This is a genomic window from Flavobacterium davisii (assembly GCF_042182265.1).
Taxonomy (GTDB): domain Bacteria; phylum Bacteroidota; class Bacteroidia; order Flavobacteriales; family Flavobacteriaceae; genus Flavobacterium; species Flavobacterium davisii.
Genome location: NZ_CP097869.1, coordinates 1041716 through 1099386 on the forward strand (window position 1 = coordinate 1041716; position 57671 = coordinate 1099386).

Here is a 57671-nt window from a genome sequence, read left to right on the forward strand (position 1 = left end):
GCTGTTAAGAAAATTACTTTAGTAGCATGTCCTGCTTTAGATACAGGTGTTACTATATTGTTAATGTGGTAAATAGGGTATGAAACACGTGTATTTTGTGTTACAGAACCATCTTTGAAATCAATTTTACCATCAACATCAACCGTTACATTTTCTAATAAGGCATCCCGTTTAATTGCTCCAAAAATATCGGGTTCATTTTCTTTGCTTAGATCAATTGTTTTTGCATAACAACCTCCTTCAAAGTTAAAAACGCCATCGTTGTCCCACCCGTGCTCATCGTCTCCAATTAATTCACGTTTAGGATCTGTAGATAAAGTTGTTTTTCCTGTTCCTGATAAACCAAAAAATACGGCTACATCACCATCTTTTCCTTTATTTGCAGAGCAGTGCATAGAGGCCATTCCTTGAAGAGGTAAATAATAGTTCATCATTGAAAATAAACCTTTTTTCATTTCTCCTCCATACCAAGTACCTCCAATTAATTGTACTTTTTCTGTTAAGTTAAAGGCAATATATACTTCAGAATTTAAACCATGTGCTTTATAATCTGCAAAACCGCGTTTTGAAGCGTTCATTACCACAAAATCAGGTTCCCCATAGTTTGCTAACTCTTCTTCGGTTGGACGAATAAACATATTTTTTACAAAGTGTGCCTGCCATGCTACTTCTACGATAAAGCGAACTTTTAATCGTGTATTTTCATTAGCGCCACAAAAAGTATCAACTACAAAAAGTCTCTTTCCTGATAATTGCTCAACTGTATTTTGTTTTAGAGCAGCCCAAGTATCAGTACTGATAGGTTTATTATCGTTTACAGCTTTTTCAGAAGTCCACCAAATCGTGTTTTCTGTTACGGCATCTTTAACAATATATTTATCTTTAGGAGAACGACCTGTAAACTCACCTGTCATTACATTAACTGCCCCCAATTCAGTTAACTGCCCTCTTTCGTAACCTTCTAATTCAGGGCTTAATTCTTCCTGATACAACAATTCGTATGTAGGATTATATACAATTTCTTTAACGCCACTAATTCCGTATTGATCTAACGAAATCGTTTTCGTAGGTGGTGTGTATGCTTCCATAAAATTTATGATGTGTGTGTTCAATTTTAACGACAAAAGTATAAATATTATTTAAATAGACTCATAGTTTACATTTTTTTTGTAAAAATGTAATAAAATGCGATAACCCAAGCAGATATTAACAATACTCCTCCTACAGGCGTTATAGGGCCTAAAAATTTGAAGTTTAAACCTGTAATAGATTGTGTCGAAAGCAAAAAAATAGATACGGAAAAAAATAGGACTCCTCCTACTACTAAATTAAAAATCACATTTTTTTGTTCAGGTAAGATTATGCTTGTGGTGCCTAAAAACAATAAAAAGAAGGCGTGATACATCATATAACGTACTCCAACCTCAAAAGAAACTAATTGATCTGAATTTAAAATTTTTTTAAGAGCATGTGCTCCAAAGGCTCCTAAAATAATTGAAACTGCTCCAAAAAGTAAAGCGGTTAATAGAATTTTTTTATCCATTTATGTGTATTTTTTTTTCAAATTTAATGTAGTAATGGTAAAAAATCATATTATTTTATAAATTTCGCTTTTAAAAAAATATCATTTCATTAAATTTGTGTGATCTTTTATCAAACCCAAAATGAGAAATGTACTAATTATAGGAGCAGGTCGTTCTGCTTCCTCTTTAATAAAATATCTTTTAGAAAAATCTGAAAGCGAAGATTTACATCTTACCATTGGTGATTTATCATTGGAATTAGCACAACGTAAAACATTAGGCCATAAAAATGCCACTCCTATTGCCTTAGATATTCATAATACAAATCAGCGACAAACCGAAATTCAAAAAGCAGATATAGTAATTTCAATGCTTCCCGCTCACATGCACGCGGAAGTAGCGAAAGATTGTATCCTATACAAAAAACACATGGTTACAGCTTCATACATTAGTGATGCTATGCAAGCTTTAGATGAACAAGCAAAAGAAAATGGTTTAGTATTCATGAATGAAGTAGGGCTAGATCCTGGCATAGATCACATGAGTGCTATGAAAGTGTTAGATGAAATTCGTGATCAAGGAGGTAAAATAATTCTTTTTGAATCATTTTGTGGAGGTTTGGTAGCTCCCGAAAGTGATAATAACCTTTGGAACTACAAATTTACTTGGGCACCAAGAAATGTTGTATTAGCAGGTCAAGGTGGAGCAGCTAAATTTATACAAGAAGGAACTTATAAATATATACCGTATAATAAACTATTTCGTAGAACCGAGTTTTTAGAAATTGATGGATTTGGTCGTTTTGAAGGCTATGCGAATCGCGATTCATTAAAATATAGAAGTGTTTATAATTTAGATGATGCTTTAACTCTTTATAGAGGAACTATTCGCCGCGTAGGTTATTCTAAAGCTTGGGATATGTTTGTTCAATTAGGTATGACAGACGATACTTATATGATTGATGATTCTGAAAAAATGAGCTACCGTGAGTTTGTGAACTTATTTTTACCTTATCATTCAACTGATTCTGTTGAAATAAAATTACGCCATCAACTAAAAATAGATCAAGACGATGTTATGTGGGACAAATTAGTGGAGTTGGATTTATTCAGTAATCAAAAAATACTGGGTATTAAAAATGCTACACCAGCACAAGCATTAGAAAAAATTTTAACAGATTCTTGGACATTACAATCAAATGATAAGGATATGATTGTAATGTATCATAAATTTGGATATGAATTAAACGGAGAACGCAAACAAATAGATGCTACTATGGTTTGTTTGGGGGATGACCAAACCTATACTGCTATGGCTAAGACAGTAGGACTACCTGTAGCAATGGCAACGTTGCAAATTTTAAATGGTAATATTACAACACCAGGTGTACAATTACCTATTAAAAAAGAAGTTTATACACCTATATTAAAAGAATTAGAAGAATATGGTGTTGTTTTTATAGAAAAAGAGGTTCCATACAAAGGTTATAATTAATCTGCCTACCTACTTATTTGTAGAAGGTGTCCTAAAAAAATAAAGGCATGATCAACGAAGCGCTGATTCTTTATTTTTTGGACGCCTTCTTTTTTATTTATTTTTTCGGATTTATTTACTAAAATAAAAGAAATTTCAAGTTAGATTATGCGATAGGCTTTCTAATGCTGAATTTGGGATTATGTGGCAAAAAAATAATACCATTTAAACTTTAACCCAGATTCCGCATTAGACCCGAGCGTAGCGAATAGACGAAGTAAATCTATTCCACTTTATTTTTCTTCCAATTCAAGCAGGTACTCAAATTTTAATCATCAAAATAGTTCACTATTTCTTCTTCTAAAATTTTCCGTGAGCACTTGAATTTATTGAAAAATTTTGTTTCACAACGAAGTCTAATGCGTAATCTGGGTTTAAAAATACTGTAAAAAAGTATTTAAGTAAAACGGATAACCCGTTATAGACTTAATTGTTTTATTATCCGATATTTTTGATTAATTCTTCCATTTTTGGTTTAAGTCGGCTAGAGTATCATCAATTTTCATTGCAATTTTATCTTTCATCCATTGCCAGACTTTCTCGTAAGGATTAAGTTATGGGCAATAAGGAGGGATTGGCAAGAGAAAAATAGTATCCCATTTTTGTTTTGAAATTATCTAAACCCAAACTCACTACAGAATACACGAATCAAGAGGTATTACACGCTGTTATTATAGTAAATTTGCACCTTAAATGGTATGATTATTTTTTTAGATGATACTTCTCTATAAAATAAAGCCTTCTAGTTAAAGTTTGCTCTTTAAATAGAAGGCTTTTATTTAAAATAAATAGTTGTTATTCTTTATTGTTGAGTTTGCTATTTTTTTTGCCGTATATAAAATATATAATAATACCTAGTGCCATCCAAATAATTAAACGCATCCAGCTTTCAAGTGGTAGTGAATACATTAAGTAAAGACAAACTAGGATGCCTGCTATTGGAACAAAAGGGACTAATGGTGTTTTAAAGGCTCTCGGGATTTCAGGCATTTTTTGACGCATTACTAAGACTCCTATACAAACTAATACGAATGCTAATAAGGTGCCAATACTTACCATGTGACCTAAATCAGATACAGGAACAAAACCTGCAAAAATGCTAACAAATACTAGGAAAAAAATGTTTGTTTTCCAAGGTGTTCTGTATTTAGGGTGGATAGTGCCAAAAAAATTAGGTAATAAACCATCATTACTCATGGTGTAAAATACACGACTTTGCCCCATTAGCATAACGAGCATAACAGAAGTATAACCTGCTAGTACCGCAACTATTAAGCCAGTTTGTAAGAAAGTGTAAGGTGTTTTTGCAAATGCAGTTGCAGCAGGTTTTGCATCTCCAGCAAATTCATAATAAGGAACTAAACCTGTCATAACATGAGCAAAAAGAACATATAATATTGTGCATACAATTAATGAACCTAATATGCCTATTGGCATACCTTTTTGAGGGTTTTTTGCTTCCTGTGCTGCTGTAGATACAGCGTCAAAACCTATAAAAGCAAAAAAGACAGTTGCAGCACCTGCGGCTATACCTGACCATCCAAAATGACCTTTAACTCCAGTGTTTTCTGGAATGTATGGGCTATAATTAGAAGGATTAATGTAATTCCAACCCAATATAATAAAAAGTATAACAACAGTAACTTTTAGGATTACTAAAAAATTATTTAGATTGGCAGATTCTTTGGTGCCTCTAATTAACAATAGGGAAAGTAATGAAACGATAAGAACAGCGGGTAGATTAATAATTCCTCCTTCTATTGTTGTACCATCGCTTAGTTTTAGTGTTTCCCAAGGTGAACATATCAAACTATGGGGTAGGTGAATACCAAATTTATTTAATAATTCTAAAAAATATCGCGACCAGCTTACTCCTACTGTAGCGGCACCCAATGCGTATTCTAAAACCAAATCCCATCCAATGATCCAAGCCATAAATTCGCCCATAGTAGCATAAGAATAAGTATATGCACTTCCTGCAACAGGAATCATTGAAGCAAATTCTGCATAACATAGTCCAGCAAAAGCACAACCAATTGCAGCTAAAACAAAGGATAGAGTTACTGCAGGACCTGCATTTTCAGCAGCAGCAATACCTGTTAATGAAAATAGGCCTGCTCCTATAATGGCTCCAATTCCTAAGGCAACTAATGCACCCGAAGACAACGTTCTTTTTAGACCTTTTTCTGAATCAGAAGCTTCAGCTAATAAAAGATCAATAGATTTTCTTTTCCAAATAGACATAAAATTTAAAAGTTTGGTTTATATCGTTCCAAAAATAGCTTTTTTAAGAATAATAAACCAATAAAAATAAATTTTATAGAAATCTTTAACATAAAAATTAAAAATAAAATCCTACGCTAAAAAAAGTATAATGTTTAGTGGTTTCAGGAGACCAAGAATGTTTAATTTCAATTGGGCCAATAAGCGTTTCTAATCCGTATCCTATACCATATCCAGTATAGTCGGGTTTTGTAATCCATTCGCCATCATTAAATATCTTTTTTCCTATATTTGAAAAATTAGCGGTAAAATTAAGATGGTGCTTTTTGTAAAATATATAATCACAACTTAAACTTCCTTTTACATAACTGTCTCCGCTTTTTGATGAAAAATCATATCCTAAAAAAGGTCTGAAATTTCCAAAATGATGAAATCCATAACCACCTAATATAAATTCATTAATATTATTAAGTTTTTTGCCAATGGTAAAACCTCCTTCGGATTGTATTTTTATTGAAAAGTGATTCCAAAAAGTTTTTACGTATGCCATATCTGCCATAAATAATGAAGCCTTTTCAAAATCACCAGAGTAATTTGACGAATGAAAAATACTGTTAATATCACCAAAAAAATACCAACCTGATTTAGGGAAATATTTGTTATCAAATGAGTCAAATCTCATAAATCCTATGGCACTTAAATAGTGGCTTTTATCTAATTGAGAAGGAAGATTACCTGTTGAGTTAGAAGTTATATTTATGTATTTATGTTCTATTCCTGCTCCGATTAAAAATTTTTGTGCGAAAATTGTTTGTAGGTACGTTTTGTTAGATAGTGATTTATAACTAATTTCGACTGAATTTTTTTGAATATGATTTATTAATTTATTTCCCTTAAAATCTACTTCGCTATTTCTATTAAACTGGTCGTAGTTACTTTTAAATCCAAAACTCCAACGATACCCATTGTCAATATAATAATCTAAATTAAATCGTGTATTATCTCCTAGTATTAGATCTAAGGAGCCCACATCATTTTTGAAAATTAAATTTTTATGGGTTATATTAAATAGGACTCCGGATTTAAAAACATCATCATAATGTAATCCTAATTTGAGATATGTTTTAATAGGGTTATCAACCACATTAATAATTAAATCGTCTTTATTGTTGTTACGTATAAATTCATACGTAATAGATGTGAAATTTTGTGTGGCATTTAGATTGTTTAGTCCTGAATGCAATTGATTGTATGTAATTTTGTTTTCAGGAAGAAAGCGTAATTTTCCCAAAAAATAACTTCTTGTATAGTTTTTAGAACCTTCAATGCCTATACCATTTATATTTAGTATACTTTCTTTTTCTTTTTTTAAAATAGGTGGGATATGAATTATACCTAGTGATTTTAATTTTTCCCAATGTGGTTGACAGGCATCTACGCCTGTTTGTATGATGTCTTTACCTTCTTCGAATGAAATAACGGAGTAGGGATTAATATTTGGTTTGATGTAAATATCAATTAATTGTTTTTTCTTTTCAATATTTTGTAATGTGCTAAAGTTTGATATTTGAGATAATATACCCGTAGCCCCACTAATATTATCAATGTCTTTTAGGTTATCCTGTACATCTATAGCTATGATTATATCAGCTCCCATTTTTTTGACTTCTTCAACAGGAAAGTTGTTTGTTACTCCGCCATCTATATAGAAACGATTTTCTATTTGTACAGGAGAATATAATGAAGGAAAAGCACCACTTGCAGATAAACTTAATGGTAGGTTTCCTTTTTTTAGAACTATTTCTTGACCTGTTTCTAGATCTGTAGTAATACATAAGAAGGGGATCTTTAATAAGCTAAAATCTGTAATATGGCGATAAGGATGGGTTAATTTGCTGATTAAGTTAAAATTATAAAGACCTTTTGAGATTCCTTTAGGAACTGATATTTTAAATTTCTGGAAAGGAAGTGTTACGGCATATACTTCATTGTTGTATTTTTCGTAAAAAGTTTGATTGTCTCTAGGTATTCTGTCGCGTAAGATAGAATCAGGATCTGTTTCGCTAAAAATAGAATCAAGTTCATGTGCTGTATATCCACAAGCATATAATCCGCCTATAATAGCTCCCATGCTGGTACCGCCTATATAATCTATTTTAATTCCTGCTCTTTCTATTTCTTTTAATGCGCCAATATGAGCCAAGCCTTTAGCGCCACCTCCACTTAAAACAAGACCAATTTTTGGTTTTTTACTAAGGTCTTGTGCGAAAATGGGGACGTTAAAGATAATAGTGCATATAAGGAACCATAAAAAGCTACTCGAAAGTAGAATTACTAAGTAATTAGTAGATTTTTTATTAAGCATATAGCTATTTTTTAGTATAAAATTCGTGAATTTTTTTGGCTTTTGAAAGTCCTATAATATCAGAGATTTCTTTTTCTGTAGCTTCCTTAATTCTTTTTACGCTTTTGAAATGTTTTAGTAAAATTTCCCTTGTTTTTTCACCAATTCCAGGAATCGTTTCTAATTCTGATTGTATAGCATTTTTACTTCGTTTATCTCGGTGAAAAGTAATACCAAATCGGTGGGCTTCATTCCGTAAATATTGTATCGTTTTAAGTGTTTCTGATCTTTTGTCAAGGTACAAAGGAATAGAATCGCCCGGATAAAAAATTTCTTCTAATTTTTTAGCAATACCTATTATGGCAATTTTGCCTCTTAAACCTAAATCATCTAAGCTTTTTAAAGCAGAAGAGAGTTGGCCTTTTCCTCCATCAATTATGATGAGTTGTGGTAAGGGCTCTTCTTCTTCTAATAAACGTTTATATCTTCTGTATACCACTTCCTCCATAGAAGCAAAATCATTAGGGCCTTCTACTGTTTTAATGTTAAAATGGCGATAATCCTTTTTGCTAGGTTTTCCATTCTTAAATACAACGCAAGCAGAAACAGGATTAGTACCTTGTATGTTAGAATTATCAAAACATTCTATATGACGAGGTTCTACGGCTAAACGTAAATCTTTTTGCATTTGAGCCATTAGTCTATTTGTGTGTCTTTCAGGATCTACTATTTTAATTTGTTTTAATTGATCTAAACGATAATATTTTGCATTGCGTTCGGAAAGATCTAAAATTTGTTTTTTATCACCTAATTTAGGAATTGTAATGGTTATTTTATCACCTAAATTTACTTCAAAAGGAACGATAATTTCTTTAGCGTTTAAATGAAAACGTTCGCGTAATTCAATAATGCCTAGCTCTAAAAGTTCCAAATCCGTTTCTTCCAATTTCTTTTTAATTTCCATTGTGTGAGATCGAATAATGGCACCATGTGATATTTGTAAAAAATTGATGTAAGCCATTGTTTCATCGGAAATAATCGAAAAAACATCAAGATTAGTTATTTTAGGATTTAAAATAGTAGATTTCGCTTGGTAATTTTCTAAAACTTCTATCTTTTCTTTTATTTTTTGAGCTTCTTCAAATCGCAAGTCCATCGCTAATTCCTGCATCATTTTCTTAAAGTCCCGTAATGAATCTTTAAAATTACCTTTTAAAATTTCTCTGATAGCATTTACTTGCTGATGATAATGAGCCTGTGTTTCGTAACCTTCACAAGGGCCTTTGCAATTACCTATATGATATTCAAGGCAAACTTTAAATTTTTCAGATCGAATATTAGACTGACTTAAGTCATAACTGCAAGTACGCAAAGGATAAAGTTCTTTGATGAGTTCTAAAATAGTATTTACCGTTTTAAAACTAGTGTAAGGGCCAAAATATTCTGATCCGTCTTTAATCATTCTTCTAGTAGGAAATATTCTAGGAAAAGCTTCGTTTTTAATACAGATCCAAGGATATGTTTTGTCATCCTTTAAATTAATATTATAACGAGGTTGTAGTTTTTTAATTAGATTATTCTCTAATAGTAAAGCGTCTGTTTCAGTTGGAACCACTATATGTTTAATTTCTACTATTTTTTTTACCAAAACATTAATTCGGGCTGTATCATGTGTTTTGGTAAAATAGGAAGAAACTCGCTTTTTTAGGTTTTTTGCTTTTCCAACATATAAAATCTTTCCTTCTTTGTCAAAATATTGATAGACACCTGGTTGATCGGGTAATGTTTGAATTTGAAGTTCAAGTGAAGAGCTCATGTAAGATAATATAGGTCTGGTTTAGTACGTGAAAAACAAACAAATTTAATTTATTTTCTTTTACATTTGTCTTATGAATAAAAAAGACCTTAGAGAAAAATATAAAACATTGCGTAAAGCACTTACTTTTGATGAAATTATGAATGATAGCTTGAATATAGCGAATCATTGTTTGGATTTGCCTATTTGGGACAAGACGTATTTTCATCTTTTTTTGCCTATAGAAAAACAAAAAGAAATTAATACTGAATTTATTCTTCAAATTTTATCCGGTAGAGATAAAGAAGTAATCGTTTCTAAATCTAATTTTAACACGAGAGAAATGATACATTATCTCTTAACCGATAATACACACTTTCAAATTAATAGTTATGGTATTCCAGAGCCAATAGAGGGTATAGAGGTTCCTGTTTCTAAAATAAATGTAGTTTTTGTCCCTTTATTAGCGTATGATAAAAAAGGCAACCGTGTAGGTTATGGGAAAGGATTTTATGATCAATTTTTATCAGGTTGTAAGCCTGACACGATAAAAATAGGACTTTCTTATTTTGATCCTGAAGAGGAGTTGGTATCGGATATTAGTGCTTCTGATATTGTTTTAGATTATTGCATAACTCCTTTTGGTATTATACAATTCAAATAGTACTATTTAAATTGTAATACATACGTTAGTGATTATTTTGTTAATTCGACCAAGAGGAAATACTTATTATCAGAATAATTTTTCCCTTTGGTCGAAAATGATAGGATTAGCGTCTTTCTAGACAGCCTCTTTTATTTTGCTTCGTTATAACGTCTAGTTACTTCTTCCCAATTAATAACATTAAAGAAAGCCTCCATATAATCTGGACGACGGTTTTGGTAGTTTAGGTAATAAGCATGTTCCCAAACATCCATTCCTAAAATAGGTGTGCCACCACAACCTATACCAGGCATTAGCGTGTTATCTTGATTAGCTGTTGCGCAAACCTCTAATTGTCCCTCTTTTACACACAACCAAGCCCATCCAGAACCAAACTGTGTAGCACCTGCTTTTGTAAAAGCTTCTTTAAAAGCGGCAAAACTTCCAAAAGCTGAATTAATGGCCTCAGCCAATTCACCTGTAGGCTCTCCACCACCATTTGGAGACATCACAGTCCAGAATAAGTTGTGATTATAAAAACCACCTCCATTATTACGGATAGCAGCTTTTGTCATATCTAAATTTTTTAGTATTTCTTCTATTGACTTACCTTCTAATTCAGTACCTGCAACAGCGGCATTTAAATTAGTTGTGTAAGCATTATGGTGTTTTGTATGGTGGATTTCCATAGTTCTCGCATCAATATGAGGTTCTAACGCATCATACGCGTAAGGTAATTGCGGTAATTCAAATGCCATAATATTATTGTTTTAGTAATTAATAAATTTGATTTCAAAATTAATCAATTAACTTTGGATAAAGAAATAGTTATAATTTATTTCTCTATAAAGATTAATGAACCCCTTGTTTTTTATTACTTTATATACTTGTAAAATTTTAAAATAGATAAAATATTCTTCTAATTTTTTTTTAATGACTAAACAAAATTCCGCTTTCACCATTTATAACGCATCAGCAGGAGCAGGTAAAACGTATACTCTAGTTAAAGAATATTTGAAAATTATTTTATTATCCTCAAAAGAGGATGCGTATCGAAATATTCTAGCTATAACATTTACCAATAAAGCGGTTCATGAAATGAAAAGCAGAATTGTAAGCAGTCTTTTTGACTTTACAAGTGATAATCCAGCAGCTAAGACACTTGATTTAATGCAAGACATAGCGGTTGACACAGGATTAAGTCTGAACCAAATTACAACAAAAGCGCAGTCAATTATTAAAAATCTAATTCATAACTATGCTGCTTTTGATATTTCAACTATTGATAAATTTACCCATAAAGTTATTCGCTCCTTTGCAATTGATTTGAACTTGCCTATAACTTTTGAGGTGTCTCTAGATACGGATAATTTACTTCAAGAAGCAGTAGATGCTATTGTAGCACAAGCAGGTAATGATCCTGAGTTAACCAAGCTATTGGTTGATTTTACAATGGAAAAGACAGATGATGATAAATCTTGGGACGTATCCAATGAAATTTTTAATACAGGAAAATTAATTACGAATGAAAATAATCGTGAAGAAATAGCATTACTAAAAGATAAATCTATTCAAGATTTTGTGTTATTACGAAACCGTTTGTTGGAGCAATGTGAATTAATACTTCAAGAAACAAAGAATGAAGCGGTTTTATTGTTAGAGTGGATGGAAAGTAAAGGAATTGATTTGAAATCATTTTCAGCAGGACATTTTCCAAAACATATACAAGGCATTGCAGAAGGCAATTTTAATCCAAATAATAAAACATATCATGAATTGGATGATGTAAGAATTAATAAATCAGCCAAAGATAAAACACTTATAGAATCTTGTGTTCCAGAACTATTGAGTGTTTTAGAAGGGATTTATAATCAACTTCAAAAAAAAGATTTGTATGATGCTTTTCTGAAAAATATTACACCTTTATCATTGCTAAATACGGTTAGTAATCAATTAAAAAATATACAAGAAGATCAACAAATTTTATCTATTGCAGAGTTTAATAAATTAATTAACGAACAAATTCAAAATCAACCAGCACCCTTTATATACGAACGTTTAGGCGAAAAATACAAGCATTTTTTTATAGATGAATTTCAAGATACATCAGAAATGCAGTGGCAAAATTTAATTCCCTTAATAGATAATGCACTTTCAAGCGAAGATTTGCAAGGAGTACGAGGATCATTGCTCTTAGTGGGTGATCCTAAACAGTCTATTTATCGTTGGAGAGGTGGAAAAGCAGAGCAATTTATTCGCTTAGCTAATCAAGCCAATCCTTTTAGTAATAAAGATAAAAAAGTAATAGACCTAGATACTAATTATAGAAGTTGCGAAAACATCATTCATTTTAATAATGCCTTTTTTAAACAGCTGTCATCTAAGTTTGAAGAAGCATCTTATAAAGATTTGTATGAAAATAAAAGTTTTCAGAAAGTAAAGAATAAAAAAGGAGGTTTTGTTAATATTCATTTTTTGCCAAAAGGAAGCAATGTAAACTTAGATAATGATGAAGATGAAATCTCACAGGATGATTTATATCTAAAAAAAACAAGGCAGAGTATTTTAGAAATTCAACAAAAAGGATATTCATACAATGAAATGGTTATTTTAGTTAGAAGTAATAGTAAAGGAGTCTTATTAGCTAACTATTTAACGCAGCAAGATATACCTGTTATATCTTCCGAAAGTTTGTTGTTAGAAACCGCCTCTGAAGTCCAGTTTTTGCTAAATATGATGCGTTATCTGACTAATACAAAAGATCGAGAAGCATTAGCATCCGCATTGTACTATTTAGCAATAGAATTTAATACCGTACTGCCCATTCATGATTTTATAGCAGAAGGGATAAACAAGTTAAATGAAGAAACATTACAAAAATGGTTAATGGATTTTCAAATAACAATTGATTTTCAAAATATACGTCGTAAATCATTATACGAACTTGTAGAACATTTGATTTTAAATGGTATTCCTGTGGAAAAAAATAATGCCTATGTGCAATATTTTTTAGATGTTATATTAGAAAAAGATGTAAAAAATCAATTTTCAATACCTGATTTTCTTGATTATTGGGAAAAGAATGGTCATAAATTAAGTGTACCTACGTCAGAAGGAGCTAATGCAATTCGTATTATGACGATACATAAATCAAAAGGTCTCGAATTTCCTGTTGTCATTTTTCCTTTTGCAGATGAAAACTATAGTAGGAACAAACGCGAAAAAATGTGGTTAGATGCACCCGAAGAAACAAAAGAAATTGAGAAATTTCTAATAGATAAATCTAGTAAAGTCACAAACTATGGTTCGGAAGCTTCTGAGGTGTATCAAGAAAAAATGCAAGAAGATTTGTTAGATAATATCAACGTTCTTTATGTTGCTTTAACTAGACCAGAAGAACAATTATATATTATCTCTTCGTGGAAAGAACGGAACAAACAAGGCCATTTACCCAATACTTTAGCTTCTTTTTTTATTGAATATGTAGAGAATCAGAAAGAATTCAATGTAGAAGAGAAGACATACTATTTTGGTAATTCAGAAAGAATATCCATTCCACACATTATAACAAATCCAGTAGAAGTCATCCCTCCTGTAACCACTACAATTGCTACAGAAGCCATTAAGATTGCACAGCGAGAAGCCATGATGTGGGGAAGTAAACAATTAGAGGCTATTGAATTTGGTAATACGCTACATGAAATATTATCCTATATAAAAACAAAAAATGATATAGAACTAGCCCTAATTAAAGCAATTGAAAATGGCTTGATTGTTAAATCACAAGAAAATGAAATAAAAATAACACTAACAGAAATAATAGAACATCCTGATTTATCTGATTTTTTTGCTGAAAATGGTGTAGTGTATAATGAAAAAGTAATCCTGAAAAAAGGCGAGTCCAATCATGTGCCAGATAGAATAGTTATAAAAGATAATAAGGCTTTTTTATTGGATTACAAAACAGGAACACCACAACCAAAATATATACAACAACTCCTAGACTATGAAAAAGCTTTAATAGAAATGGGGTATCAAATTGAAAAAAAAGCATTGGTTTATGTTGGTGAAAAGGTGGAAGTGGTAAATTTGTAAACCAAAAATAAAAGAAATTTTTTTGTAATACTAACAGATTACAATATTGTATTTAAAACTTTGAATTTAAAAAATATGTACGGAAAGATTAAAGATTTTTTAAAAGAAGAATTAGCAACCATCGAAGCTAATGGATTGTATAAAAAAGAAAGAATTATTACTTCGCCACAAGGAGCCGAAATAAAGGTTAACGGTAAAACAGTGCTTAACTTTTGTGCTAATAATTATTTAGGGTTATCATCACATCCTGAAGTTGTACAAGCCGCGAAAGACGCATTAGACACACATGGTTTTGGTATGTCGTCTGTTCGTTTTATTTGCGGAACACAAGATATACACAAAGATTTAGAAGCTGCTATTGCTAAATTTTATGGAACAGAAGATACTATTTTGTATGCAGCTGCTTTTGATGCAAATGGAGGTGTTTTTGAACCACTATTAGGCGAACAAGATTGTATTATATCAGATAGTTTAAATCACGCTTCTATTATTGATGGAGTGCGTTTGTGTAAAGCGGCCCGTTATCGTTATGAAAATAACAATATGATAGAGCTAGAAGAACAATTAAAAAAAGCCAGCCAAGCAGGACATAGATTTAAGCTAATTGTAACAGATGGTGTTTTCTCTATGGATGGGCTAGTAGCACCTTTAGATAAAATTTGTGATTTAGCAGAACAATATGACGCAATGGTTATGGTAGATGAATGCCATGCTGCAGGTTTTATAGGACAAACAGGTAAAGGTACTTTAGAAGCTAAAGGTGTAATGGGAAGAGTAGATATTATTACAGGTACTTTAGGAAAAGCTTTAGGAGGTGCTATGGGAGGTTATACAACTGCTAAAAAAGAAATTATAGAGATTTTACGTCAACGTTCAAGACCTTATTTATTTTCAAATTCATTATCTCCAGCAATTGTAGGAGCCTCTTTAAAAGTTTTTCAATTATTAGAGAAAGATACTTCTTTGCGCGATCAATTAGAATGGAATACGCATTATTTTAAAGAAGGAATGAAAAAAGCAGGTTTTGATATTATAGATGGAGATTCAGCAATAGTACCCGTTATGTTATACGATGCTAAGTTGTCACAAACGATGGCAGATAAATTGTTAGAAGAAGGTATTTATGTAATAGGTTTCTTTTATCCAGTAGTACCAAAAGACAAGGCGCGTATCCGAGTACAGTTATCAGCAGGACATACTAAAGAACACTTAGATATGGCCATAAATGCTTTTGTTAAAGTAGGTAAAGAATTGAAAATAATACTGTAGAAAAATTACTAAAGAATGCAATTTTTTTAAAATAGATTTTGTAATTAAGTACCTATCTATTACATTTGCTGACAATAACGTATTGTAATCAAATAAAAATTTAGTATGAAACATGTTAACAAACTTTTTGTTTCTATGATGATGATTGCTGGTCTAGGTGCTAACGCACAGAGCAGTGATAATCCATGGGCAATATCATTCGGTGTGAATTCTGTAGACACTAGAACGAGTGCTGGACCAGAGGGAGCTTTTGATTCTAAGGAAGGATTCTTAGATAAATTTGCTGGTTTTAGACATTTTGACAGAGACCAAAATATTATTCCATCTGTTTCTTATTTATCTGTTACTAGAAACGTAGGAGGAAACTGGTCATTTGGAGTAATCGGATCTGTTAACAAAATCACAAAATATGACTATGTTGATAGAAACCAATCTATACAAATTGCGAATCCAGATGTAATGTACTATGGAGTTGATGGTAAAATTGGTTATAGCTTTAAAAACCTAATCGGAGTAAAATGGTTTGATCCATCTTTACACTTAGGTGGTGGATACACTTTCTTCGGAAAATCATCTGGAGGAAATGCAAATGCTGGAGCAGGATTAACTTTTTGGTTAACAGAACAAGTAGGTCTTTCTTTCAGTACTACATACAAAAAATCTTTTGCTGATAGAGTTAATGTTCCTTCAGTATTCCAAAATATGGCAGGTTTAACTTTCCAATTCGGAGGTAAAGATACAGATAATGACGGTATCTATGATAAATACGATGCTTGTCCAGATGTAGCTGGTTTAAAAGAATTTAACGGTTGTCCTGATACAGATAAAGACGGTATTCAAGATAAAGAAGATGCTTGTCCAGATGTAGCTGGTTTAAAAGAATTAAATGGTTGTCCAGATGCTGATGGAGATGGTATTGCTGATAAAGATGATGCTTGTCCAGAGGTAAAAGGTTTAGCTAGCTTACAAGGTTGTCCAGATGCTGATGGAGACGGTGTAGCGGATAACAAAGATAAATGTCCTAACCAAGCAGGTCCTAGAGATAATGCAGGTTGTCCTTGGCCAGATACAGATGGTGACTCCGTTTTAGATAAAGACGATAAATGTCCATCAGTTAAAGGTACTGTAGCTAATAATGGTTGTCCAGAAGTAAGCGAAGAAGTAGTTAAAAAATTAAATGACTACGCTAAAACAATCTTATTTGATACAGGTAAAGCAAGTTTCCAACAACAAACATACCCAGTTTTAGAAGCTATGTCAGCTATCTTAAACGAGTACCCAAGTTCTAAATTCTCTATCGAAGGTCATACAGATAACGTAGGTAAAAAAGATAAAAACTTACAATTATCTAAAGAAAGAGCTGCAGCTGTTAAATCTTTCTTAGAGTCTAAAGGTATTGCTGCTGATCGTTTAACTTCAGAAGGTTATGGTGATACTAAACCAGTAGCTCCTAACACTACTAAAGCTAATAAAGCTTTAAACAGAAGAGTTGAAGTGAAATTAGTAAAATAATTTCTTTATAATATTATTTAAAAACGCCTCAATTTTCGAGGCGTTTTTTTATTTTTAACCCATGATTACTTTTCTTGATAAGCTGACTCTTTTTCTTTTTAATACACATTCAAGCGATTTAGAAAATATTGTAATAGTTTTACCCAATAAAAGAGCAAGCGTTTTTTTATTAGATAAAATAAAGCAACATTTTTCCCAATATGCTTTTGCACCCATCATTATAAGTATTGAAGAATTTGTACAAGATTTAGCTGGTATTCGTCCTTTAGATAATATTGAACTTCTATTTGCCTTTTATGATACCTATCTCGAAATAACTTCAATAGACGAACGACAAGATTTTGAACAATTTTCTAATTGGGCTAAAATTCTTCTGCAAGATTTTAATGAGATTGATCGCTATTTGATCAAACCTCATTACGTCTTTTCTTATCTAAAAGAAATAGAAGTACTCAAACGTTGGAATTTAGAACCTCATCAAAAAACAGAATTAATACATAAGCAAATTTTGTTCTGGGAAAAAGTACCCCATTATTATGAAATGTATTATGAATCACTCCTCTCAAAAGGAGTTGGATATCAAGGACTCATTTACAAAGAAGCAGTTCAAAATCTAGAATTTTTTGCACAGCAACTAAAAGCAAAAAAAATCATTTTTGCAGGTTTTAATGCGCTCAATCAAGCAGAAGAAAAAATAATTCAACATTTAGTTGCCATTGATAAAGCAGAAATCCTTTGGGATATAGACCGAGTTTTCTTAAACGATCCACAGCATGATGCAGGTCTCTTTATTCGTAGATTTAAAAATCAATGGGGACATTATAAAAGCAATCCTTTAGATTGGATAGTAGATGAATTTTCTCAGAAAAAAAAGATAGAAATCATCGGTTCTTCAAAATCAATCGGGCAATCTAAAATTGTATCTAATATAATCCAAAATATACTAAATGAAGATCCTAATTCACTTAACAAAGTAGCCTTAGTTCTAGGAGATGAAAATTTATTAATTCCCACCTTGCATTCATTGCCAGAAGGTGTTTCAAGTTTAAATATCACAATGGGATATTCCGCTCGTAATAATCCCATACAAATTTTATTAAACAAACTTTTTAGAATGCATACAAATGCCATTCAAAGAAATCCTAATAGTTATGTGTTTTATTATAAAGATATATTAGATGTTTTATCCAACCCCATTATTGAGAGCTTTGTAAAAGCAAAAGATTTAATTCAAATTATAAAAAAGAATAATCTTACCTTTATTACGCAGGAACGTTTGCTCGTACTTCATACTAATCCGTCCGATTTATTTAATTTATTGTTTGAAAGATGGGACGAAAAAGCATTGGTTATTGCGCAACGATTAGGAGGTATATTATTGCACATAAAACAATGTCTTTCTGATAATACAGCAGAAGATAAAATAACCAAAACATTTTTATATGCTATCTATAAAGTAATTAATAAACTAATTTCCTATTGTGAAAAAAATGATTTTGTACAGTCACCAGCGGCATTATACTCCATTTATAAACAAATAATTGATTTAGCAGAAGTTTCTTTTGAAGGCGAACCTTTGTCAGGTTTACAAATAATGGGAGTATTAGAAAGTCGTGTGTTAGATTTTGAAACGGTTATTATTACTTCTATGAATGAAGGAAAATTTCCTGCTGGAAAAGCTACTAATAGTTTTATACCATACGATGTAAAAAGAGAAATTGGATTACCTACATTTAAAGAAAAAGATGCTATTTATACCTATCACTTTTATCATTTACTTTTACGTGCTAAAAATATCTTTTTGATTTATAATACAGAAAATGATGGTTTAGATGGAGGTGAAAAAAGTCGATTTATAACACAATTACAAGTAGAAAAACAATCTAAACATCAGTTGGTTTTTAAAACCATGCAACCCGAAATCCCTACGATTGCCTACCAACCTATCAGAATTGATAAATCAGAAGTGGTAATGCAGCGATTATATGAAATTGCTTCCGTTAAAGGTTTTTCTCCATCTGCTCTAACAGCTTACATACGAAATCCTATACAATTCTATTTTCAACGCGTTTTATCAATCAAAGAAAGTGAAGAAGTAGAAGAAAACATAGCGTTAAATACCTTAGGAACTATTATTCATCAAACCTTAGAAGAACTGTATAAGCCTTATTTGAATGAATATTTAACAGAAAAGACCATACAAAAAATGGCATCTCTTGTAGATGATGAGGTTTATAAACAATTTAAATTGGTTTATAAAGAAGGAGAAGTTCAAAAAGGGAAAAATTTATTAGCTTATGAAGTGGCTAAACGTAATGTTTCAAACTTCCTTAAACAAGAAAAATCAAGTGTGCAACAAGGTGATGCAATTAAAGTTTTAAAATTAGAAACTACTTTGTCGGTTGAAATTAAAGATCCCCGTCTGCCTTATATACTAAAACTGTCTGGAAATGTAGATCGAATAGAGATTCGAAATAATGTGGTGAGGATTGTTGATTATAAAACAGGAAAAGTAGAAGCAAATAGCCTTAAAATAACTTCTTGGGAGGGTTTGACAACTGATTTGAAAAATGAAAAAATTATTCAATTACTTTGTTACGCCCTGATGTATCAACAAGAATTGAAAGAACTACCTATGGAAGTCGGAATTATATCATTTAAAAACATGAAAGCAGGGTTTATGCCTTTTGGTTTTAAAGTAGAAAAAGAATTAAAAACGCATATTACTTCTGAAATTTTAGAAAATTTTAAAACGGAATTAATTCAATTAATTTTAGAAATATTAAACCCAGAATTAGCTTTTGAAGAAATGCTCGTTTAACATTTACTAAAAAAATCCATCAAAATATTACCTAAAACATCTTTATTTTCGATATGACTCATGTGGCCATCAGGTAAAGTAATTAATTCAGTTGAAGTGCCCTCTAATTGCTTAATACTTTCATTGTAGTTAAGAATGCCATCTTTTTTGCCTAAAATAAGTAATGTAGGATATGATGCGGTTTGTAAAATTTTGACACGATCTTTTCTGACCTTCATCCCTTCCTGACAGGCTATATAACCTTGTAAAGGTGTTTTAAGCGCTTCGGATTTTACTTGGTTAATTTCATCAATAAGTTGTTCTCTATTTTCTGAACTAAATAAATTTGCTACAGAAATTTGTACCAATGAAGCGTATTCTCGTTGTGCCATTTTAATAGCTCTATTGCGATTTATTTTGCGTTCGTGATCATCAGCGTAAGCAGTAGAATTTAATAAAACGATACCACTCATCATGTTAGGGTATTTTTCAGCAAAAGCTAAAGAAACATATCCTCCCATTGAATGCCCTATAAAAGTAGCTTTGTCAATACTTAATTGAGACAAAATAGCCCATACAGCTTCGGCCATATCCTCCATTGTATGAATATAGCCTATACAATCAGATTGCCCATGGCCTAATAAATCAATACAAATAACACGATATTCTTTAGAAAAAACATCTTTGTAAAAATCCCACATACTTGAATTTTCTAAAAAACCGTGAAGTAAAACTATAGTAGAACCATGGCCGTCACAAGAATAAGCAATTTTGGTGTTTTTGTAAATAATATCATTCATGTTACAAAAGTAGCAAAGTACTCCTTATAATTTAACCTATTCTAAAGAAAGAGCATAAATTGCAAAAGAGGCTAACCAATGTTCTCCACCATATCCACCATCAAAAATAACTTTTAAGGATTTATAAATGAATTGATTGGCAATTTTGTTAAACCTCAGCTTAAGCTTGTTATGATTAGGTAGTTTTTTGGCAATTTTTTTCATATTCCATGCGCGACTAAAGGATAGACCATCAAGATGTACTATTTGGTAATCATTTCGATCACTCACCGTTGGTGTTTGACAAAGTCTTTCAATACCTTCTTTCGTTAAATATTTTTTCAACCAAACTTCATATTCTTTTACAGAAAGTATTCTAGTCATCAAGTCAGCAGCTTGTAGACTTGGTGAAAAGAAATCAGAACCATCTGGTTCTAAATGTGATGGAATTTGAGTGTTTTTTAAATAAAAATCCTTACTTTTTTTGATGATTAAATTTAAAAAATCTGTTTCCTTGTTATGATGGGCCCAATCATAAGCAAAACATAGTCCAAAAGCAGTATTAGGATGAACGCCTGTTCGGTTTGGATAAGTTTGTTTGGGTAAGTATTCTTTCCAGAGTGTTACTACTTTTTGAGTCAGAGGTTGTAATTCTTGATGCCATTTTTGACCTAAATCATTGTGCCAAGTACTTAATTCCAGATCTAATTTTAAGAGCCAAGCCCAACCATACGTTCTTTCAAATCCTTTTGAAGCAGTATATTTTCCAAAATATTCAGACTCTATTTGAATTTTATCTTTTTGAAATGAATTGTTTAATATTTTAATAATTTCATCTCTGTTCTCAATTGTTGGAAAATCTTTTAAAAGTTTAATTAACATCCAATGTCCGTGTACACTGCTATGCCAGTCTAAGCAACCATAAAAGGAAGGGTGTAATGCTTTAGGTAATAGAATGGCATCTTTTTCAGAATCAGAAAGATGATTTGTTTTATTAGGAAATTCAGTGTTAATACAATGTAAAGGCATTTTACTTAACTTTAAAGCTAAATCTTGCGTTAATTTTTCTTGAGCGTTCAAGGAAAAGAGTATTAAATGCAGCAGTATAGTTCCGATTTTTTTCATTTCTATTACTTTTTTGTTTTACTAAATATATAAAAGCCCCAAAAAAGTGAAGACTATTTGGGGCCTCTTTATCAAGAGTTTATTTATTAAAGACTAAGCATTCATTAAGCTTTCAATTTCATCTACTTCAATAGGAATATTTTTCATCAAATTGAATGGTTCACCTGATGATTGAATAACCACATCATCTTCTAGACGAATACCAAAACCTTCCGCTGGAATATAAATTCCGGGTTCAACGGTAAATACCATATTTGCTTGCATTGGTTCGTGTAATAAACCATAATCATGTGTATCTAATCCCATGTGATGCGAAGTGCCGTGCATAAAATACTTTTTATAGGCAGGCCAATCTGGATTTTCATTTTGTATGTCTGCTTTATCTAGTAAGCCTAAGCCTAATAGTTCAGAAGTCATTATTTTACCCACTTCTATATGATATTCTTTCCATAAAGCACCAGGTACTAATAATTTAGTTGCTTCATTTTTTACTTTTAAAACAGCATTGTACACCGCTTTTTGTCTTTCAGTAAAACGGCCATTTACAGGAATTGTACGAGATAAGTCTGAAGAATAGTTAGCGTATTCCGCACCAACATCTAATAATAATAAATCACCATCTTTACAAACTTGATTGTTTTCTATATAATGCAATACATTTGCATTAGTTCCCGAAGCAATAATTGGTGTGTAAGCAAAACCTTTAGAACGGTTTCGTAAAAACTCGTGAGCAAACTCTGCTTCAATTTCATATTCCGTTACGCCTGGTTTTACAAATCCTAATACACGACGGAATCCTTTTTCTGTAATATTACAAGCAGTTTGAATTAATTCTAATTCAATAGAATCTTTTAGAGAACGCAATCTTTGTAAAATAGGATTTGATTTCTCAACCTTATGTGCTGGATATTCATTTTTCCACCATTTGATAAAACGATCTTCACGTGTTTCTGTTTCAACACTTGCACGATAATGTTCGTTTGTATTGATATACATGGTATCGGCATACATCATAGCTTCTTTTAAAACCTTATGGAAATCTTGTAGCCAATACACGGATTTAATACCTGAAATTTCAAAAGCACGTTCTTTTGTTAATTTTTCTCCTTCCCAAATAGCAATATGCTCATTCGTTTCTCTTAAAAACAAAACTTCCTTTAAGTGTTCATAAGGGGCATCTGGAAATAATAACAAGATACTTTCTTCTTGATCCACACCCGATAAGAAAAGTATATCACGATGTTGAGCAAATGGTAAAGTACTATCAGCACTTACAGGGTAAATATCATTTGAATTAAAAATAGCTACTCCGTTTGGCTTCATTTGAGCCATAAAGTTTTTACGGTTTTTGATGTATAGCTCTCGGTTTATTGGTAAGTATTTCATTGGAATATTTTTTTAGATAGCCAAAAGTACTTAAACCGTTTTTATTTATAAGTAGCCAAATGGCGTAATTTTTAAATTCAATATGAATTGTAAAATTAGAATATTGTACTATTGTGATTGTAAACGGTTTTTTCTTATTCTACTCATGTGTCTATTTGAGATTCCTAAAAAAGAAGCTAAATAATGTAAAGGAACTTCATTTAATAATTTAGGTTCATTTTCTAAAAGTTTTTTATATCGTTCTTCAGGCGTTAAAGCCAATAAATCAATCCGATAATCATCAATCAAACAACTTTGTCGTTCGATTAAATCGTAATAAAATTGATTAAAATCTGGATTCTCATGTTTTAATCTTATAAAATCCTCTAAGGATAAAACCAACAGTTCCGTATTTACAAGAGCTTTAATGTGTTTTCGAGAACGTGTTTGTGTTAAAAAACTTTTTAATGAGGCAGTAAAAGTGTTTTTTAGTGATAAATAAGTTGTTTTTTCTTCATTATTTATTGCTATAGCATGTTGTAAAATACCTGAGTTAATGTAACAAAAATATTGACATACTTCGTTTTGTTTTACAAAAAACGAATTTTTTTTTAAATACAATGGTTTAAAATGACTTCGGAATTGTTGTATGACATCTGAAAAATCAATATTATTTGTGCTCAGTAGTTTATTAGTTTTAACCATAGACTATAAAAGTTAAACTTCTTAAAGTTGTAAATTTATAAAGGTTTATTGTATTATTTTTATACAAACTTTCAATCAATCAAAAAAAATGAAATTTTATACTCCCTTTTTTGTATTTATATCAGCTTGTATTTATGCGCAAACTAATGATAGTGAAGTTCAAAAAGCATTACAGGAAAAAGAAAAATTAGAAAAGACATCGTGGTTTAAATCACTAATTTTTCAAAATATTGGACCAACAATAATGAGCGGTCGTGTTGTAGATATTGCCGTTAATCCCCAAAAACCAACAGAATTTTATGTAGCCTACGCCTCAGGAGGGCTTTGGTATACAAATAATAATGGAAACTCATTTGAACCCGTTTCCGATTCAGCTCCTACACAAAATTGCGGATCACTAGCAGTTGATTGGAATTCAGGAACTATCTGGTTAGGTACAGGAGAGGTTAATTCATCTCGTTCTTCTTATGCAGGTATAGGCTTATTGAAATCTACTGATAGAGGTAAAACTTGGCAAAACATAGGATTAAAAGATTCACATCACATTAGTAAAATTATTGTAAATCCCAATAATTTAGATGAAATTATAGTAGGTGTTCTAGGACATTTGTATACCCAAAATCAAGAAAGAGGTGTTTTTAAAACAATAGATGGAGGAAAAACATGGAAACAAACTTTATTTGTAAATGAAGAATCAGGTGCTATTGATCTGACTTATACACCAAATAATTTTTCTATTCAATATGCTTCTGTTTGGCAACGTGATAGAAAAGCATGGCATTTTTTAGGAAATGGTATTTCTTCAGGAATTTACAAAAGTACAGATGGAGGTGCTACTTGGAATTGTGTGACTAATAATGATAGTGGTTTTCCTCATAATGAAGGAATAGGACGTATAGGATTAGCATCTTACAATGAAAATATTGTATACGCCATTTTAGACAATCAAAACAAACGACCTAATATTGCAAAATTAAAAACTAAAGATCCTAATGAAACACCACTTGAAGTAGATGTAATAGGAGCTGAAGTATATAAAACAGAAGATGGAGGGAAGTTATGGGTAAAAACAAACCAAAAATATATAGATGATTTATTTTATACCTACGGTTACTATTTTGCAAATATTGCAGTAGATAAAAATAACCAAAACAAAATTTTTATAGGAGGTGTACCTTTAGTAACATCAGAAGACGGAGGAAAGACATTTAAATCCATACAAGGAGAGAATACGCACGCAGATCATCATGTAGTTTGGATAAATCCACACAATCCTAATCATATTATAAACGGGAATGATGGAGGAATAAACATTTCATACGATGCAGGCAAAAATTGGGTTAAATGTAATAATCAAGCAGTAGGTCAATTTTACTCTGTAAATGTAGATGAACAAGAACCTTATAATGTATACGGAGGACTACAAGATAACGGCGTTTGGGTAGGGCCCAGTAATTATACACATTCTTTGGATTGGCAACAAGAAGGACAATACCCTTATCAGTTCCTATCTGGAGGTGATGGAATGCAAGTCCAGATTGATAACCGAAACCCCCACATTGTCATTACAGGTTCCCAATTCGGATATTACCAAAGAATTGATAGAGCCAAGAACAAATCAGTTACTATAACTCCTAAATCTAAGAAAGAAGAAATAACATACCGTTTTAATTGGCAAACCCCAATTTTATTGTCTTCTCATAATCAAGATATAGCATATATAGGTTCCAATTTCTTACATCGTTCAATGAATCAAGGTGATACGTGGGAAATTATTTCACCCGATTTAACAAAAGGAACTAAAAAAGGAAATGTAACTTTTGGAACTATTACCACTTTATCAGAAAGTAAACTACAATTTGGATTACTTTACACAGGTAGTGATGATGGTTTAATACATATATCAAAAGATGGAGGAGCTAATTGGAATAAAATATCCGATTCCTTACCACAAGATTTTTGGGTATCAAGAATAATAGCTTCAGTTCATAAAAAAGAAAGGGTATATGTAGCCTTAAATGGATATAGAAACGATATTTTTACCACTATGATTTACATTTCAGATGATTATGGACAAACATGGCAATCTATTGCTTCTAATATACCTAATAGTCCAGTAAATGTCATTATAGAAGATCATAAAAATGAAAATATACTATATGTGGGTACAGACAATGGTTTATATGTTTCTTTAGATAAAGGATTAACCTGGCAAGATTTTACATCAGGTATGCCTAAAGTAGCCGTGCATGATTTAGTTTTACAAAAAAAAGCCAATGATTTAATTGTAGGAACACATGGACGTTCACTTTACAAAGTAAATGTGGAAAAAGTACAACAAATAAATACAGAAATGCTAAAAAAAGATATTGTACTTTATACAATAAAGCCCATTATAAAAAATGAATATTGGGGAAATGCTTGGAGTATTTGGGCAAAATCCTTTGAACCTAAAACAGAATTTTGGTTTTACTCAAACAAAACGAGGAAGATTAGATTAAAATTAAAAAACAGCTCCAATCAAACTGTTTTTTTACAAGAAATGGAAGCGGTAACAGGATTAAACAAAGTAGATTATAATTTCGAATTATCAGAATCTATAGTTGAAAATTGGAGGAAAAAAGAGCCGAAAATAAAAATAGAAAAAGCAAAAAACAATCGTTTTTATTTACCCATTTCCAAATATCAATTAGTATTAGAGTCAGAGGGAATAAAAGAAGAAACGATCATGGAAATTGTAACTTCCAAGTAAATGAATGGTTTAGAATACGTAGCTCTAAATACCTTTTTTTAAAAAAGTTCCTTTTTATATTCATTATAAATAACATTTACTAGGTTGTAATTACCCCTAATTTCCTTTATTTTTGCTTGATTTTTTATAAAACTATACAATCAATCTAATACTATGGCAAAATCTGCACTTCTAAAGTCATCTATTGCAAAAAAATACTGGATGGCTCTTACAGGTTTATTTTTATGCTTGTTTTTGGCTGGTCATTTAGCGGGTAACTTACAGTTAATCTTTGGCGATGCGTTACAGTTTAATCAGTATGCGTTATTCATGACTACCAATCCAGCAGTAAAATTACTTTCGTACGTAACTTACATTTCAATCTTATTCCACGCTGTGGATGGGATTATGTTAACAATCCAAAACAAAAAAGCGCGTCCAGTAGCTTATGCTATGAGTAGTCCTCAAAATAGCAGCTCTTTAGCTTCAAGAAACATGGCGGTTTTAGGAACTTTGATTTTAGTTTTCATTATTACACACATGGTTAATTTTTGGGCTAAAATGCACTTTTCACAAATGCCATTACAAACCATTACAGTGGAGCAAATGGGGCAAAAAGCAGATTACATTATCGGTACGCAACCAGGACAATTCTTCCCTGCTGACAAAATGATGTTAGAACAACAAGGGATGGAAATTAAGAATGGTAAAGATATTTACAATAAAATGGCCAATATCAAAGTAGGGGAAGGGTATAAAGATTTACACAAAATCACGATTGAGTTCTTTAAAAATCCATCTTTTGGCTTAATCGCAACTATTTTATACGTATTAGCTATGGGTGTATTAGCATTTCACTTGTTACATGGTTTCCAAAGTGCATTTCAATCATTAGGAATCAATAACGGATTTACGCCAGCTATCAAAACTTTTGGGAAATTATTTGCAATCATCGTTCCTTTATTGTTTGCGATCATCCCAGTTTATATTCACTTTGTTAAATAATCAGCTTACTATATAAAGATATGAAGTTAGATTCTAAAATACCTGAAGGTCACATTTCTCAGAAATGGACGAATCATAAAAATAATTTAAAATTAGTGGCTCCAAACAACCGTCCAAAAATCGATGTTATCGTAGTTGGTACTGGTTTAGCAGGTGCTTCGGCTGCTGCTTCATTAGGAGAAATGGGATATAATGTAAAAGCATTTTGTTTCCAAGATTCACCACGTCGTGCGCACTCTATCGCAGCACAAGGAGGGGTGAATGCAGCTAAGAACTATCAAAATGACGGTGACTCAGTTTACCGTTTATTCTATGATACTATCAAAGGTGGTGACTACCGTGCTCGTGAGGCTAACGTACACCGTTTAGCTGAGGTTTCAGGTAACATCATCGACCAATGTGTGGCACAAGGTGTACCATTTGCTCGCGAATACGGCGGTATGTTAGATAACCGTTCATTCGGTGGTACGCAAGTACAACGTACATTCTACGCAGCAGGTCAAACAGGTCAGCAATTATTACTAGGTGCTTATTCTGCTTTATCTCGTCAAATCGGTTTAGGACGTGTAAAAATGTACAACCGTCACGAGATGTTAGAATTAGTTAAAGTGGATGGTAAAGCTCGCGGTATCATTGCTCGTAACTTAATTACGGGTGAAATTGAAAGACATTCTGCTCACGCAGTAATCATTGCTTCAGGTGGATATGGTAACGTATATTTCTTATCAACCAATGCGATGGGAAGTAACGTAACGGCTGCTTGGAAAATCCACAAGCAAGGAGCGCATTTTGCAAATCCTTGTTATGTACAAATTCACCCTACTTGTATCCCAGTACACGGAACAAACCAATCGAAATTAACGTTAATGTCGGAATCATTACGTAACTCAGGTCGTATTTGGGTTCCTAAAAAGATAGAAGATGCAGTAGCTATCCGTGAAGGTAAATTGAAACCAGTTCAAATTGCTGAAGAAGACAGAGATTATTTCTTAGAAAGAAGATACCCAGCTTTCGGTAACTTAGTACCTCGTGACGTAGCTTCTCGTGCAGCGAAAGAGCGTTGTGATGCTGGTTTTGGTATCGAATCTAATGATACTAACGAAGGGGTTTACTTAGATTTCGCTTCTGAAGTAATTGCTAAAGGTAAGCAAGCAGCTTATGCTAAAGGTAATCATAATCCTTCTCAAGAAGAAATTGTTACTTTAGGTAAAGCTTGGTTAGAAGAAAAATATGGTAACTTATTTACCATGTACCAAAAAATTACAGACGAAAACCCTTATGAAACACCAATGAAAATTTACCCAGCAGTTCACTATACAATGGGTGGTGTATGGGTTGATTATAACTTACAATCATCAATTCCTGGATGTTTCGTAGCAGGTGAAGCAAACTTCTCTGACCACGGAGCTAACCGTTTAGGAGCTTCTGCTTTAATGCAAGGTTTAGCCGATGGTTATTTCGTATTACCTTATACCGTTTCTAACTACTTAGCTGATGAAATTCGTACAGGTAAAATTTCTACTGATTTACCAGAATTCGTACAAGCTGAGAAAAACGTTAGAGACCAAATTAATGCTTTCTTAAACAACAATGGTTCTAAATCAGTTGACCATTTCCACAAACGTTTAGGGAACATCATGTGGAACAAAGTAGGTATGGGACGTAATGAAAAAGGATTAACGGAGGCTATTGCTGAAATTGATGCTTTACGTAAAGAGTTCTATGCTGATGTATATGTTCCAGGTGCTGCTGACGAAATGAATACGGAATTAGAAAAAGTATTACGTGTTGCTGACTTCATGGAGTTAGGTCAATTGATGGCTATGGATGCTTTACAACGTAAAGAGTCATGTGGTGGTCACTTCCGTGAAGAATACCAAGATGCTGAAGGTGAAACCTTACGTGATGACGAAAACTTCGCATTCGTAGGAGCTTGGGAATACCAAGGTGAAGACATCAACAAATCGGTATTACACAAAGAAGAGTTGAAATACGAATATATTAAGATTGCAGCTCGTAATTATAAGTAAAAAAGACAATAGCCATTAGGCATTAGTTATGGGGGATATCAGGTCTTATAAAGATTTATTAATTTGGCAAAAGGGTATTGATATAGTAGTTAGTATCTATGAGCTGGTTGAAGATTTTCCTAAAGAAGAAATGTATGCTCTAACTAGTCAGTTAAAAAGAGCTTCAGTTTCTATCCCATCAAATATTGCTGAAGGATATGGTAGAAGTTCAACGCAGAGTTATATACATTTTGTAAATATTGCACGTGGTTCCCTTTTTGAAATCGAAACAGAATTGATAATAGCCAATCGTCTAAATTTTATAAAAAAGAATGATTGTTTTAATCAGTTAATGTTGCAAATAGAAGAAGAATCTAAAATGATTAATTCATTTATTAATAAGTTAGAATCCACTAAAAACTAATGCCTTTTGCCTATTTGGCTAATGGCTTAAAAAAAAATAAGATTATGGCATCAAAGAAAACCATCAATATAAAATTAAAAGTTTGGCGTCAGAAAAAAGCTTCTGACAAAGGACAAATGGTAGATTATTCATTAAACAATGTATCTACTGACAGTTCATTCTTAGAAATGATGGACCAATTGAATGAACAATTGATTGCAGAAAAGAAAGAACCTGTAGCATTTGACCACGATTGTCGTGAAGGTATTTGCGGTATGTGTTCTATGTTTATCAACGGTCGTGCTCATGGACCTGATACAGGAATTACTACGTGTCAGTTACACATGCGTATGTTCAACGATGGTGATACGATTTATGTAGAACCATGGAGAAGTAAAGCTTTCCCTGTAATTAAAGACTTAGTGGTTGATAGAACATCTTTTGACCGTATTCAACAAGCGGGTGGTTTCGTATCTGTAAACACTTCTGGTAACACAATTGATGCAAACGCAATTCCAGTTCCTAAAGTTGATGCAGACAAATCATTCGAAGCGGCAGCGTGTATTGGATGTGGAGCTTGTGTGGCTACTTGTAAAAACGGTTCTGCTATGTTATTCGTAGGAGCAAAAGTTTCACAATACGCTTTATTACCACAAGGTAAAGTAGAAGCTACGCAACGTGTATTAAACATGGTACGTCAAATGGATGAAGAAGGATTCGGTAACTGTACAAATACAGGTGCTTGTGAAATCGAATGTCCAAAAGGTATTTCATTAGAAAATATCGCTCGTATGAACAGTGAATACTTAAAAGCAAGTTTAAAATAATAGCTTTAACATAAGTTTATAACCCTTTCAGTCTAACTTGGCTGAAAGGGTTTTCTTTTTTTAGTATATTCACCTAAAATTTTTTGAGAATGAAAAAGTTAGTACTTTGCTTACTCTTAATTGCTCAAGCGAACTTCGCTCAAACTACTGACGAAAAAGCCGAAGCTAAAAAGAAAGTAGAACAAGAAAAGGCTGTTTTAGCAAAACCCTATCATGAAGAAGAAGATGCCTCTATAAAAGTCGCTGAGCTTTTAAAAACGGCAAAAAAGGAGGGAAAAAAAATTCTGATTCAAGTAGGAGGGAACTGGTGTATTTGGTGCTTACGTCTGAATGATTTTATTAATAAAAATGAAACATTAAAACAATTGGTCGATACGAATTATATCTATTATCATTTGAATTGGTCAACTAAAAATAAGAATGAAAAGTTCTTTAGTCAATACGGTAGTAATCCAGGCGAAAAACACGGTTATCCTGTTTTTATGATTTTAAATTCTGAGGGTAAACTAGTTCATGTTCAAGAAACCGGCTCTTTGGAAGAAGGGAAAGGTTATAGTGTTGATAAAGTAAAAGCTTTTTTAGAAACCAATATTTCAAAATAAATCCAGCTTAAGACTAAACTAAATAAAAATGCGATTTCTAAAATTCACACTCAGTATTGTACTGGGTATTTTTCTTTGGAGTTGTAAGGATAAAACAATTTCTGAAAATACAATTTCCCCTACTAAAACATTGTCTAGCAACAATACTTCAAAAACGAAACTCTTTTCAGATGTTTTTGAATTTGTTAATTACAATGATGATGGCGACTATAGGCTGATTAATCTCCGAAAGAATAATGAGTTGTATTCTTTTATTAATGATAAAAATGACGATAGGAGTTTGGTACGTGGTGATAAAGTTGCTATTGAATGGAAAATGGATACTATTCATATAGCTGGTGATGGTGAAACACCTGAATTAGCCGAATGGTTGGTTTCTTTTAAGAAAATAAAAGAGGGGAAATAGGCTCGTTTTCGCAAAACTTATAAACTCGATTTCAAGTATCATTGGTATAATGAAAATGAATATTCCGACGGCTATTTTAAACATCTTTATGAACTAGTCGAGTATTATGTAGCTAATTCAAAAAATGAATTATTAAAATTACATATTGCAGATAATTCTCCTTTAGAATATTCTATAGAGCAACAAGAGCGCGATGGAAAAACATACACGGTTTTAGGGTTAGGTACTTCTTTTGAAGGGCGTATGACTAAAATTCAATGGTTGTATTATGATGCTGAAAAAGACGATTTATATGAATACGACTTGCCTAATGATAAATTAGTTCTATTTCCATAAATCTTGATAATATTTAAACAAATGAAACAAACTATTTTTATTGTTTTAATACTTTATCTTTTGTTTGTTAGCTGTAAAAATGATAAACCTATTGCAGATAAACCCACTTCTAAGCCTAAGTTAGAGAAAACGAATCCGAGTCCAGAGAAAACACCCAGTGTAATTCAAGAGCATATTCCTGAGGGTTTCGAGATTCAATACGAATGTGATGGCGATTTGAATCAAGATGGAATAAAAGATTATGCCTATGTTCTTAAAAATAGTGATGATGATACAGCTCCAAGACGCACTTTAGTCTTTTTGGGAAATAAACAGAAAGGGTTGGATTTGTTTATGCAATCCGATACGATTTTTCCAAATTCAAATTCAGAAGATGTTATGACAAATTTTGAATATGAAGACATTACTATTTCAAAAAATGAATTGCAAATCAATTTTAGTGGTCTAGGACCTTCTGGGAACTACGATTTTATTTTTCAGTTTGAAAATGGTGAATTGTTTTTGAAATCTATGGAGAGTTTTCACGCAGGTGCAGGCGGACAAACCGTGGGATATTATGAAGTGTTAACAGGTAAAATAGAAATGACCCAAGTGAATACAATGAAAGAGGACATGCCTTCTGAGACTGAAGTGAAGGAATTTGAACCGCTTAAACTAGCCTTTGATAAAGTAAATCCTTTTGAACTTTTTGACCAACAATTGTCTAACTTTGAATCCAAAAATTAATTAAACTAAACATGAAAAAACTTCTAAGCTTTGCGCTTCTTTTTTTAGTGCAAACTATATTGGCTCAAAACACAAATGAAATTCTTGTTTTAAGTGCCGTAATAAAAGACAAAGTTATACCTAATGCACAGGTTATCTTCCAAAAAAATGGAGAAACTTCATTGACTCGTACGACGAACGCTTCTGGAAAAGTAATGATTCCTGAAGAATTTCGTAATACCAACGATTTAACCATTATTATTAAAAAAGAAGGCTATTCTACTCTGGTTTCTAAATGTCCATGTGGTGGTCTGACCTATGCCATTAGCCCTTTTATGACCGAGTTAGACGGGATGCGTATCGTATTGAGTTGGGGGCAAAGACCTCTAGATATCGATTCGCATTTGTCCTATCAAGGTGGTTACGTATGTTATTACCAAATGGATGCTGTAAATGCTAAATTAGATGTAGATGATACGGATAGTTATGGTCCTGAAACCATAACGATTACTAAGAAGTTACAGGGGAAAAAGTATGTGTATGCAGTGCATAATTTTTCTGATAAAGATAAAACAGCTAATAGCAACTTGGCTACTATCAGTAGAGCAAAAGTGTATGTGTATATTGGTAATACTTTAATCAAAACCTATACACCGCAGGCGGGTAAAACGGGTACGGTTTGGATTCCTTTTATGATTGATGAAAATGGAAATCTAGCGGATATTAACGACTACAGAGAAGCTTCTTCTTGGGAAGGAGTGCGTACAATTTTACGTGAATATCGCCCATCGGAACAACAATCGGTTGTTACCTCTGCAGATGCTTTGACTGCCAAACAAATCAATAAAAAAGGCGAACAAGAGTACCATGCGGGTAATTACGAAAGTGCTATTAACTTTTATCAAGATGCTATTGAGTTAAACCCAAATGAAGGGTTGTTTTATGGTAATTTAGGATTGGTATTTCAAAAATCAGGCAAAGAAGCAGAAGCTTTATGGGCAAATCGTAAAGCAATTTCTTTAGCCAGCGGAACTACTGCAAATACTGTGAAAGCGGGTTCGTACTATAATATTGCGCGTATTTATGAAGCAAAAAACCATTTTCAAGAGGCTTTAGAAAATTATAAATTAGCCAAACAGCATAAAGAAAATCCAGTATATGACAAAGCGATTAGCAGAGTACAACAACGTTTATAATTTTAAAATATCCTTAGTTATTGGCTTCCTGTTTGCAATGCAATTTTGCTTTGCAAGTAATGGACCTGATAAAATTGCAAAAATAGATAGGGCTTTATGGCCCTATCCTATTAATAGTGCACATAATTTTGATGTCGCATCTAAGTGTGAAATGATTGCCTTTTCCAAAGCCTTCAAAGCTTACGAAGGACTTAATGAAACAGAGTTGCAACAAAAACTCGATTTAAAAAAAGTATCGGTGTCTTCGGTTCGAGAGTGGGAAACAAAAACAAAGCAAATTATACTTTCTAATTTTAAATCATTGACTAAAGCTTCGCTTCAAGATTTGATTGGAATTAATGAAATTAATAAATGGGAAGATGTTGCCAAGATTAATCCTGAACCAAAAATGCCTTCCGCGTTGAAAGCTTGGTATCATGCCAGTTTGGATTTTTATGATAAATACCTTTATGAGCAATGTCGTTTGGCATCGTTATACCCAAGGATTACAAGTGAAATAGGCTTGCTTTCTAAAAACGAAATCAATGGTTTTAATTTGTCAGAAAAACAATTTTTATTAACGTTTGATGATGGTCCAACGATAAAAAATGGAAATACCGATAAGATGATCAAAGTGCTAAATGAGCAACATCAGAAAGGTGTTTTCTTTGTTCTTGGCGATGCGCTACAAAAAAGGATGCAGACTGATAAACAAATTCAAAATCTGTATCAAGGTCATTTGTTAGCCTCGCATGGGAAAACCCATGTATCTCATCAAAAACTCGTTGATTGGAAGACTTCGCTTAATTTTACGAGCGGTTTAATTCAACAACTGACGGACTCGGATAAACCCGTGTATTTTCGTCCTCCTTATGGACAAAGAACAGAAGAATTAGCCAAAAGTTTAGGCGCAAGTCAGTCTAAAGTTGTTTTGTGGAATATCGATTCTCAAGATTGGAATGCGCACATTACAGCTAGGGAAGTAGCCGATAGACAAATTAGTTTAATGCTGTTATGGCGTAGAGGAATTCTACTTTTTCACGATGTACATGAAAAAGCACAAATTGCTGTGCCACATATTTTGAATTATTTTAAAGGAACAGGAATCCAATGGGTTCAACCTAATGAATTATAAGTTTTGGAAATGAAAATTGCTATCATACAAGCCGATTTGGTTTGGGAAAACCCACAAGCTAATCGCACACATTTTGAAAACGAAATCAACGCCATTTCAGAGCCCGTTGATTTGATTGTGTTACCCGAAATGTTTACCACTGGTTTTACAATGAATCCGTCCGCTGTAGCGGAAACTATGGAAGGGGCAACTGTACAATGGTTGCAAAAACTAGCCATTCAAAAATCTTGTGCTATTACAGGTAGTGTAGTCATTGAAGAAGCTGGGAATTATTATAATCGTATGCTATTTGTGTATCCGGATGGTTCTTTAACGTATTACAATAAACGCCATTTATTTACTTTGGCAAAAGAAGAAGCTGTTTTTACAGGCGGTAAAGAAAAGGTGATAGTGGACTACAAAAACTGGAAAATTTGTCTTCAAATTTGCTACGATTTACGTTTCCCTGTATTTGCTAGAAACGTCGAAAATTACGACCTGCTTATTTATGTAGCAAGTTGGCCCAAACCACGTATTCAAGCGTGGGATATATTGTTACCAGCCCGAGCCGTTGAAAATTTATCTTATGTTATCGGCGTAAATCGTGTAGGTACCGATGGCAGTCAGTTGGAATACGTAGGACATTCGCAAGTAGTAGATTATCTAGGGAACTACTTAGTAACGCCTAATGAAACTGCTTCAGTTCAATTGGTTACCCTTGATAAAGAAGCGCTGTTGGAAATGCGTACTCGGTTGAATTTTTTGAATGATAAAGATTCTTTTAACATTATTTGCTAATCAGAAGACAGTATTTAATACTTTTTAGATACTACTATTTCAAGAAGTAAAAATCAAAAAAGAACCATATAATTTTACTTTTCTTTGAATGTTTATTTTGAAAATTATATTTCTTTAAACCCAGATTCCGCATTAGACTTCGTTGTGAAATAAAAATTTTCAATAAATTCAAGTGCTCACGGAAAATTTTAGAAGAAGAAATAGTGAACTATTTTGATGATTAAAATTTGAGTACGTGCTTGAATTTGAATAAAAATAAAGGGCAATAGATTTACTTCGTTTATTCGCTACGTTCGGGTCTAATGCGTAATCTGGGTTAAAACCAAATTACGCATTAGAATCTGTCATAAACAGAAATAAAGTGGCATTGATTAGGCTTTGCCAATTCTCTTTCGGCTCGAGTCTGGTGCGAAATATGGGTTAAAGATATATTGCTCCTATTCTGTCAGATTAATTCATAGAATTAATTCGTATACTTGCTTTAATTAATGCGAGAGCTCTTATTTTACTTATTTCTACTTCTTTGTCTTGGTGATGTTTGTTTTGACTCACTAATTTTACAAAATTTATATTTTCTGATTTTTGAATGTATTTAACCATTACAAATTCTTCACCACTCATTTCAATACTCAATAAATACATTTCTCCCCAAAAAATTTCATTTTGAATATCATTTATTTCCTTATACAATACAATGTCGCCACTTTTTAATAAAGGATACATACTATCTCCTGTTACATAAATAGCACCATCACATTTAGGTAAATTAGGAATAGAAATATAATCTAAAGGAACATTATTTGAAGATTCAGAAAATAAAGGAACTAGGCCAGCTGTGGCTTCAATATCGTACAAAGGGATTTGCTGATAATGAAGAGCATTATCTGTTTTTAAAGGAAAAGCTTGAATGGATTTATTTAAAATAAAGTCTTCCTCTTCTTTTAACATATTTCCTTCTCCAGTTAATAACCAAGTAGGATTTAAGTCACTATATAATGAAAGAATATTTTCTAGCATACTAGAGCCGATGCTCTTTCCTTCTTTTACCGCCTTAGAAATACTTCCTCTGCCAGCACTTAGACTATTTTCAAAAGCATAAAAACTAATGCCTTTTCTATCCAGATATTGTCCTAATCGTTCTGAAACCATATAATAAATGTAAAATTCGGTGTAAAAATATGAAAATTTTCAATAATTAGTAGTTTAAAATCTTATAAAATATTTTAAAAGGGATTTATTTCTTATTTAAAAAGAAAAAAATCTAATAATTATTTGTTAGTTAGAAAATAATCTTTTATATTTGCACTGTTGAATGATTATAGTCAATGTGTTGTGAATATTTTCATCTAAAATAGATTGTAGGATTATTTTTTTAAACAATATGAAGCAAATAAAATACAAGGATAGTTCTTGAAATTGGTATTATTTCAATAGAAATTCTTGTGATCATTTTTGAAACTAAAAGACAAACGATAGAAAAATGGCTAATAAAATAAGAGTTTTAAGCTTAGATGGAGGTGGGATAAGAGGTATAATTACTTGTGTTATTCTTAAATATATAGAAGAACAATTACAAAAAGAAGATAACCCTAATGCGAAAATCGGAGATTATTTTGATTTAATAGCAGGTAGTAGTACAGGTGGATTATTAGCTTGTTTCCTTTTGCATCCAGATAATAGTAACCAAGCATTATTTTCTGTAAATAAAGCAATGGATTTATATCAAAAAAAAGGTGAAAAAATATTTAACACCTCATTTTGGGAAGAGATTTTTAATCCCTTTGGTTTATTTAATGAAAAGATATCTCAAAAAAATATTGAAAAACAACTAGATATTATTTTTGGAAATATAGAATTAAAAAAGCTGATAAAACCATGTCTTATTACATCTTACGATATTAATAGGAGAAAAGCCAAGTTTTTTTGTAGTCATGAAGCGCATACACCTTTAGAAAATTTTTATGTAAAAGATGTTTGCAGAGCAACAAGCGCAGCTCCCACCTATTTTGAACCAGCTAAAATAAAATCATTATATGGTCAGGAATTTACATTAATTGATGGAGGCGTTTATGCTAATAATCCTGCTTTGTGCGCTTTTGCCGAAGCTAGTAAAATTCCTTTTTCAAAAATTCTTAGTAATCCAAATAAAGTAGATTATCCAGAGGTTAAAGATTTGATAATCATTTCTATTGGAACAGGAGAGGTGTTAAAGCCCTATGCTTTTGAAAAGTTTCAAGATGCAGGCAAAATAAAATGGATTGGACCATTAATTGATATTTTATTATCGTCAAATGCTGAAACGGTTAATTATCATTTAACCAAAATGTATGAAGTGTTAGGTACGCGTAACTGTAAAAATTATTATCGCTTAGCCCCTTTACTACGAAATGCTTCTCCCGAAATGGATAATACCACGGAAAAAAACATTTACGAACTCATACAAGCAGGAATGTACTATGTAGACGAAAATAGAGAAAAACTAGATGAAATCGTAAGAAAATTAATAAAAAACAAATGATATAGTGTGCCTATACCCGATTTATTAATCAAAAACAAAAAATAATAACCAAATAGTAATTTTAAATAATAAAGAATGAGTACAACAGACAATGCGTCGCAAACGCTTTTTAGAATGGTGAGTTTAAGAAACCCACAATTAACCGAAACGAAACCTAACAATTTAAGCTTTATACAAAGACCTAAAGTAGCAAAAGGAATCTTTGATGAAGTGATAATGAATTGTCCACCAAACACCTCAAAAATTAAAGCAATAGAAGACTTTATTGAAAAAAGAGAATTTAAATTCACTCTTTTTAATTCCGAAAAAGAATTTGAAGATGAAAATTATAAGTATTTGTTATCTATCGGTAGAAAAATTACAAAAAGAGAAGAAATTACAGATCAAGATTGGGAAAGAACCAATTATTATTACACACAAATGATGGATTCTAATAAAGGATTAACGAGAGAAGCCATTAGTACATTAACAAGACTTTGGGATAATTTAATTTATCAAATTATAACCCAAAAAAACTTTTATGTAAAAGAAGCTATTTGCGATATACTAAAAGCTATCCACACAGGCTATGCACAAAATATAGAAGTTAACGAAGAATTTATAAAAATAAACGGTGAAGATCCTGTAAAAAATAGTTTGAATGGAAAAATTGTAATTCCAAAAGAATTGTTTTTAAATGAAGAAACAGCTAAAGAAACAAATGGAGGAACGAATGATCCTAGGTTATCAAGAGTTGATCAAGCACAATTACGACTAAATGCACAAAACAATTTAACAATTCAAACCGCTATTCATAAAAAAGAGGAACTTAAAAAATTAGATTTAGAACTCAAATCCATTCAACAAGACTATTTTAAAGAAAGGGAAGAAGCGTATAAAAAATCATATAATAATTACGCAGAGCAAAATAAATTGAAATTTCAAGAACAAAGTTTAGTATCGTTTGAAATTAATAAATTAATTGAGGCAAAAGCTTCAGATGAGGAATTACAGCCCCTATACGATAAATTAAAAAAAATAGAAATTATTCCTCATGAATTTGAGTATAAAAAGGAAATCGATTTAATAGTATTTAACTCTAAATTATCTTCGGAATCATTTGATACTTTAATAGGATCTTTTACAAATTCAGAACCTTCTGTTTTTTTAAATCAAAAGACTGTGTTAAAGCCAGAAAATGTATTGAGTAGAGAAATACAATTAGCAGAAAATATATATCAATTAGATGACTCACTAAAAACTATAGAAGATATATTAGTGAAAATTCAAGATAAAATAGTAAATATTGAGCAAATTATCTTAGACAATACACCATTAGTTCAAGAGCAATATATAAATCTAGAAGGAGCAACAATCCCACTGCGTAACAGTAATAAAAGTATGCCTTTGGCATATTCAGCAACAGTTGGTTTAGGAGATTCTGGTTCTTTTGTAAGCTTTTTATTTGATACTGATGAATTTGATTCAATCATTGTAAAAGCTAAAATTATTGCAGACACTGATTTAGGACATTTTGAGGAAATTTATACCAATATTCAAGGGAAAGAACAAAAAATGGTATTTCCGCCCATTTTAGTTAGGAAATTTAGATCTATAGCTAATTTTAGAGTAGAACTTATTTTTTCAGATAGTAAAGAATATTATGCTCAAATAGACAAGCTTACATCGGATGACGAAAAAGTAGGCATGTTAACTCCTCTTTATAAAGAAAGTATTTCCTCTAAAAGAAATAATTTCGGTATAAAAAGAGTTGGTATTGCAGATTACCTAAAAGTAGTTCAAAGCGTTCATGCCTATGTGCCAGGATTAGTTTCAAACATTGAAAACGTCATGGCTAGTGAGTTACGACATAAATCATCCGTTGCTAGAGATTACGCTGAAATTACAGATACAACCTCAAAATATCAGGAATCGGAAAAATTATCAGATACCTCTAAAACATCAAGAGCTGATATGCAAACTGAAATTGCAAAAGAAATTAAGAAAGAACAAAATATAACCTCAAATACACGATTTAGTTATAATTCAGGCGCTTATAATTTTGAAATGACAGGCGGTTATGCTAACAATTCAGCTCAGCAAGACAGTGTTCGTCAAGCGGTTATGAAGTCCCAGGAAATCACCGAAAAAGCAATGGAAAAAGTCGTGAGCAGAGTTTCAGAAGAACGTGTTCAAAAAATTATCAAAGAATATACAGAAACAAACGTACATGAATTTGATAATAGAGGAAAAGTAACAGAAACTAACAACCCAGAAATGGCTAAACCCAAACACATTTCAGGTATATACAGATGGATCGATATTAAATATAAAAATCAAATTTATAATTATGGTAAAAGGACCATGTTTGAATTTATGGTACCAGAACCAGCAAGACTGCATCGTTTAGCATTTATGGTTTCTAAAGGACAAATACTTACAACACCTGTAGATCCTAGAAGTGCAAGGGGAGAACTAAAAATGGAAAGTGGAAAAGAAGCAACAAGAAAATTATTAGAATATTGGGCTAAAATATATAAAGTAGAGCTAACCCCTTTAAAAGAATCAGATGTACAACATTATCCTTTTGTAGAAAGTTTTTATAATGAAGGTAATTGTCCTGTAGTTCAAAGAAATGTAAAAATAAACGATGGATATGTAGCTAAATCAGTGAAAATTGATTTTAGTTATTGGAGAAAAGGATCAGGATCTTCCAGTAGAATTAATTTAGATTTTAGTAATGGTATTAACAAAGAATTTTGGTTTGAAGAAATATCAGGAACAATAACAATTGATAACCTTCATCTGTCTGATACTTTTAGCTTAAAAAATTCAGGTTATAACTTAGGACAAATTGAATACAATATGTATTTTAATTTAAAAATAAATCCTAACAAATTAGAAGCTTGGCAAACAGAAAATTTCAATGCAATTATCAAAGCATATGAAGAAGCTTATAAAAAATTTCAAGAAGAACAAATCAAATTAGACGAAGAACAAAAGAAAAAAGAAAAAGAGGCGAAAGAAAAAATGAGTAATTTTTATCGCTTTATGGAACAGGATGTACTAAAACACAACTGTATAGCTTATTTATTACAAGATTATTTGGACACTTTAGGAGTCCCTTTTACTACAGGCGATAGAATGGAAAACTTTCAAGTACTTTTAGATAAAGATCTTGACAAATATACCGCATTGGCAAAATTCATGGAACAGGCGTTTGAATGGCAAATTATGGATTATACTTTTTATCCTTACTATTGGGGAAAAAGAGAACAATGGCAAGAAATGTATGTTTCTAATTCAGTCGATCCTTTATTTAGAAGTTTTTTACAAGCAGGATTAGCCAGAATCATCGTAACCGTAAAACCAGGTTTTGAAGATGCCGTACAATTTTTTATGACCACAGGAAAAATTTGGAACGGTGGCGAAGTACCCGTAATTGGTGATCCACTATACATGAGTATTGTAGATGAAATGCGTGCCCCAGTAGGAAAGCCACAAGGGAAATACTGGATTACGAAATTACCTACTACATTGACCATTTTACAAGATAAGTCAACTGGCTTAGCAGTAGAGCAACCTTTACCAATTTTCCCAGAAACTGACCCAGCTAATTGTGAAAATCCTAGCGAGTTGGAAAGTAAATCGAGTTTTGTAAGTCGAGATATTTCGCTAGCAATTAAAATAGGAAAAGAGAGTACATTGCCTAAAAATTAATGATATTCAAGAATTCTAGTGATGCGCAAAGCATCGCTAGAATTTCATTTAACAAAATCCACAAAAGAAAAATGAATCAGCCTAAAGCAACAAAACCCACAGCCTTACGTTTGCCTAAAAACACCATCGGCACCGTAAATCCAAGGTCTTCAAACGAAGGATATAGCGCTGAATTTTATGGAAATAAATCCAATGAAGGAGTTGATTTTTCCTCATTAATAAGGTTTATTAAAAAAGTAAGCACAAATCCTCAATGTATTTTTAATTGGAAAGATTTTGAAAGAGCACCAACAGTACAAACATACTCCACAAGAGATGGAGAAGGCGGCACTATCCAAAGAATGAAAATCATTAATAACAACATTCCTTTTACTTATAAAGATGAGTACGGAAAAACAAATACCTCCTTTTTGCAAGCCCGTTTAAACAAACGAATCGATGCTATTGATTACGATTGGGGTTTTTCTATTCAAATCGATGCCAAATCAAAATTGATTTTTGCGCAATTATCATTATACTATGTTAATACAGCTAAATTTAGAAATAAAGTAACAGCAACTCCAAACCCAAACGATTTTACCGTGAATGACCAATATCGTGGTATTGTATTTCAGTCTGAAAATTTAACCGATTTTGCCTATTTAGTAAATGCCATAGATCCTAGCCAATTTGAATTTATCAAGAATAAAATCAAAACCAAGTTCGTTGATGCCATACAAAAAGCCAAAAACGAAGACGAAATCGTATTTCTTTTTGAAAATACTCCTAATTGGATAGCCGAAAATTTTAAAAGTGATGAGTTAATTAACTATTTAAAAACTATTTTAAGTTATGATATTGAGGGATGGTTTAGCGGATATATAGACGGAAGCTGTGCTTTTATTAATGTATTACGCGGATTCAACACACTCGACAAATGGGTAGATTTGTATCACTTTTTCAAACAAAACCCTGAATTTGTCAAGAAAGCCTATCATGGTTTAGACAGTACTTCTATTTGGGAAGGTGTAAAACAAACAAATAAAACCATTTTTGCTTCCTTTTTAACCAGTCTGTCTTATGCCGTTATGGATTCTGAAAAAGTGGCTATTGAACCACCAACCAAAACGTTTTATTTAGGTGATGGATATACTATAAATACGTCTGCTTTAGGAGCCTTAGATTTTAATGATACGCAATACTTTTTAAAACAGGAAAGGACTAAGTTAGTAGGTATGATTCCTATAGCAAACTCATGGTTCTATCCTGTTACGTATGACGAAGATTTAGAAGAAGGGGCTTATTACAATCCATTGCAAATGGTACAAGTATACAATGTTGCTCAAAAAACAGCCATGGTAGTACCTGCTATATTCTTACACGATACGGCTTCTCGGGATGAATTAGCGCAAATCATGAAAGCCGTTCGTATAGGAGTAAATGTATTTACGATAGCAGTTTCCATAGCCTCATTAGGTTCTGCATCGCCACTCATCGCTTTAGCCGCAGCAGCAGATATTACACTTGCCACTGCCGATACTATTTTTGCCTTAGCCGAAGACCAACTTTCTAAAGAATTTGTCGAAACTTGGAGTAAAATCTACCTAGTAGGCGGAGCCATTACAGCAGGACCTGTATTGCTAAACAGCGTTTTTAAAGGAGGAATGAAAATCCTGAATGGCACCGCAAAAGCCGAATTTAAACATTTTGTCCGCGCTTTTATTTTTAAAGTGGTAATAGAAAAAAATATTGCTAATTTTACAAAAAACACCTTACGCTTTGTTACAGAAAATGTAGAGCTTATTTCCATAAGTAATGGGTTGCTCAACACAGCTAAGTTACAAGAACTTAATCAATACGGTGCGATACTTGTAGCTGGAGAAGTTAAAAACGCTGACAGAATAGTTACAGAATATGCGCTTGTTTATAAAGGGGAATTAGTAATAAAAGGTGAAAAAGCTAGTTTTGTAAAAAGAGTAGAAAGGTTCTTTGAAAAAGCAAAAAATAAAGGAATAAAGGAGTACCTTGAAAAAATTATAGAGTTTAGGAAAGTCGGCATAGGTTCTATTAAATATACAAAAATTATTTCTAGAAATATGCTTAAACAAGAACATCAAATGTCTTGTGCGGCAGCTTGTCTTAAACAATATTCAACTGATTTTGGTTTTAATTTTACAGAAGAAGTGATAAGAACAATGGCAAAAACCACTGAAGAAACAGGGACATTTCCTAGTGGAATGAAGAGTGCTTTTGAAGAAATTTTTAAAAATGATATTATTGATATTGGAATGAAATATGTTCCTAATATTTCTGATATAGATATGGCAAAAAAACTCACAAAAGATGGTTCTTGGATTGCTTTCGTATTGCCAAAGAATTCTAATGTACAACACTCAATAATCGTAGATAAAATTATTGGAAATAATGTACATATAAGAGATCCTTGGCCCTTAGAGAAAATTTTTTCAGAAGGAAGAAATGGTGTGGAAGCCATAATTGATATTTATGAATTTGAACATATGTGGATGTATGGACAAAATTGGTGTTTTAGAATAATCAAATAAATTTTTATAAATGGAAATTGAAAACATAAAAACAGCTCTAGAAATTAATAATTACGATTGTTATATTCGTGGAACAGAAAAAAGAAATAAGTTTATTATGGGCGGAATCAAAGATGAAAAATCTTTATTAAAGCCTGATAATAGTTTTAATATATTTATTGTTTTGGACAGAATTAAATTAAACTACTTTGAAGGTCAAATTTTAATAGAGAAAAAATTTGATGACATTGAGGCTCTAATAGATTTTATTAAAATAAAGTTTCCTTTAGACTAAATTCAATAAATTTTTATTATAAACTTCCCCCGATAACTATGGTTTTACCAAATAAAAATTGTTAAAATTTTCGGTTATTTTTTGCGAATAATTCAATAACTTTATGTTGGAAAAACACAAAGTAGTCTTGCGAAGGGGAAGAAGTTTTTTACTTCTTTCCTTACAAAAGAAAATATATTTGTTCTTTCTTTAAGCTACTTTTCTCTCATATAGCTTATTATTTCTTACACAGGCACAAACTCTATGTATTAGCTTGTTTCTAATATTGTTTATTACTAACATTTTGTTTTTCCCTTCAGCTACTTTTCTTTCAAAATAATCTTTCAACTCTCCTTTTGCAGTGATAGAAGAAAGTGCACACATATGTAATTGTTTTTTGAGTGTTTTATTAGCCATATAATGAACTTTAGGTTTGGCTCGTACACTTTTTCCAGAGCTGTATTCAAATGGAACTACGCCACAATAACAAGCCAATTGCCTTGGATTTTCATACATTGTAAATTCATTGGTAAAACAAATTAATAGTAAAGCGGTTACTTTTCCTATTCCTACTACAGAGGTTGCTTTTTCAAATCTTTTTCTATTCCTTGAATGGTTGATTTGGAATGTTTTTCATTCAACTTAGCAAGTTCTGGTTCAAAGCCTTTTAGTTCATTAGTGTTTTTGATTAACAAGGCTCTAGTGTTTACCAAATAGTCTCTAAGAGTCAGTAATTTTCTTATTTTATTGACTACTTTTCTTGCTGGCTGGTAGATTTGTGCCTCTTCTTGATTTTTCATCGCATAGAAAGCGATTCTTTGAGCATCCACTTTGTCGTTCTTCCCTCTTTGAACGCCTAAACTACGAATGATTTTTAATGATATTTCAACCCAAACATTGAATTCTTTTGCAAGTAAATGTTGAATGATAATTTTACCATACAAACCAGTGTGTTCCAAACAAACTAAGGTGTTTTGTGCATTTGATTGATAGGATTTTAGCCAACTAATCAACTCTTTCAGACCTTTGCTATCGTTGGTAAACTGATTATGAATAGTATTATTTTTATCACTATTCAAAATTACTACTGCATCAAAATATTCTTTTGACACGTCGATTCCTAGAAAATTACTAAATTTACTCATAGAAAAAGATTTTAATATTAGCAACCAAATCATTGAATCTTCTATCGAAGCCTTAATAATAGTCCTTTAAGACTGAATAACTATTTGATGCTGATGCAATAAAACTGACAAAGTCCTGATCGGGGGATAAGTCTTAAAACTTTGCGGCGCGAATGGTTTACTTTGTCAGTTTTGGTTGTTATTAAATTTACGAATTTTTCAAAGAACAAATCTAAAGGCTGGCGCGAGCACAATGTCATTAAGTTAAGCGTCTCGTTTGTCATTTCGACGTAAGGAGAAATCCGAAGCATATATATGAGATTATAAAATAATCTCCACTCCCGTACTAATCCATTCTCCTTTTTCTCTTTCGTGTGGTCAAAAAGTAAGCTAGTTCAATTTTAGAATTGGCTTTTTCTTTTTACTACTGGGCAAATCGTGAAAAATGGCAAGAAATGTACATATCCGAAAGTATGGATCCGTTGTTTAAAAGCTTCCTACAGTCTGGTATGGCACGAGTAATCGTAACGGTACGTCCAGGCTTTGAGGATGCAGTTCAATTCTTCTTAGAAACTGGAATTATCTGGAACGGTGGCGAAGTACCCGTAATTGGTGATCCACTATACATGAGTATTGTAGATGAAATGCGTGCCCCAGTAGGAAAGCCACAAGGAAAATACTGGATTACGAAATTACCTACTACATTGACCATTTTACAAGATAAGTCAACTGGCTTAGCAGTAGAGCAACCTTTACCAATTTTCCCAGAAACTGACCCAGCTAATTGTGAAAATCCTAGCGAGTTGGAAAGTAAATCGAGTTTTGAGAGTAGAGATATTTCTTTAGGAATTGAATTAGGAGAAGCGAGTACATTAAATTCTAAATAATAAACATTAAAGGTGGTGTATTTCACACCACCTTTTTAATTTTTTTAATTATGTTAAGCAAAAAAAAAACTGCAATTCCTCAATTGGGATTACATCTATCTCACAATAATGTTCCTATTCATAAGGTCTATAGATTAGGAATTGAAAACAATAAACTTTCTGAAGGTTATAAAGATAGCTTTAGTTTATTTTCGACGATTAATATAAAATTACTGTTAAATCATTTAAAAACCGATTTTTTAAAAATCAATGCTTTTAATGCAAAAACTTACATTGTAAATAATTTTGAAAAATTTGAAAATGAAGAATTTATCGAAAATGTTTCAATAAAGAAAGATAACATTCAAACAAAACAAATAAAAATAATTCCTCAAAAAGAAAAAGACTTTAACCAATTACAGCAGCAAATAGAAAATGACACATATAGTATTTTAGCTAAATCTATTTCATTAAACGAGACTATCGCATATATTGATAATGACCTTAGGAAAAATGGATATCGTGTGCATATCGATATAAACAGTAAAACAATTAATTACATATATAGTATTTATTACAAAGATACTAGTGGAGTAATAGTACGGTCAAATAACAAGATAAAGACAAGTGATGATTATAGAGCTATAATTGTAAAAACAGCTGGCGTTGAAACCTTATTTTTTTTCCTTGAAGAAGTATACGGCACCGATCATGCTAATGCTGTTCGTTTAGGAATATTTGAACGTATTAAATTAGAACTAGAAAAAGCTAATAATGTCAAAACGCTAGCCTTTTTGTATAAAAACCTCCCTAATTATATAAAATTAGGCTATAATGACGAATCAGAAATACAGACAAGACCCTACAAATTACCAGATGATTTACTTTGGAAACACCTCAATATGTTTGCAAATTTCGACAAAGGTTCAAAAGATGCAAGTTATTATGTTGTAAACACGATGTCACTCATTACTCCTAAGTTTTGTATCAATGAGTTTTTAAAAGATCAAAGTCTAGTGACAAAAATTTATAATGGTTTAGATGATCAAAATGCTATTGAAGCCTTGTTTGGCGTTTACGAATTCTCAAAAACTTTTGAAGGAGGCACTAATACATTTGAACCCACAAACAAAGATTTTTTTGTCTCACTCCTTCATTCTTATGCCCAGTTTCTCGAAATGGACTCTCAAGTAACCTCTTTCGAACCAACTGGCGTACACTTTCATCAAGGAAACAAAAAAGGAGGTAAGTATGATGCCGAAATAAAATTTACCCTAAATAGTAATATCCTTTTTTCAGATAAATATAAAAATAAAGTATTTATTAAAAATTATTGGGAAGGAAAAAAATATTTAGGTCAAGGGTATGACCAACAGGGGAATGTGCATGATCTTTATGAATATGGAAGAGGTGTTAACGAATATGGTTATTACAATCCTTTAGACCTTGTAAAATTTACCCAATACAATGATAAAGGCGAAGCAATAACAATGAATACCTATGCTATTTTTGTAAAATATGCTTCAGATGTTAAAGAATGGAAAAAAGTCAATGAAGGTGTTCGCCTTGGGTTTAATGTGATAATGATAATTGCAGGAGCAGCGACTATTACTTCTGGTGCTGGTTCATTACTGTTATATGCAGCCATTGCAGATATGGGATTAGCCTCGGTAGATATTATCATTCAAGGGGATAAGGATAAGGAATATTTTAGAACAAAAGAAGGCAAGGAGTTCTTAGAAAGCTGGGAAAAAATATATACTGTTGGAAGTGTAGCAACTCTAAGTCCTATTGCTGTAAAATTTGTTGCTACTTATGCGCCAAAATTGGTAAGTTCTGGAGCAAAACTATTACAAGTTCCTGGTACAATTATCAAAAATCTCGAGGTTCTTAAAAGGGTTGAAAAACTCACCACAAAAGCTATATATAGTTTAGAAATCCCTAATTTTAACAAAAGAGGTTTAGAAATTCTTAAAGTAGGCTTTACGGATTTTGCCGAATTAAAGAATGCTGAAAAACTTCAAAAATTAGGTGTTATATTTGTAAAAGGAGTAGAGGATACTGTTGCAGCTATTTATAAGGGTGTAACAATTGCAGGTGGTAGAGAAAAGGAAGTAGCAATTCAACTTAATAAGGCTCTAAATAAATTAAAGGGTAAAGAATTAGAGAAATATTTAGATGAATTAGTTGAATTGGCTGGAATGGCCGAAAATGTCGGAACTACAAAAAATGTAGATGCATTTTTAGCTAGTGCAGAAAGATTATCTCGTTTAACAATAACTGCGGAAAACGCAATGGATTATTTGGATGAGGTTTTAATACACTTAAATCATTATGTAAAAGATGGTAAAGTAATCAAAGTTGGTGATAATAATTGTGTTGAAGTAGTTCAAGTAGTTGACCACTATTTAAAAACAGGTCAAATTGTTCTGGCAAAATATTCAGAATATCAAGACATTGCTGTATTAGAGAAAATTTATGATCAAACATTTTTGACTTATAAATTGCCAAATTTAAAAAATGTTATGAAGGAGGGAGAAATAGGAATCATTTTTGGAGACAGAGGAATTGGAAAAAAAGGACATGTTTTTAATGTAATTAAAAAAGGTGAAGTACTTTTATACAAAGATGGACAAATAGGAAGAGACGCTATTCTTCCACATAATTTTTATAAGGAATTTAAATATTTAAAAACAAAGTAAATTAATTCATTATGTTGACAGAAAATGAAATGTTAGTTATTGCAAATAAATATATTGCTTTTATAGGAGAAAAAGCTAAAAAAGAAATCTTACTATACAAAGATGAAATTGTAAAAAAATCTTACGGTAATATTTATTTTTATGATAGTAAAAAATATATTGAAACTGGAACTTTTAGTTACAGAATGTTAGGTAACTCTCCTTTTTTAGTTGAAAAAAGAACAGGCAGAGTAGTCAATTTTGGAACTGCGATGGATGATGATTATTATATTAATGCTTATGAAAAAGGTGAATTAGAATTGAGTGCAGATAGGTATTGGTATCCAGACACAGAAACTTTTAGTTATGAGTAAATAATATTTATCTTAAAAAAGCTATAAAGTTACAAGTCCCGATCGCTGGGATTTATACAATCTAAATTTAAGCGTTTCGTTTTCAACGCAACAGTTAGCGCGATTTTGCAAATCGTGCCCACAACAGTGAGAAAAATAACAAAAAGTAACCGTCTCAAAATTTAATCTTGAGACGGTTACTTTTTTATTGAGATTCTAGATGGATACTTTTATATTTGTTTTAAAACCCAATAGGAGTGGGCACGGAAAGCATTTCCGCGCTAACTGTTGTGTTGAGAAATGCGTTGGGTAGATCTTGTCTCGTCCTAAAATAATTTTACACAAAAGTGTAAAATTATGGAAAGATATTCAGTAGAATATTCTACAAAGTGGCAATCAAGATATTCAGAAGAATTTAAAAGATTTGTTTGTAATGATTATCTAACTGGTTCAATGACCAAAAAAGAAGTTGAGTTAAAGCATAATCTTGGTAATGGTCGACTTACTTATTGGTTAAGAGAAAGAGGTTTTGATGTTTTAAAAACAAGAATTGTATCTTTACCTGATATGAAATCAGTTAAAATCAACACAAACGAAAAAGACTCTCAAAAGTCGATTACTGAACTTGAAAAAGAACTTCAAGAAGCAAAACTTTTAGCTGAGGCTTATCGTAGAATGATAGAAATTGCTGAAAAAGAGTTTAAAATCAATATTGTAAAAAAGTCCAATACCAAGTAATTCAGGAGATGAAAAACCACCACCCTAAGATTGGTTTAGGCATATTTTGCCGATTACTTGGTGTAACACGACAAGCATATTATCAACACTTTTGGCATCAAGAGCAATACGTTTTTGAAGATGAACTAATTGTTTCTGAGGTTTTAAAAATAAGAAAAAATCATCGTCATATGGGAGGTAGAAAACTATATGAGTTATTACAACCATTTCTACTAGAACATCAAATAAAAATGGGTAGAGACAGGCTTTTTGATGTGTTATCAGCTAATTATCTACTAGTTAAACGCAGAAAAAAACAAACAATAACCACAAATTCCTCCCATAGATTTAAGAGGTATCCAAATCTTATAAAAGAGTATGTTCCTAATGCTCCTAATCAATTATGGGTAAGCGCCATAACTTATTGGAAGATTAAAGGAGTTTTTGTTTATATAAGTTTTATTACTGATGCATATTCTAGAAAAATTATAGGATTTCATTTAGGAGACAGTTTACAAACATCACAAACAATCGAAGCTTTAAAAATGGCAATATCAGGTATTTCAATTGAAAAAAAAGAATTAGAATTAATACATCACTCTGATAGAGGAACTCAGTATTGTAGCAGTGAATATGTAAAACTTTTAGAAAATAATAATATAGCAATAAGTATGACAGAAAATGGAGATCCATTAGAAAATGCCACTGCAGAAAGAATTAACGGAATTATAAAAGAAGAATATCTAAATGATTATCAAGTTGATAGCATAGAAGAAGCTAGCGATTTATTGGAAGCTGTTGTTGATTTATATAATAATAAAAGACCTCATATGAGTATAGGAAATCTAACTCCAAATCAAGTACACCATAACAATATAAAAACAGAAAAATTATGGAAGAATTATTATATAAAAAGTCCTATTATTGTAAACCAATAGTAGGACTAAAAATGAGTTGTAAATATATTTTAGGATTAAGTATAAACATGTAAACTTATTTTAGGACGAGACAAATCTAAATTCTAAGCGTCTAGTTTTCAACGCAACAGTTAGCGCGATTTTGTAAATCGTGCCCGCAACAGTGAGAAAAAAAACAAAAAGTAACCTTATCAAAATTTAATCTTGAGACGGTTACTTTTTTATTGAGATAATTGACATATACCTTTATTTTTGTTTTAAAAGCCAATAGGAATGGGCACGGAAAGCATTTCCGCGCTAACTGCTGTGTTGAGAAATGCGTTGAGTAGATTTGAGCGATCGGGTAGAAAATGTGTTTTGGCAATAAAATCATTTAAAGATAATGCAATTGATATTACACATCCAGTTTTTAAAGCACTTCAAAGAAAGGGTGTGATAATTATAACAGATTTACAACAGATTAAAAATTTAAGATAATGGGAAATACAATTCATATCATAAGTAAAGAATATTTAAAAACGACAGAATTAATTAGCATAATTGAAAAAATTGCAAAGAAGTTAGTTTATCAAGTTGGAAAATCGTACTCAGAAGAATATGATATTACTGATATTGGTTTGTTTAAGGAAAATTCAAGTGATTATTTAAGCGTTAGAATTAGCTGTAAATCTGACTACAACGATACATTTAACAATCTTTATGGCATTAATAATTATGGTATTATGATAAGTATTGAGTATAGTTATGAAGATAAAATACTCATTGCTTTTCTAAAGGAAATAATGTCTGAAATACCAAATATTTTAATATACAATGAAGAAACTCCTAAAGGAATAGATAGTATTATATTTAATAAATCTCAAGTTTTGAATTTTCCTCAGAAAGATGCTTATAAACTTCTAAATACACCCTCAATTTAAGTTATCTATTTTAGAAGTAAGACTTGTTACTATTCTAATATTGATATTTTTAAAAACTGCAATATAAAAGTTGCAGTTTTTTTATTTAAGATTGTAAATACCTTTTACACTTTGTTTCAGAAAATGTAGAGCTTGTTTCCATAAGTAATGGTTTGCTCAACACAGCTAAGTTACAAGAGCTTAACCAATACGGTGCAATACTTGTAGCAGGTGAAGTTAAAAACGCTGACAGAATAGTTACAGAATATGCGCTTGTTTATAAAGGGGAATTAGTAATAAAAGGGGAAAGAACTAGTTTTGTAAAAAGGGTAGAGAGGTTCTTTGAAGTAGTTAAGAGTAAAGGTCTTAAAGATTTCTTAGAGGAATTTGTAGGAGGTAATAATTACGGAAAATCGATTGTTGAAACCAAAAACCCTGTTAAAGTCCAATAGTTTGTAGAAGGATTTGAAAATTTATCAAAAATAAAAATTGTTAATCCTCTTGAACATATAAAAGAAGCCATCGCTTATTTCAATCATAAAGCGATTGGTGATGAAATTATTCAAATTGGTAAGCTTAATTGTGGAAATACAGTAGAATCTGTTATAGTATTTCTCAAAACAGGAAAAATAAAATTGGCAGAACCTTCTTTGATGCAAGGTTTTGATGAAGTTGCTGCGAAATTTGGAGGGGGTAGTTTTATGCCATCAACAATTCCTAGAATGAAAGAATTAATGAAAGAGGGAGAAATGACTGTTATTTATGGTGTTAAAGAAAAAAATAAAATAACAGGAAGTACAGTGGGACATTATTTTGAAGGAATGAAAAAGGGAGGTGAATTACATTTGTTTGATGGACAAACAGGAGAATATGTAATATCTACACAAAGAACTGCTTATACAAATTTTATTAAAAGAGGTTATAAAGAATTTAGGTATTTAAAAGTAAGATAATAAACCAATAAAAAATAATAATATGTTAACAGATCAAGAAATGTTAAAGGTAGCAGAACGATATTTAGAAAAAAGAAAAGGGACCAAGACTATTGATGTAATTATAGAAGGAATTTATAAGAAACCTTATGGTAATATATACTCTTATCAATCTAAAGATTATATAGATACGGGTAATTTTAATAAATCGTTAGTGGGTAACGCACCTTTTTTAGTCGAAAAAGAAACTGGTAGAGTTGTTAATTTCAGCACTTCAACCATATTAGAAGAAGAAATTAAAGCCTATGAGAACGGAACAATTGGTAAAAGTTTGGATCTCTACTGGTATCCAGATGAAGATAGGTTTGATTATAAGTAATTTAGATATTAAAAAAACTGCAATTTTAAGATTGTAGTTTTTTATTTAAAGAATCTAAATCAAGGGCAGAAATTTTTTAAAGGAAAACAAAATAAAGAGCCCCATTATATTCTTAGATGATACGGCTTTTGAAAAGAATCATCACTCTATAATTATCTTTAAAGACCTGATTTATTCAATTTTACTAGAGAAACAAGTAAATTAAAATAATACGGATTCAATATTAGATGTCGTTATGAAATAAAAAAAGAATAAATTCAAATACTCACAGAAAATTTTAGAATAAGAAATAAAAACTATTTTGAAACCTATAATTGGAGTAGATACTTAAATGGGAAGAAACATAAAGGAATATGTTTAGGCTTCGCCAATTTATTTCGTTTGAGTCTAATGTGGGATTTGAGTTAAAATAAAATATTAATTGTTTGATTTGATTTTTTTCTAATAATTGTTGATTTTTTTCTTTTAAAATTTGTATTTAAGATTATTTTCTTTTATATTTAAACTTTAATTACAAATGTAAAAAATGGACAAAATAACCAAAGAAAGAATCCAAAAACTTCATCCCTCAGTACGCGATGAGGTTTCAATAATTATAGAGGAATGTAATCAATCATTAACAGGAAGAGCGCAAGTCAGAATTACACAAGGTTTGCGAACATTTAAAGAACAAGATGAATTATACGCCTTAGGTAGAACAAAACCTGGTAGAAAGGTAACGAATGCAAAAGGAGGACAATCCATTCATAATTATGGATTTGCTGTTGATATTTGTTTGATTATCGATGGAAAAGTAGCATCATGGGATACCGTAAAAGATTGGGATAATGATGGTGTTGCAGATTGGTATGAATGTGTGAAAATTTTTGCCAAACACGGTTGGAATTGGGGAGGTAATTGGAAAACATTTAAAGATTTACCTCATTTTGAAAAACGAGGTTTTTCAGATTGGGAGCAATTAAATAAAATTCCCTTAGATAATCAAGGCTATGTGAAGATATAGTTGAAAAACAAAGACTAAAGCTCAAATTATTTGACTGGGATAAAAATCTAGACTAGAAATAATAATGTATAGTAATTTTTATAATAGATGAAGAGTTATTGTACAAGATATAATAATAGCGTATTTCGTGAAAAAAAATAATCACCCGTTTTACTCAAGTATAGAAAGGTATTTATAATCAATATTATTATAATTTGCCCCATCTTTTCACTTTGATTTAAATCTTCTTTTTACGATAAAAATAAGCTAAACAAAAGTGAAAAGATTAATAGCCTTCAGACATTTTGCTTTATTAAAAATGTAAGATTATCTGAAATTATTATAAATCAAAACATCCAGATTATTTTCTTAAATCAATTTCTTGATTTACATCCCAGTTTGCTCGAACATCAAGTACAGTTGGAAATTGGAAAACCTCTTCTGGTTGTCTGTTCTCTAAAAAAGAACCTGCATCCCATTGTCCGTTGTTATTAAGATCATAAATAATACGGACATAATACTTTTCAGGTTCTATTAACAAAAAATCAACTTCTTTAGAAGAATTAGTAATAGATTTTGTATAAAAAACTTTTCCCTTCTCATTGGTGAGTTCTACTATGAGAGGAGTATTGTTTTTGTTTTTAAGTGTTATTTTTAAATTTCCATAATCAGTAATCCCTTTTGTTGAAAAATTAAATTTAATAGTATCTTTACTTTTATTGCCTATATAATCCTCTATTGCCCCAGGTAATAATTTTAAATCATACTTTTCGTTTTCTCCCTTTTCAAAATCCAATTCAAAATGTTGCGTATAATCTTCGTATACTACTTTAAATGGAACTTTTGTTTTATCCCCTTTTGTTAATAAGATCTTGTTAATATCCCATTTTTCAATAGGAGTTGATGATTTAATTATAAAGTTCTTTTTTAAATGTAAATAAGTAATTTTAGAGTCAAAATGTAATGTGTCCTTTTTATAAGTCTTAAATTTGACTGTATAACGTTCTTGATGTTTGTCTTTTAATAATTCTAACTCAATAGAATCATTTTTAATATAAGGAGTCCAAATTTGTAAGGAATCCTTATCCTGAAATTTTGAAATGCGTACTGGTATTTTGTTTCCTTTCTGCTGTGCCTTAATTTGTATATTTTCCGGTTTTCCTTCATAACCTAATAAAATACGATTACCAGATGCTTGTGTTGGTCTTTTAGATTTAAATTTTGGCTGCTCTTGATATAACTCTAATTCAAATATTGAATTGTCAGGAACATTAATAACTTGATTATAAAAACCTATCTTATCTTTTTTAGGATCGTATTTATAATTAGAAATATTCTCTTTTAGAGCTATTAATTTATATTGACCCGCTTTAATATTTTCAATTTTAAATGTGGTTGTACTATCTAAAGTATTAGTGATATAACGAGGTGTTTGTTTGTAAATCGTTGAGTCGTTATATTTTTCATTTACTTCATATAGCATTACATTTACAAATTTTGGTACGGCTTTTTCGTAAGCATCTTTTAATATACCTTGTATAGATAATGAATCTAAATCTTTTCCTGTTGAAAAAACATATTTGAAATTTTTTAACTTATTACCTTCATTATTATCTACAATGCTTTCGCCAAAATTAAGGCTGTATGTTGTGTTTGGAATTAATTCTTCATTGAATTTTATTGTTAATTGTTTGCTTACCCCTCCTTGTGGTTGAATGTTGGGTTGATTCTTTAAAGGAGGTGATATGATGAGGTTTTTTTGTAAATCGTTAATTTTTATATATTCATTAAAAGTAACTCGAATACTTTTTTCATTAAAATTAGTTGAAAAATTTTTAGGATAGCTACTAATCATTTTAGGAGGTGTTACATCCTTATCTCCTCCTGTTATAGAGCCTCTTTTAGCACAACTAATTAGATTTAAAGTAAAGAATAATAATAAAATAAATGACTTATTTTTCATTAGGATTAATTTTATGCTCGTTTAGATAACGGCTAACGATTAAATTTATTAGGACTACAAAATAACAACATTTATTTAAGAATGTGAAAAAGCCATAGTGACTATGCTAATTTTTATTTTATCCGATTGTTGTAAAGCTTTAGCACAGGCTTCTAGTGTGGCTCCTGTAGTTAAAACATCATCAACTAAAAGAAAATGTACGGGTTGTTCAAGATGTTCGAATTTACTGATAAAGTGATTTTTTTCTACTTTATTTCGTTCCATTAATTTTTTTTTAGACTGACTTATACTGTATTCTTCTCGGAATAATAGATTTTTATTGATAGGGATTTCTAATGTTTCAGATAAACTTTTGCAATAGGTATCAACTTGGTTATATCCTCGTTCTTTTAATTTTTTAGAATGCAGAGGTACAGGAACTATGTAATCTATTGTCCTAAAAACAGCAAGATGCTGTAAGTATTCAGCATGCCATTTGCCTAATAAAGATCCTATTTCAGTATGTCCTTTGTACTTTAAATTATGAATGAGTTGTTGACCTATTCCCGTTTTGTGATAATAAAACATAGAGGAAACATGTTCTAAATTTATTCTTCCATAAAATTTAGTAAACGCATCATTATTGATCTTGTTCCAATGATAAGTTAAAGGTAACTCATGTCGACATTCAATACAAATGACTTGTTCATTATTACCTAATAAATTTTGGCATCCCAAACACAAATCAGGGAAAAATATATTAATCAGTTTTTTAAGCATTTCGTCGATTTTTTTTTCTGTAATAAAATTATTAAAATACATTTGATTAGTAACAAAGTGAAATTAGAATGTTGTTAAGGGATTCGTTAACAGCCTATAAAATGGTTTCTGTGGGACTGCTTTCTGTAGCAGTTTCATTGAGCGTTAAATGCTATCAAGTTGTAGAAGAGAATTTAAAACTTCAAGAAGAAAAAGTTTTAGATCGAACAACTTATACTAATGATTTGAGTGAGATATTATTTCGATTTGATGCAGAAGTAAGAA

At 31.4% G+C, this 57671-nt stretch carries 48 protein-coding genes (2 of these 48 running past the window's edge); 33 read left to right on the forward strand and 15 right to left on the reverse strand.

Annotated features, from left to right (window positions below; genetic code table 11):
* Positions 1-1088 carry the 5' portion of a phosphoenolpyruvate carboxykinase (ATP) gene (gene pckA / locus NAB20_RS04295; protein ID WP_105195138.1) on the reverse strand. The gene continues 538 nt to the left of window position 1, outside the view, so 1088 of the gene's 1626 nt are visible here — the first part of the coding sequence; it begins with the start codon at positions 1086-1088; its stop codon lies beyond the left edge, outside the window.
* Positions 1089-1156: 68 nt separating this feature from the next.
* Positions 1157-1543 carry a DUF423 domain-containing protein gene (locus tag NAB20_RS04300; protein WP_105195137.1) on the reverse strand — a complete coding sequence of 129 codons (387 nt, stop codon included), beginning with the start codon at positions 1541-1543 and terminating at the stop codon, positions 1157-1159.
* Between the two features lie 121 nt (positions 1544-1664).
* Here NAB20_RS04300 and NAB20_RS04305 point away from each other — a divergent pair, with 121 nt between their 5' ends.
* A complete protein-coding gene (locus tag NAB20_RS04305) occupies positions 1665-3017 on the forward strand; it encodes a saccharopine dehydrogenase family protein (RefSeq protein WP_127823442.1) in 1353 nt (450 codons plus the stop codon).
* Between the two features lie 834 nt (positions 3018-3851).
* Here the strand turns inward: NAB20_RS04305 and NAB20_RS04310 are convergent.
* The 3 genes from NAB20_RS04310 to uvrC form a co-directional block, all read right to left on the reverse strand.
* On the reverse strand, positions 3852-5300 hold the full coding sequence (locus NAB20_RS04310) for an amino acid permease (RefSeq protein ID WP_375605577.1): 1449 nt from the start codon (positions 5298-5300) through the stop codon (positions 3852-3854).
* 97 nt (positions 5301-5397) lie between these two features.
* Entirely contained in the window at positions 5398-7644 is a 2247-nt protein-coding gene (locus NAB20_RS04315; protein ID WP_375605578.1) for a patatin-like phospholipase family protein, read from the reverse strand.
* 4 nt (positions 7645-7648) lie between these two features.
* Positions 7649-9439: an excinuclease ABC subunit UvrC gene (gene uvrC, locus NAB20_RS04320; RefSeq protein WP_105195209.1), complete on the reverse strand. Its 1791-nt coding sequence runs from the start codon at positions 9437-9439 to the stop codon at positions 7649-7651.
* A 73-nt stretch (positions 9440-9512) separates the two neighbouring features.
* Between uvrC and NAB20_RS04325 the strand changes: the two genes are divergently transcribed.
* On the forward strand, positions 9513-10082 hold the full coding sequence (locus NAB20_RS04325; protein ID WP_088391828.1) for a 5-formyltetrahydrofolate cyclo-ligase: 570 nt from the start codon (positions 9513-9515) through the stop codon (positions 10080-10082).
* Between the two features lie 131 nt (positions 10083-10213).
* Here NAB20_RS04325 and NAB20_RS04330 read toward each other — a convergent pair whose 3' ends face one another.
* Positions 10214-10819 (reverse strand): superoxide dismutase, encoded by a 606-nt coding sequence (locus NAB20_RS04330; RefSeq protein ID WP_375605579.1) that lies wholly within the window; start codon positions 10817-10819, stop codon positions 10214-10216.
* A gap of 175 nt (positions 10820-10994) precedes the next feature.
* Between NAB20_RS04330 and NAB20_RS04335 the strand changes: the two genes are divergently transcribed.
* The 4 genes from NAB20_RS04335 (at position 10995) to NAB20_RS04350 (ending at position 19758) form a co-directional block, all read left to right on the forward strand.
* A complete protein-coding gene (locus NAB20_RS04335; RefSeq protein ID WP_105195211.1) occupies positions 10995-14156 on the forward strand; it encodes an exodeoxyribonuclease V subunit beta in 3162 nt (1053 codons plus the stop codon).
* 75 nt (positions 14157-14231) lie between these two features.
* Entirely contained in the window at positions 14232-15425 is a 1194-nt protein-coding gene (gene kbl, locus NAB20_RS04340; RefSeq protein WP_127823444.1) for a glycine C-acetyltransferase, read from the forward strand.
* A gap of 105 nt (positions 15426-15530) precedes the next feature.
* A complete protein-coding gene (locus NAB20_RS04345) occupies positions 15531-16937 on the forward strand; it encodes an OmpA family protein (RefSeq protein ID WP_105195212.1) in 1407 nt (468 codons plus the stop codon).
* A gap of 61 nt (positions 16938-16998) precedes the next feature.
* Positions 16999-19758 carry a PD-(D/E)XK nuclease family protein gene (locus NAB20_RS04350; protein ID WP_375605580.1) on the forward strand — a complete coding sequence of 920 codons (2760 nt, stop codon included), beginning with the start codon at positions 16999-17001 and terminating at the stop codon, positions 19756-19758.
* Here NAB20_RS04350 and NAB20_RS04355 read toward each other — a convergent pair.
* From NAB20_RS04355 to NAB20_RS04370, 4 genes are all read right to left on the reverse strand, one after another.
* Entirely contained in the window at positions 19755-20537 is a 783-nt protein-coding gene (locus NAB20_RS04355) for an alpha/beta fold hydrolase (protein WP_105195214.1), read from the reverse strand. The two genes, NAB20_RS04350 and NAB20_RS04355, sit on opposite strands and share 4 nt — an antisense overlap.
* 36 nt (positions 20538-20573) lie before the next feature.
* Positions 20574-21641 (reverse strand): DUF2891 domain-containing protein, encoded by a 1068-nt coding sequence (locus NAB20_RS04360; protein WP_088391816.1) that lies wholly within the window; start codon positions 21639-21641, stop codon positions 20574-20576.
* A gap of 93 nt (positions 21642-21734) precedes the next feature.
* Positions 21735-23027 carry an aminopeptidase P family protein gene (locus NAB20_RS04365; RefSeq protein WP_105195215.1) on the reverse strand — a complete coding sequence of 431 codons (1293 nt, stop codon included), beginning with the start codon at positions 23025-23027 and terminating at the stop codon, positions 21735-21737.
* Between the two features lie 108 nt (positions 23028-23135).
* The gene (locus tag NAB20_RS04370) at positions 23136-23711 is read right to left on the reverse strand and encodes a Crp/Fnr family transcriptional regulator (protein WP_127823447.1); all 576 of its coding nucleotides are present in this window, start codon (positions 23709-23711) and stop codon (positions 23136-23138) included.
* Positions 23712-23799: 88 nt separating this feature from the next.
* On the opposite strand from NAB20_RS04370, the gene NAB20_RS04375 reads away from it, so the two are divergent.
* The 11 genes from NAB20_RS04375 (at position 23800) to NAB20_RS04425 (ending at position 35822) form a co-directional block, all read left to right on the forward strand.
* Positions 23800-26463, forward strand: a complete 2664-nt coding sequence (locus NAB20_RS04375) for a glycosyl hydrolase (protein WP_105195216.1) — start codon at positions 23800-23802, stop codon at positions 26461-26463.
* Between the two features lie 153 nt (positions 26464-26616).
* The gene (locus NAB20_RS04380; RefSeq protein ID WP_088393148.1) at positions 26617-27447 is read left to right on the forward strand and encodes a succinate dehydrogenase cytochrome b subunit; all 831 of its coding nucleotides are present in this window, start codon (positions 26617-26619) and stop codon (positions 27445-27447) included.
* 20 nt (positions 27448-27467) lie between these two features.
* On the forward strand, positions 27468-29477 hold the full coding sequence (locus NAB20_RS04385; protein ID WP_375605581.1) for a fumarate reductase/succinate dehydrogenase flavoprotein subunit: 2010 nt from the start codon (positions 27468-27470) through the stop codon (positions 29475-29477).
* A gap of 28 nt (positions 29478-29505) precedes the next feature.
* A complete protein-coding gene (locus NAB20_RS04390; RefSeq protein WP_105195218.1) occupies positions 29506-29880 on the forward strand; it encodes a four helix bundle protein in 375 nt (124 codons plus the stop codon).
* 44 nt (positions 29881-29924) lie between these two features.
* Positions 29925-30686 carry a succinate dehydrogenase/fumarate reductase iron-sulfur subunit gene (locus tag NAB20_RS04395; protein WP_127823448.1) on the forward strand — a complete coding sequence of 254 codons (762 nt, stop codon included), beginning with the start codon at positions 29925-29927 and terminating at the stop codon, positions 30684-30686.
* Positions 30687-30775: 89 nt separating this feature from the next.
* The gene (locus NAB20_RS04400; protein WP_375605582.1) at positions 30776-31288 is read left to right on the forward strand and encodes a thioredoxin family protein; all 513 of its coding nucleotides are present in this window, start codon (positions 30776-30778) and stop codon (positions 31286-31288) included.
* Positions 31289-31316: 28 nt separating this feature from the next.
* Positions 31317-31694, forward strand: a complete 378-nt coding sequence (locus tag NAB20_RS04405; RefSeq protein ID WP_375605583.1) for a hypothetical protein — start codon at positions 31317-31319, stop codon at positions 31692-31694.
* 357 nt (positions 31695-32051) lie between these two features.
* Positions 32052-32756, forward strand: coding sequence for a hypothetical protein (locus NAB20_RS04410; protein WP_375605584.1), 705 nt, complete (start codon positions 32052-32054; stop codon positions 32754-32756).
* 11 nt (positions 32757-32767) lie between these two features.
* Positions 32768-33931, forward strand: coding sequence for a tetratricopeptide repeat protein (locus NAB20_RS04415; RefSeq protein ID WP_375605585.1), 1164 nt, complete (start codon positions 32768-32770; stop codon positions 33929-33931).
* Positions 33894-35045 carry a polysaccharide deacetylase family protein gene (locus tag NAB20_RS04420; protein WP_235878722.1) on the forward strand — a complete coding sequence of 384 codons (1152 nt, stop codon included), beginning with the start codon at positions 33894-33896 and terminating at the stop codon, positions 35043-35045. The genes NAB20_RS04415 and NAB20_RS04420 overlap by 38 nt, the downstream gene beginning before the upstream one ends.
* Before the next feature lie 9 nt (positions 35046-35054).
* On the forward strand, positions 35055-35822 hold the full coding sequence (locus NAB20_RS04425) for an amidohydrolase (RefSeq protein ID WP_105195224.1): 768 nt from the start codon (positions 35055-35057) through the stop codon (positions 35820-35822).
* 450 nt (positions 35823-36272) lie between these two features.
* Here the strand turns inward: NAB20_RS04425 and NAB20_RS04430 are convergent, their stop codons facing one another.
* A complete protein-coding gene (locus NAB20_RS04430) occupies positions 36273-36971 on the reverse strand; it encodes a S24 family peptidase (RefSeq protein WP_105195927.1) in 699 nt (232 codons plus the stop codon).
* A 331-nt stretch (positions 36972-37302) separates the two neighbouring features.
* Between NAB20_RS04430 and NAB20_RS04435 the strand changes: the two genes are divergently transcribed.
* From NAB20_RS04435 to NAB20_RS04450, 4 genes are all read left to right on the forward strand, one after another.
* Positions 37303-38340: a patatin-like phospholipase family protein gene (locus tag NAB20_RS04435; RefSeq protein WP_088394700.1), complete on the forward strand. Its 1038-nt coding sequence runs from the start codon at positions 37303-37305 to the stop codon at positions 38338-38340.
* Positions 38341-38415: 75 nt separating this feature from the next.
* Positions 38416-42039, forward strand: coding sequence for a hypothetical protein (locus tag NAB20_RS04440; RefSeq protein WP_127823454.1), 3624 nt, complete (start codon positions 38416-38418; stop codon positions 42037-42039).
* A 71-nt stretch (positions 42040-42110) separates the two neighbouring features.
* Positions 42111-44582 (forward strand): cysteine peptidase family C39 domain-containing protein, encoded by a 2472-nt coding sequence (locus tag NAB20_RS04445; protein WP_375605586.1) that lies wholly within the window; start codon positions 42111-42113, stop codon positions 44580-44582.
* A 10-nt stretch (positions 44583-44592) separates the two neighbouring features.
* Entirely contained in the window at positions 44593-44856 is a 264-nt protein-coding gene (locus tag NAB20_RS04450) for a hypothetical protein (protein WP_375605587.1), read from the forward strand.
* A 189-nt stretch (positions 44857-45045) separates the two neighbouring features.
* Here NAB20_RS04450 and NAB20_RS04455 read toward each other — a convergent pair whose 3' ends face one another.
* Both NAB20_RS04455 and NAB20_RS04460 read right to left on the reverse strand, forming a co-directional pair.
* Positions 45046-45456, reverse strand: coding sequence for a transposase (locus NAB20_RS04455; RefSeq protein WP_375605773.1), 411 nt, complete (start codon positions 45454-45456; stop codon positions 45046-45048).
* Positions 45408-45980, reverse strand: coding sequence for a transposase (locus tag NAB20_RS04460; protein ID WP_375605588.1), 573 nt, complete (start codon positions 45978-45980; stop codon positions 45408-45410). Before NAB20_RS04460 ends, NAB20_RS04455 begins: the two co-directional genes overlap by 49 nt.
* A 434-nt stretch (positions 45981-46414) precedes the next feature.
* On the opposite strand from NAB20_RS04460, the gene NAB20_RS04465 reads away from it, so the two are divergent.
* The 11 genes from NAB20_RS04465 to NAB20_RS04515 all read left to right on the forward strand — a co-directional run bounded on the left by NAB20_RS04465 (position 46415) and on the right by NAB20_RS04515 (position 54706).
* A complete protein-coding gene (locus NAB20_RS04465) occupies positions 46415-46846 on the forward strand; it encodes a hypothetical protein (protein ID WP_375605589.1) in 432 nt (143 codons plus the stop codon).
* A gap of 50 nt (positions 46847-46896) precedes the next feature.
* Positions 46897-49527 (forward strand): hypothetical protein, encoded by a 2631-nt coding sequence (locus NAB20_RS04470; RefSeq protein ID WP_375605590.1) that lies wholly within the window; start codon positions 46897-46899, stop codon positions 49525-49527.
* An 11-nt stretch (positions 49528-49538) separates the two neighbouring features.
* The gene (locus NAB20_RS04475) at positions 49539-49880 is read left to right on the forward strand and encodes a hypothetical protein (protein WP_375605591.1); all 342 of its coding nucleotides are present in this window, start codon (positions 49539-49541) and stop codon (positions 49878-49880) included.
* A gap of 336 nt (positions 49881-50216) precedes the next feature.
* Positions 50217-50597, forward strand: coding sequence for a hypothetical protein (locus tag NAB20_RS04480; protein ID WP_127823440.1), 381 nt, complete (start codon positions 50217-50219; stop codon positions 50595-50597).
* Between the two features lie 8 nt (positions 50598-50605).
* Positions 50606-51514, forward strand: coding sequence for an IS3 family transposase (locus tag NAB20_RS04485; RefSeq protein WP_375605592.1), 909 nt, complete (start codon positions 50606-50608; stop codon positions 51512-51514).
* Positions 51515-51766: 252 nt separating this feature from the next.
* Entirely contained in the window at positions 51767-51970 is a 204-nt protein-coding gene (locus NAB20_RS04490; RefSeq protein ID WP_375605593.1) for a hypothetical protein, read from the forward strand.
* The gene (locus tag NAB20_RS04495) at positions 51970-52413 is read left to right on the forward strand and encodes a hypothetical protein (protein WP_375605594.1); all 444 of its coding nucleotides are present in this window, start codon (positions 51970-51972) and stop codon (positions 52411-52413) included. The genes NAB20_RS04490 and NAB20_RS04495 overlap by 1 nt, the downstream gene beginning before the upstream one ends.
* A 152-nt stretch (positions 52414-52565) precedes the next feature.
* Positions 52566-52844 carry a hypothetical protein gene (locus NAB20_RS04500; RefSeq protein ID WP_375605595.1) on the forward strand — a complete coding sequence of 93 codons (279 nt, stop codon included), beginning with the start codon at positions 52566-52568 and terminating at the stop codon, positions 52842-52844.
* 183 nt (positions 52845-53027) lie between these two features.
* A complete protein-coding gene (locus NAB20_RS04505; RefSeq protein ID WP_235878710.1) occupies positions 53028-53345 on the forward strand; it encodes a hypothetical protein in 318 nt (105 codons plus the stop codon).
* 22 nt (positions 53346-53367) lie between these two features.
* Positions 53368-53703, forward strand: coding sequence for a YrhB domain-containing protein (locus NAB20_RS04510; protein WP_235878709.1), 336 nt, complete (start codon positions 53368-53370; stop codon positions 53701-53703).
* Between the two features lie 526 nt (positions 53704-54229).
* Complete coding sequence (locus NAB20_RS04515; protein WP_375605596.1) at positions 54230-54706, forward strand: M15 family metallopeptidase; 477 nt, start codon at positions 54230-54232, stop codon at positions 54704-54706.
* A gap of 340 nt (positions 54707-55046) precedes the next feature.
* Here the strand turns inward: NAB20_RS04515 and NAB20_RS04520 are convergent, their stop codons facing one another.
* Positions 55047-56648 (reverse strand): Ig-like domain-containing protein, encoded by a 1602-nt coding sequence (locus tag NAB20_RS04520; RefSeq protein ID WP_375605597.1) that lies wholly within the window; start codon positions 56646-56648, stop codon positions 55047-55049.
* Between the two features lie 75 nt (positions 56649-56723).
* Complete coding sequence (locus NAB20_RS04525; protein WP_258130074.1) at positions 56724-57407, reverse strand: ComF family protein; 684 nt, start codon at positions 57405-57407, stop codon at positions 56724-56726.
* Between the two features lie 101 nt (positions 57408-57508).
* On the opposite strand from NAB20_RS04525, the gene NAB20_RS04530 reads away from it, so the two are divergent.
* Positions 57509-57671, forward strand: the 5' portion of a protein-coding gene (locus NAB20_RS04530) for a hypothetical protein (RefSeq protein WP_375605598.1). Its footprint extends 80 nt past the window's final position; only the first 163 of its 243 coding nucleotides appear in the window; it begins with the start codon at positions 57509-57511; the stop codon falls past the right edge of the window.

Excerpts from the sequence above, each read along its gene's own strand:
- NAB20_RS04485 (WP_375605592.1), top strand. The coding sequence starts at position 50,606 with ATGAAAAACCACCACCCTAAGATTGGTTTAGGCATATTTTGCCGATTA.
- NAB20_RS04390 (WP_105195218.1), top strand. The coding sequence starts at position 29,506 with ATGGGGGATATCAGGTCTTATAAAGATTTATTAATTTGGCAAAAGGGT.
- NAB20_RS04525 (WP_258130074.1), bottom strand. The coding sequence starts at position 57,407 with ATGCTTAAAAAACTGATTAATATATTTTTCCCTGATTTGTGTTTGGGA.
- NAB20_RS04420 (WP_235878722.1), top strand. The coding sequence starts at position 33,894 with ATGACAAAGCGATTAGCAGAGTACAACAACGTTTATAATTTTAAAATA.
- NAB20_RS04350 (WP_375605580.1), top strand. The coding sequence starts at position 16,999 with ATGATTACTTTTCTTGATAAGCTGACTCTTTTTCTTTTTAATACACAT.
- uvrC (WP_105195209.1), bottom strand. The coding sequence starts at position 9,439 with ATGAGCTCTTCACTTGAACTTCAAATTCAAACATTACCCGATCAACCA.
- NAB20_RS04355 (WP_105195214.1), bottom strand. The coding sequence starts at position 20,537 with ATGAATGATATTATTTACAAAAACACCAAAATTGCTTATTCTTGTGAC.
- NAB20_RS04495 (WP_375605594.1), top strand. The coding sequence starts at position 51,970 with ATGGGAAATACAATTCATATCATAAGTAAAGAATATTTAAAAACGACA.
- NAB20_RS04405 (WP_375605583.1), top strand. The coding sequence starts at position 31,317 with ATGCGATTTCTAAAATTCACACTCAGTATTGTACTGGGTATTTTTCTT.
- NAB20_RS04490 (WP_375605593.1), top strand. The coding sequence starts at position 51,767 with ATGGGCACGGAAAGCATTTCCGCGCTAACTGCTGTGTTGAGAAATGCG.
- NAB20_RS04380 (WP_088393148.1), top strand. The coding sequence starts at position 26,617 with ATGGCAAAATCTGCACTTCTAAAGTCATCTATTGCAAAAAAATACTGG.
- NAB20_RS04400 (WP_375605582.1), top strand. The coding sequence starts at position 30,776 with ATGAAAAAGTTAGTACTTTGCTTACTCTTAATTGCTCAAGCGAACTTC.
- NAB20_RS04305 (WP_127823442.1), top strand. The coding sequence starts at position 1,665 with ATGAGAAATGTACTAATTATAGGAGCAGGTCGTTCTGCTTCCTCTTTA.
- NAB20_RS04440 (WP_127823454.1), top strand. The coding sequence starts at position 38,416 with ATGAGTACAACAGACAATGCGTCGCAAACGCTTTTTAGAATGGTGAGT.
- NAB20_RS04460 (WP_375605588.1), bottom strand. The coding sequence starts at position 45,980 with ATGAGTAAATTTAGTAATTTTCTAGGAATCGACGTGTCAAAAGAATAT.
- NAB20_RS04360 (WP_088391816.1), bottom strand. The coding sequence starts at position 21,641 with ATGAAAAAAATCGGAACTATACTGCTGCATTTAATACTCTTTTCCTTG.
- NAB20_RS04395 (WP_127823448.1), top strand. The coding sequence starts at position 29,925 with ATGGCATCAAAGAAAACCATCAATATAAAATTAAAAGTTTGGCGTCAG.
- NAB20_RS04435 (WP_088394700.1), top strand. The coding sequence starts at position 37,303 with ATGGCTAATAAAATAAGAGTTTTAAGCTTAGATGGAGGTGGGATAAGA.
- NAB20_RS04515 (WP_375605596.1), top strand. The coding sequence starts at position 54,230 with ATGGACAAAATAACCAAAGAAAGAATCCAAAAACTTCATCCCTCAGTA.
- NAB20_RS04480 (WP_127823440.1), top strand. The coding sequence starts at position 50,217 with ATGGAAAGATATTCAGTAGAATATTCTACAAAGTGGCAATCAAGATAT.
- NAB20_RS04310 (WP_375605577.1), bottom strand. The coding sequence starts at position 5,300 with ATGTCTATTTGGAAAAGAAAATCTATTGATCTTTTATTAGCTGAAGCT.
- NAB20_RS04450 (WP_375605587.1), top strand. The coding sequence starts at position 44,593 with ATGGAAATTGAAAACATAAAAACAGCTCTAGAAATTAATAATTACGAT.
- NAB20_RS04325 (WP_088391828.1), top strand. The coding sequence starts at position 9,513 with ATGAATAAAAAAGACCTTAGAGAAAAATATAAAACATTGCGTAAAGCA.
- NAB20_RS04510 (WP_235878709.1), top strand. The coding sequence starts at position 53,368 with ATGTTAACAGATCAAGAAATGTTAAAGGTAGCAGAACGATATTTAGAA.
- NAB20_RS04385 (WP_375605581.1), top strand. The coding sequence starts at position 27,468 with ATGAAGTTAGATTCTAAAATACCTGAAGGTCACATTTCTCAGAAATGG.
- NAB20_RS04415 (WP_375605585.1), top strand. The coding sequence starts at position 32,768 with ATGAAAAAACTTCTAAGCTTTGCGCTTCTTTTTTTAGTGCAAACTATA.
- NAB20_RS04520 (WP_375605597.1), bottom strand. The coding sequence starts at position 56,648 with ATGAAAAATAAGTCATTTATTTTATTATTATTCTTTACTTTAAATCTA.
- NAB20_RS04375 (WP_105195216.1), top strand. The coding sequence starts at position 23,800 with ATGAAATTTTATACTCCCTTTTTTGTATTTATATCAGCTTGTATTTAT.
- NAB20_RS04430 (WP_105195927.1), bottom strand. The coding sequence starts at position 36,971 with ATGGTTTCAGAACGATTAGGACAATATCTGGATAGAAAAGGCATTAGT.
- kbl (WP_127823444.1), top strand. The coding sequence starts at position 14,232 with ATGTACGGAAAGATTAAAGATTTTTTAAAAGAAGAATTAGCAACCATC.
- NAB20_RS04300 (WP_105195137.1), bottom strand. The coding sequence starts at position 1,543 with ATGGATAAAAAAATTCTATTAACCGCTTTACTTTTTGGAGCAGTTTCA.
- NAB20_RS04470 (WP_375605590.1), top strand. The coding sequence starts at position 46,897 with ATGTTAAGCAAAAAAAAAACTGCAATTCCTCAATTGGGATTACATCTA.
- NAB20_RS04345 (WP_105195212.1), top strand. The coding sequence starts at position 15,531 with ATGAAACATGTTAACAAACTTTTTGTTTCTATGATGATGATTGCTGGT.
- NAB20_RS04465 (WP_375605589.1), top strand. The coding sequence starts at position 46,415 with ATGTACATATCCGAAAGTATGGATCCGTTGTTTAAAAGCTTCCTACAG.
- NAB20_RS04425 (WP_105195224.1), top strand. The coding sequence starts at position 35,055 with ATGAAAATTGCTATCATACAAGCCGATTTGGTTTGGGAAAACCCACAA.
- NAB20_RS04475 (WP_375605591.1), top strand. The coding sequence starts at position 49,539 with ATGTTGACAGAAAATGAAATGTTAGTTATTGCAAATAAATATATTGCT.
- NAB20_RS04335 (WP_105195211.1), top strand. The coding sequence starts at position 10,995 with ATGACTAAACAAAATTCCGCTTTCACCATTTATAACGCATCAGCAGGA.
- NAB20_RS04445 (WP_375605586.1), top strand. The coding sequence starts at position 42,111 with ATGAATCAGCCTAAAGCAACAAAACCCACAGCCTTACGTTTGCCTAAA.
- NAB20_RS04370 (WP_127823447.1), bottom strand. The coding sequence starts at position 23,711 with ATGGTTAAAACTAATAAACTACTGAGCACAAATAATATTGATTTTTCA.
- NAB20_RS04330 (WP_375605579.1), bottom strand. The coding sequence starts at position 10,819 with ATGGCATTTGAATTACCGCAATTACCTTACGCGTATGATGCGTTAGAA.
- NAB20_RS04315 (WP_375605578.1), bottom strand. The coding sequence starts at position 7,644 with ATGCTTAATAAAAAATCTACTAATTACTTAGTAATTCTACTTTCGAGT.
- NAB20_RS04365 (WP_105195215.1), bottom strand. The coding sequence starts at position 23,027 with ATGAAATACTTACCAATAAACCGAGAGCTATACATCAAAAACCGTAAA.
- NAB20_RS04410 (WP_375605584.1), top strand. The coding sequence starts at position 32,052 with ATGAAACAAACTATTTTTATTGTTTTAATACTTTATCTTTTGTTTGTT.